This is a genomic window from Lonsdalea iberica, assembly GCF_002111585.1.
GTDB classification, from domain to species: domain Bacteria; phylum Pseudomonadota; class Gammaproteobacteria; order Enterobacterales; family Enterobacteriaceae; genus Lonsdalea; species Lonsdalea iberica.
In genome coordinates, this window is record NZ_LUTP01000012.1 from 57672 (window position 1) to 102378 (window position 44707).

Genomic DNA, 44707 nt, shown 5'->3' on the forward strand with positions numbered 1-44707 from the left:
TAAAAATAGAACACCGCGTTACATAGGCAATTTTTATATTTCACTAAAGCGAGTAAAGTTTTTATTTTGGCTGCCGATAATGCGCCGAGAAAAATATCAACTCAAAGATCACTGAGTGATAATGAAATAGTGTTACGTCGTTATTTAATTTATTTCGTTACGCGAGAAATACCATTCGACGCATAAACTCAGAAATAATCACTTCCATGGAAAATGCGTTCAGAGAAAAAATGCGTTCAGAGAAAAGGGATGACGCGCGGACGCTGACCGCGGTGCGGTGTAAGGGACAGTAGGGGTGAATAATACACGGGCTGAGACAGCGGCTTCGGCGCGGCGGACACCGTGTCTGACGGTGTCCGCCTATCAGACGACCTGAATTAGAGGTATTTGCACAGATAGGCCGTCGGTTCGGCGACCTGCAGATTAAACTCGCTATGCCCCGGCACAGAGAACATCTCCCCCGCGGAGAACAGCTGCCATTCCACCGCACCCGGCAGAAGGACATTCAACGCGCCGCTGATGACCGTCATTTCTTCGGCCTGACCCGTGCCGAAGGTGTATTCACCTTCCGCCATCACCCCTACGCTCGCGCGGCCATCGGTGCTGTTGTCAAAGCCAACCGATTTTACTTTTCCTGAGAAATACTCGTTCACCTGCAGCATACAAACATCCTCTTATCTAACCGTCATCGTGTTATGAAAGATCATCCTGGAGCAAAGCCGCATCGGCTGTCGCCGCGACGCGGGCTCAGGCCACCGCCATCCTGAGCGCCTGCAATACGTCCGCAACGATGGAGTCAGGGGGCCGCGTCGCATCAATAACGTGGTGCGCGACGGACTGATAAAGCGCCTCACGCTCTGCCAGTACCGCCGCCATTTCCGCCGCGATTGGACGCCCCGTCAGCGTTGGCCGTTGTTCGGCCAGAGGGTCGGCGACCAGCCGTTGGGCCAATAGCCCTGCAGGCGCATGCAGGTAAATGACGCTTCCCTGCGCCTGCATATAGCGGCAATTGTCGTCCAGCAGCACAATGCCGCCGCCGGTGGCAATCACGCATTCAGGCTGCGTTACCGCCTGAAGTGCGGCACTTTCACGGCGGCGAAAACCCGGCCAGCCTTCCTGTGCTACGACATCAGCTACCGTCATTTGGCTGGTTTCCTGCATGAAAATGTCGGTATCAACGAACTGATAGCCGAGCGCGCGCGCCAGCGCCCCGCCCACGGTAGTTTTGCCACAGCCTCTGGCGCCAACCATAAAAATCGGTCGTGTCATGTAACGACGAGTCCTTAATTAATCATAGAACCTATCCCACAAGGCGTTATTGCCGCCGCCACTCTGGATACAAACGGTGCCGAGCGCCCGGCGCGCATGTGGATGTACGTGAGGGTTTCGAGCACCGCTTGGCCTGGAATAACAGGTAGTATCGCCCGCATGGAAGAAGCGCTTAGTCGACGGCCACCACATCAGCCGTCTTCTGTCATACCAAGAGCTGAATCATACAAGCAAAGCGGGGGAATAAGAATATCGAACGGCAGCAACACGGCAAGGACACAAACGGCAACGAAGAGCCGAGAGGAAAATGCGGCTTGTCAGCGCGAGTCCCCTTCCTGGCGACGGTTGATCCTCGCGACGGCATCGCGGCTCGCATCTGCACGAGCCTTTCCGGTCAGTTCCACCAGTTGACCGGCGCGCATCTCCAGTAATCGATCCGCCTGACCGAAATAGTGATCGTCGTGACTGATGGCGACCACCGTTTTACCTTCGGCCATCAGATGCGGCAACAGCACCTGATAAAACACGCGTCGAAACTGAGGATCCTGATCTGCGGCCCACTCGTCCAACAGCAGGATCTCTCGCTGCTCTGCCAGCGCCAGCAGCAAAGCGACCCGTTTCCGCTGTCCCTGAGACAGCGACAAGTCCGCGATCTGGGTCCCGTTTAACCGCAGTTTGTCCTGCATACTGAGACGTTCCACCCAGCGCTCGATGAGCGCCGTTGGCGGCGCTTCGCCTTGCGGTCCCATCAAACGGTCAAACAGGTGACAATCGGTAAAGACCGCCGAAAACAGCGCCTGATAGTCCGGCAACGAGACCGGATTGCCATCCAACATAATTTGTCCGCTGACCGGCGTATACAGCCCGGTTAACAGCATCGCCAGCGTGGATTTTCCGCTGCCGTTGCCGCCGATGACAAACAGCTGTTCGCCGCGCTGGATACGCACGTTGATCGGGCCGACCTCGAAGCCGGACTGACCATAGCGGAAGCGGACGTCGCGTAGCTCGATGGACTGCCAGTGCTGGGGAGCGGCAAACGCCGGAAAACCGTCCTGATAAGGGTTTAGCTTGAGCCGACGCAGCTTATCGAACGCCACCTGTGCGCTGAGCAACGTCGGCAACGCGCCGACCGCCTGCAACAAGGGCGTGCGCAGGAACAACAGCGTCAGCGAATAAGTCGCGGCCACCGTGTTGTCCGCCCATCCGAGACCGTTGGCCATGAAGAAGGCCGCGCCGATCGTGCCCAGCATCATAATGTTCGACCAATTAATCGCGCTGAGATGGTAGGAGTCGGCACGCACGATATGGTGCTGATACTCCCTGGCGTGCTGTTGATAATCTTCTTCGTACAGCCGCTGAGCGCGGTCCCGATTCAGCGCCAGCTCCTTGCATCCCGAAATGACCTGCTCATAGTCTTCGTGCAGGCTATCTTCCATTTCCCTCACGCGGTTGAAATGACGGTAAACGCGCGAGACCAGCCAATATCCGCCCCAAATCGTGATCGTCACCCACAGTGTGGTGAACAACATCATGCGCGGCGACAACCACGCCAGATAACAGGCCGCGCCGACGGTCAGCACAACGCCCTGCACCAGTTCAGGCAGGCGAACGAAGGCGATTGTGATACTGCGGATATCGTTAGAGAGACTGGCCAGCAGCTGAGCATGGCCGATGTGGTTCATGCGCTCCAGGCTGGTATCCAGAATGCGTTTGATCAGCTGCCCGCGCATACGGCTGACGAAATGGTGTCCCAACAGCGTCAGCGCCAGTTGGGCGCCCAGAGTGACCGCCATCAGAAGCAGCAGTAATCCCAGAAACTGCGGTAACACCCAAAGATCTGAATGCGAGTTGGCAATCAACCGCTGGTTAATGAACGCGATCAGACCAATGCCCAGCGCCGCGCTGGCCAGACTCAGAAGGATGACGGCGATGAAAGGCCAGCGATATAGCCGGTAAACAAGGTGAATCAGCTCCATGGGATCCCGCATGATGAGAAGTTAGATGCAGCCAGTTTAGTTAGCGGTAAAACGATATCAATCAGTTATTGCAGGCGGCCGCGGATAGCGCCGCCTTTCACGATGTGATTCGCTTAGGTTCTCTGACTTAATCGGGGATCGTCCAGACGGTTTTCGCGATGTCGACGACGTGCTTGAGCTTAGCCCACTGCTGCGCTTCACTCAGGACGGAGTCCCGGTTTCTGGAGGCGAAACCACAGGTTGGGCTCAACGCCAGCCTGCGCAGCGGCATATAAAGGGAGGCCGTATTGACCGCCATGATGACCCGCGAGGGGTCCTCCAACTCTGCCTGCCGGCTGCTCACAATCCCGAGTACGACCTGCTGACTGGTGGCATAACGGAGCAATTCCAGTTCCGCCGGACGGCGGTCGTCATATTCCACCATTACGCCATCGACCTGCGCGTGTGCCATCGCGTAGGCCATGGCGTTCAACCCGTCGTCATAGCGCCAGTTGCCGGAAAACGCGCCCCGGCACAGATGCAGGCTGACATACATATCTTCCGGTTTGTCCACCAGCGCCTGATTCAGCGTGTGGATACACAGTTCCAGCAGGGACGTCGGATCGTATCCCCGGCTTTGCTCGCGCGCGATGACGGCGCAGTCGGAGAGATAAGCCCACATCATGTCATCCAGCTGTAGATAGCGGCAGCCGGCGTCATAAAAGGCCCGTATCGCCTGACGATAGGCGTTCGACAACGCACTGCCGTATGCCTCAAGCGAGGGATAACACGCGTTGTTACGCAGGGAGGGATGCAGGAGCATGGTCGGGCTGGGCAGCGTCTGCTTGGCCAGCAGTTTAGAATCATGCCTAATCGTCTGATGAAGAAAGCGAAAATGCGCCAGGAACGGGTGCGACGCATCGAATGCAATCTCCCCCACAACCTCAATGCCGCTCGCGATCGGCTTTTCTTCGGCAGGCTGAGTAGAGAGTCGCTGGATCCCCGGAAGGTGCTCGAAGAAATCGGTCTGCCAGCAGACGCGCCTGAGTTCGCCGTCGGTGAGAATACGCAATCCGCAGGCTTTCTGCTGGTCTATCGCCCGCACGATTTCTTCGTCTTCGATCTCGGTCAACGCGTCGCGACAAAGCCTTCCCTGCTCCCAATCCTGACGCGCTTGGCGTAGCCGCGGCGGGCATACAAAGCTACCGATATGTTCGGCATGGAAAGGCGGGGACAGCTTGTGAATGGTACGACTCATGAAAACGGATCCTTTTTGATTAACTGCCGTGTTTTGCGCTTCTCTGCGCTCTGTTTTTACGCAACGGCCATCACCAGGGCCGCATTGACTGGTGGCATCGCCCTTTCTGGGCAGCTGTCCCCCGTTTCTTGTGCGGTGGGTAATGACAAAACATTGCTTAACTTATTGAAGTTATTGATATGAGTCACGTTAAGTAATTATTTTTTTTGAAACAAAAAGATCCGCCTTTTCACCGAGTCCATGACTGGGAGATTCGGTATCGAAGAGTGAAAATAGGAACAACGTCGAATACACCGGGGGCGAATAAGGCGGTCAGGCAACTTAATTCAGCTAAGGATACTCGAAGAAGCGCGGTGAAGTCGTCGGACTTCCGGCGGTAGTGTCTGGTATTGGTGAGTGAAACGAAATAACGCAGCGCGTGTTGCTCACGACCTCGGCGACAAATTATTCACCCGACGATGAGATAAAAAAAGCGGACCGAAATAGCGGTCCGCCAACAACAACGTTAATAACACGATTAATAACAACTAGGCGCTTAATATGAAGATTTGCAGGTGGCTAATGACACAGTAAACAAGGCCGATCGTCAAAAGGATAGATGCTGATATTCCGGTCGCCGTTTAAAACGTCGATTCCTGTGATGCAATGCGAAAGTCGATCTACATCAGTTGTTATGCCTGACCGGCCGGATTCGTTTTTATCCAGAACGCGAGCTCCCCTAACGGGATTGCGAACAACCAAGCTATCGTTAGGCGTTCGTCGAAGAGACCTCAGAAGACCCGACGACTCCCCAGGCCATTTCGTCCGACCCTCCCCCCATCATCTGCTGAATCTTTTCGTAAATTTCAGCGGCGGAGAGGCCTTTATATATCCCTTTGCTATAGAAGCTGAACATATCGCTGTCCGCACTACTGCTGTCTTGCCCCATCTTCACCAGCTCTTCGGTGGTGACCGGTTCGCCGGAGAAGGCGTCGTACGCTTCCCAGCTCCCGTCGGGATAACTGATCATCGACACCAACGTGCCGCCGAACATCGGGATCCCATTGATCATTTGTAGAGAGCGTTCAAGCGAGTCGGACTGCTCTTCCTCTTTGTCGTCCTTAGCCTGCTGAGCTTCTCGGGACTGGAGTTGGGCCTCGAGATCTTCCAGCCGCTCATCGGTCGTCTGCGTTAAATCAGACGCGCTCGCCGTCCCCGTGGTGAACGTCTGTGTGGAAGCGTCGCTGAAGCTTGTTCCCGTCTGACTGCTCAGCGGAAAACCGCCCGTGCTACTCGCCGTGGATGACCCGTTATTATTCGCCGCGCTAATTGATGCCACGAGGGGATAATAAGGCTTAATATTTTGACTGTGCGCCTCTATACTCGATATAGCCACAATACGTCTCCTTGTTATATTTCAATTAATGCCATCACACCGTAAAAACGACGAGTTATCGTAATAACTAACACCAAAGTATTGAAATAAAGTTCAAATGCTTCCATCCCGAAAGCGATTATTGATAATGCGAACAGGCTCCTGGTGGCGAATATCAAACAGCAGAGAAATTAGGTTCAACCGTCACCTTGGCGTGAAAGAACATCATGTATAAGGACGGCTGACATCAGAGTAAAAAAAGTCTGTTCTCTAAAATATATCGGCTAATGCATTTTTTCGTTAAGACTAAAAAAGAATAAAAATAGAGGATTCATGGCATATGACATTATTTCCCCGTTACGTCACTTCCCCGTAGAAAGCGGGTGTCATGTTGCTGTTTTACGCTGTTGTTATTGTTTCCGCCCACAACTCACCGCTTAAAGATAATACGCGATGTGCTCCCGCGCCATTTCGGCTCACTATTTTTTCCTTTATGTTCCATTAATACGCCAATGTGCAGGTTGTCGCGCCCCTAACAGCCCCTGCGTCGGCGCAGGCGATTTTTGTAAGACTACAGCGCTGGACGCTAAAGCCGATACAGCGCAATTAGACGCGGCGGTGCCTCACGGAGAGTCTCATTCTCGCCCGTAGGACCACGATCTTGATCGAGACACCCAGATCGAGAGATTGAAACCGAGGCCTGTATGACAGCGCTCGCGGACGGGAAAAGCGGGTTTGTTTACCACCAGAAATGGATGAACGGAACGGCGAGAACAGATCGTGTGGGATAAATGAAAGGGGGGCTTCCCGAAACCTATTACGGCGATTTCAGGAAGCGAAAGCATGGCGATTTAGTTTTTCTTCACAAATTCAGATTTCAGTTTCATCGCGCCGAAACCATCGATTTTGCAATCGATGTTGTGATCGCCTTCCACCAGGCGGATACCTTTCACACGCGTACCTATTTTCAGCGGCGTAGAGCTCCCCTTCACTTTCAGATCCTTGATCACGGTGACGGTGTCGCCATCAGCCAGCAAGTTGCCGTTGGCATCGCGAACGACCAGTCCTTCTTCCTGCTCCGCGGCCTCGCCCGCCATTGACCAAACATGCCCGCACTCAGGACAGTTCAGCATGTCGTTGTCCTGCCAAGTGTATTCAGATTGGCATTTTGGGCAATTGGGTAGCTGTTGCATGATAAAATTCCTAAAAATAAAAAATGTATGTAAAAAACCAATAAAATCAATAGCAGTAAATTCAGCTGAGCATATTTTAACGTTTTAAGGCCTCGCTGAGTAGCCATCTTTACGTAAAGGACTTTATGGCAGCACGAAAACCGGGGCCGCCAACACAGGTTGGTGGCCCCGGGAAAGGGAAAAAAATAATTTAGACAGCGCGTTAGTCACGTCGATGTCTGTTCACTCGGCTAAACGAAATGGCCGCTATCCACCGATATGTCACACAAAAGCTACTTAATCACCGAACCATCCCGCAGGATAAACATCAGATTGCCGTCCCAAAACTCCGCGATAAAGATGTCGTCTTCTTCAAGTTCATTTTCACGAAGCTTGTTTTGCAGCCAATCCTCATCTTTTTCAATTTGTTCCAACTCTCTTCGCCTGATCTCTCCGTCTTTCATAACAATGACCGAAGGCATTTCGTTGTCTTCACAGACCACCGTCAACTGACCGCTGGGTTCGATCTGAGCATAGGTAATTTGCTGGAATGAACGAATCCCCTGAGAATGAAGCTGCGAGGCGACATTAAGAATGTCGATTTTGTTCTTCTGTCGCAGGATGTTTTCCATCAGAAAACGGCCTTTTTTGACGATCGGTAAAGGATCGCCAATGGCGATAGAGCGAAACAGATGAAAATGCTTGCTGATGAAATTCAGCAACGAAATAAGTCCGACGCCGATAAATAATACAATGATGTATTGATAGAGCGGGATGCTGTCGCTGTATATAACCCCGCCGATAATACCCCCGAGCACGAAGTTGCCAATGAAGTCCACCGGCGTCATTTGTGATAACTGGGTTTTACCTGAAACATTCAGGTGTGTGATGACAATAGTAAAACCAATAACGAACTTGATTAATACGAAGCAATAATATTCCATCTCTACTCTATTCACAGCGTCTGCTGCGCCTCAGTTTTATGACCGAAGACAGTATAATAGAGAATGAAAACTTCGCCTGACTTCAGCCCCATCAGGGATTAAGTCATGCTAAATAATGATCAATCATAGCAAGCGGACAAAGCTGTTTTTGACGATGAAAAATTATCCGTCAATGCCTACTGTCGGGAAGAAAAGAAGTTCAGCGTCCAGGGAAAACGCGGCATATAAAGGAAAGCGGGGCCATGCCAACCCGACAAGCGGATCGGCATGGAACATCGCGGGGTAAACGTTAAGCTTTCGCTTTGTAACGCTCAGCTAAGCTGTTCGCCGCGACCATGGCGTTGTAGACATCCTCTTTGGTCACTTCCATCGGCATGTTGCCCATGGTGTCGTCTTTATGGCAGGCAATTTCCGCCACTTTACGCCATTCGGCTTCGACAAACGTTTTCAGTCCCATCTCTTCCAGCGTCAACGGCAGGCCAGCCGTTTGATGATACGAATCACTTCATCAAACTCAGCAACCGGCGCGTTTTCCAGCACCAGCTGCGTCAGCAGGCCAAATACGACTTTTTCACCGTGCTGAGCTCTGTGCAAATCCGGCACGACGGACATACCGTTATTCACCGCATGGGCGGCCGCCAAACCTCCGGATTCCGCGCCGACGCCGCTCAGGTAAATTGTCGCTTCGATCGCCTGTTCCAGCGCGGGCGTCGCTACCTTGTTTTTAATGGCGTCCATGGCGGACTCGACGTTTTCACTCAGCAGCTGGTAACACAGTTTCGCCAGCTCCAATCCCGTTCTTGACGGTTTTTTCAGTACCAGGTTAATGCCGTCGGCCTGATAGCACGCGCGCGCTTCAAAATAGGTCGCCAGTGCATCACCCACGCCTGCGGCAAAGAAACGAACCGGCGCGGAAGCAATGATAGCGGTATCAGCAATCACCGCATCCGGGTTCTGAGGCAGGAACAGGTAACGATCGAACTCGCCGTTCTCTTTGTAGATAACGGACAGCGCGGTGCAAGGCGCATCGGTAGATGCAATGGTCGGGAACAGGATGACCGGGAGTTTCTGGTAGAAAGCCACCGCTTTGGATACATCGAGCGTTTTACCCCCGCCCACACCCACAATGACATTTGCTTGCTGGCTGTTGACGATGTCACCCAGACGATTAATTTCAACGTCAGTACATTCATAATTGAATTTCTCAGCAGTACATTTCATCCCTTTTTCCAGTAAGGGCGGCACGGCTTCGTCTTTAACTTTCTGCAGAATGAATTCATCACAGACAATTAATGCGTTGTCACCAAAATCTTTTACGAAATCATGGAGCTGATTAAGAATACCGTTGCCAATAAAGAACTTTTTAGGAGAGGTTATAGTGCGAGGCGTTTTCATTATCTAAAGCTCCTGAATTATTGAGTCTTGCCGTGCAAGGTTGATTACCCATCCGGCAACCTAGTGTCGATATATAATAACACCGCCATTATGAAACTAAAGTAATCATTTTAACCGAGATAATATTGCCTTAAGTTAAATGGCGCTACAATAGGCAAAAAACAAGCAAACAACGTTACATACAACAATAAATTCAATAAGTAACGCCAACCAGACCGCACTAGTAAGCACCCCTCTTTCGTCAATAAAAGCCATCCGCCTTACGAGATGTTTTTAATTAAAAAACTAATGGCAAAAAAAAACAAAACAGAGAGAAAAAACACGCTATACCTGATAAAATCAGTCGGAATTAAAATATAAAAAAACACTATTCTCATTATTCCGCTGAACCAAAATAGCCAGTCACTTGCCTAAAAATAACGCAAATCAACGCTTTTCCGGCTATTATTCACAAAATGAAAACACCTTATTACTCATTAAAAAATAAGTCTTATACGAATTAGTCGGGCCCTTTTTTTATTCATTCTATTGATGAAAAATGCAGCATTCATTGCTGCCTGCATCTTGCGTTAATAAAAAATGTTTAGGTTATTTCCCGGCTGTTCGGAGAAATTAATGACCAGTCCCCTGTGATTCACCGTTCTTAATAGCCGCCGACGCCATGGATATCCTAAGCGGCGAACGATAGTGTGGCGGCCATATCTCCCCGCGGTGGGGCGTGAGTGACCACTGGGCAGACGTATCGCTTGCGATCAGAGGCTTGCCGACAGGCATCGTGGACATGGGGGAAAGAGAAGATAAAAGAACGGAACAGAGAACAAGCGCCGGCAGGCGGACGCCACGGGGCTTGTGTCCGCAACGCCCTGCGCCAATCACTTGTCGGCCCCCGGTTACCCTTTCGCCGACCGTATATTCCTTATACGGCAAGGCCCGTTTCCTGGGTCACCACCGCAGCGTCGGAAAACTCAGCGGCGGTGAGTGATTGGCGCGCCAGTTTTTTAGAATTTTTCCCAGTTATCCCCGCCCGTTTTTTTACTGCCGGTGCTTGAAGGCAGCGCTTTGACGCTGGAGGAGGAAGACGTTCTTTTGGTTAGTGTGGGCCGTAACAGCGTGTTTTCATTGGTGGGAAGTTTGAAAGAAGAGACCGCGTGAGTCAGATGATTTACCTGCTCTTCCAGCGACGAGGCGGCCGCGGCGGATTCCTGAACCAGCGCCGCATTTTGCTGCGTGACGCCATCCATTTCCGTCACGGCTTGTTCTATCTGACCAATGCCGCGGCTCTGTTCATCGGATGCCGTGGCGATTTCCCCCATTAAATCGTTGATACGCGTAATGGAGGTGATGATGGCAGACATCGCCTCGCCGGTCTTCGTGACCTGCTCCGACCCTATGCGCACGCCGTTCACCGATTCGCTGATCAGCCCGCCTATCTCTTTTGCCGCCTGAGCGCTGCGCTGCGCCAGATTGCGGACCTCACCGGCCACCACGGCGAATCCCCTCCCTTGTTCTCCGGCTCTGGCCGCTTCTACCGCGGCGTTCAATGCCAGTATGTTGGTCTGGAATGCAATGCCATTGATGACGCTGGTAATGTCCTCGATTTTCTTCGAACTGGCGGTGACGCCCAGCATGGTATCTCCCACCTCTTTCGCCACCTTCTCGCCTTCCTGCGCGGCTTTGACCGCGTCCTGCGTCAGGCTCGTCGCCTGATAGACGTTCGCTGTATTCTGCTTAACGGTCGCGCCCAGCTCTTCCATGCTCGCCGCCGTTTGCGCCAACGCGGACGCCTGCTGCTCGGTACGGGAAGACAGATCGATATTACCCGCCGCAATTTCCTGAGATGCATGAGCGACGGTGTAGCTCGAGTCGCGCACCTGCCCGATAATTTGCACCAGTGAAAGACGCATTTGTTCCATCGAACGCATCAGATCGCCAATCTCACCTTTCAAATGCGCATTTACCGTGGTCTCCAGATGACCATTGGCAATCTGGCTACAGTGATCTTTGGCAATACCCAATTGATCCAGAACGAAGCGCTTCAGTAGGATCATCATCCCGGCAATGATGGCGATAAACACCACGGCGAAGATCACAATCAGCGTCATTGAGAAGGTGAAGTTACTCTGTGCATCCTGATTCAGATTTTTGGCATATTGCTCACGGAATTCTAAGAGCTTATCCAGCGCGATTTCGTACTGACTATCTAGCTTTCTCACCACCGCCAGCTGCGCGTAGAATGTGGGCTCGTCATTTTTGGCCGCCGCATCCAGCAGAGGCTGCAATCCATCCTGACGGTAAGCGAGATAGGCCGAGCGATACGCGTCGGCCAGTGGACCTTCCGACGGTTGTTTAGGTGCATTCAGATAAGACTGAAACGCCGCATCCGCTTTCGCCATAACGGCATTCACGCCTTCAAGCATCGACTGGGAATTCTGACCACCCCCTTTTTCCATATCCTCCATATATTCCATGATACGAACGCGCATAGTGCGGCTGTGGTTGATGGGGTCAATGACCGACAGCACGACGCGTATTTCTTTATTCACGCTATCCAAAGAATTGTTGCTGCGTATCAGCATCCACACATTTGAAAGCGTACTGGCGAAAAAGATAAGTAAAAGTGAAGCAAGAACAATGAGAGAGAAGCGTTTGATTGACATATTGAGTCCTGTATATGAGCAAAATAACGATATTGCCGACATCATGACTATCGGCAGAAAAAGCACGTAGTTAAGCTCGCCAAGACGGTAAACATGCGCTGTGGCTGACTTTTCATTAAAAACCCAACCAAGATCAACAAAACCCAATAAAGTTATTGAATAAAAAAGATAAAATTATTAATTACGCATGATTCGGCGGTTTTTTAGATAGGATTTAATACGGAGTTAATTCGGAAAGGCCTTGAAATTATTACCTATATCATCATCCGATGAGAGAGAGGTTGAGTCAAAATTTAATCAAAAAACTCATTTAAACAGCTGCCGCAGGGCAGCGTAAAATACCACAACCCATAATAAAGAAATATTTATCTTTCACGCAGGGTATTATTCAACACATATTCATTGAGCTACACGTTTTCTCAGCACAAACACGATGAGACGACGCGGAAAAGCAGCATATACGATTAGCATAGCGCCCTGCTTCAACGAACAATCAACGCATCGGCAAAGTGTGGCCTGAAGGGCGAATAAAGAAATGACACACTGAGAAACCCAAGCATATCGACACATCTGCGAGCCATGTACAAAGAGAAAATAGCCTTTGCCCACTTTGCTGGTCGACGCACTGATTTTGGTCATCGGCGCCTGCAGCGTGGGGGCATCGTCAATGACTACAGCGTGTTTATTGTTGGATTTGATGGAGGATACCGTGTTGATCGAGGTACAGACGAAGATACTGACTTACTTTGTTTTGACGATATGATTGCCGAGGAAAAATGTATCGAAAAGATACCTTTGATGTGGGTAGGCCGGAGTAAAAACACAGGGCAGTTCTACCGTTAAATACTCCTTATAGACAAGCCCCTATTGAAAATGCAGGGAAACAATATGAACAAGCGAATCATAGCTGGCGTTATCGCGGCCGCAGCCGGTGGTTATTTACTCTGGCAGTACCTAACTCCCGTGGAAATCGTAGCCGTGCATGATGGCGACATCGTACTAGTCAAACATTTTCCACACCTAAAAAAGCGCCAGATTGCCTGGTGGGAAGCCCACAAGGACATGATGAAGGAGAAATATGGTATTCCTCATAAGCTGAGTGATGGGGATTATCGCGTTTATATTCAGGACTTCGGTGATGGCTATCAAATAGACGGAAATAGAGAAGAAGATAATGATTTGTTGTGCTTTGACGACATGAAAACGGAAGCCGCATGTATACACAAAGCGCCCCTAATGACCGTGGGTAGTAGCCAAAATACAGGGCAGTTTTATTGGTAGATAAGACTCAGGGGGAAGCCACGTTGAGTAAGCGTCCGTGGGAAATAGTGTGAATGAACCACGTCGCAAAAAGCCCCAATATCCACAATCTGCGCAGTCATTGCAGACGATGGCCGCGTCAAGCTTCCCTCAATCTGCTTTGTTTTTTTTACTTTTGCACTGTCGCCGCCCTACCCCGTCATTACGGATGAACGCCTGTTGTAGAATTCCAAACATGTCATTTCACGCAAGGTTTGCGGGACGCTTCCCGCTTTTAGCGGTGTCCGTTTGCAGGTCGCTGAGCTAGTATAGCGCTCAATAAAGGTCGCAATATCCGTTGTCGCCGATGCTTTTTTAGCCTGCTATTTCCTTTCGAGTCAACGGGGATCTGGTCTGAAGGCTCATCACTTTGCTGGCCTTGTGCGAGAACGTTTTGTTGAGCTGTTTTCCTGTCGAACGCGCTCCGCTATGATGGCCCGCAGATAAATAGGCAGACGTCGCTTTCCGACTTCGAGACGAACACGTTCAGCAGAACGCTGCGATCCACCAGTGATGCCCTACAAGAACAACAAAAAATCACAATCGAACGTAAATCCAATGGATTATGAAAATAACCGCATGAAAACCACCGACAACCTCGATAGCCACACCCCCATGATGCAGCAGTACCTGAGGCTGAAAGCAGAACATCCGGAAATCCTGTTGTTCTACCGCATGGGCGATTTTTACGAGCTGTTCTACGATGACGCCAAGCGGGCATCGCAGCTGCTGGATATTTCATTAACTAAACGCGGTGCCTCGGCGGGAGAGCCTATCCCGATGGCGGGCGTTCCCCATCATGCGGTGGAAAACTATCTGGCCCGGCTGGTGCAACTGGGCGAGTCCGTCGCCATCTGCGAACAGATTGGCGACCCTGCGTTGAGTAAAGGGCCGGTAGAGCGCAAAGTTGTGCGCATCGTGACGCCGGGCACCATCAGCGACGAGGCGCTGCTTGAGGAGCGTCAGGACAACCTGCTGGCGGCGATCTGGCAGGACGGTCGCGGATTCGGTTATGCCACGCTGGACATCAGCTCAGGGCGTTTTCGACTGGCGGAACCCGCCGATTCAGAAAGCATGGCCGCCGAACTGCAGCGCACCAATCCAGCTGAATTGCTCTATCCCGAAACGTTTGAATTGATGTCCCTGATTGAGCATCGCAACGGTCTACGCCGCCGCCCCCTGTGGGAGTTTGAACTGGATACAGCGCGTCAGCAGCTGAATCTGCAGTTTGGTACGCGCGACCTGACGGGTTTTGGCGTCGAACAGGCCAAGCTCGGACTGCGCGCCGCCGGATGCTTGCTGCAATACGCCAAAGATACGCAGCGCACTTCGCTGCCGCATATTCGGGGCATCACCATGGAGCGTCAGCAGGACGGCATTATTATGGATGCCGCGACGCGACGTAATCTCGAACTGACGCAGAACCTATCCGGCGGCCCTGAGAATACGCTGGCGGCCGTGTTGGACTGCACCGTGACGCCGATGGGCAGCCGGATGCTGAAACGTTGGGTGCACATGCCAAGCCGCAATGTTCAGACGCTAACGCAGCGTCAGCAGGCCATCGGCGCGTTGCAGGATTTGGCCGTGGAATTGCAGCCTTTTCTGCGTCAGGTCGGCGATCTGGAACGTATTCTGGCGCGATTGGCGCTGCGCACGGCGCGTCCGCGCGATCTGGCGAGAATGCGCCATGCTTTCCATCAGCTGCCGGACATTCATGCCCTGCTGTCATCGATCGATGCCGATGCGATTCAGCGTCTTGCCAGCCAGATAGGGCAGTTCGACGAACTGCGGGATTTGCTGGAACGCGCGGTGGTGGAAGCGCCGCCGGTTCTGGTACGGGACGGCGGCGTTATCGCTGCCGGCTACAACGAAGAGCTGGACGAGTGGCGCAGCCTTGCCGCAGGCGCCACCGACTACTTGGACAAGTTGGAAATCCGTGAACGCGAAAAGCTCGGTATTGATACGCTGAAAGTCGGCTTCAACGGCGTGCACGGCTATTTCATCCAGGTTAGCCGCGGTCAAAGCCATTTGGTGCCGATGCACTACGTGCGCCGTCAAACGCTGAAAAACGCCGAGCGCTATATCATCCCCGAGCTGAAAGAGTACGAAGACAAGGTGCTCACCTCTAAAAGCAAGGCGCTGGCGCTGGAGAAAGCGCTGTACGACCAGCTGTTTGACATCCTGCTCCCCCATCTTGCGGAGCTGCAGCAAAGCGCCAGCGCGCTGGCGGAACTGGACGTACTGAGCAACCTGGCGGAGCGCGCGGACACGCTTAACTATGTCTGCCCGACGCTAAGCGATCGTCCCGGCATCAAGATCACCGGCGGCCGTCACCCCGTCGTAGAGCAGGTGCTCAGCGAGCCGTTTATTGCCAACCCGCTGTCGCTGTCCCCACAGCGCCGCCTGCTGATCATCACCGGTCCGAATATGGGCGGGAAAAGCACCTACATGCGTCAGGCGGCATTGATCGTACTGATGGCCCATATCGGCAGCTATGTACCGGCTGAGCAGGCCGTCATCGGCCCGGTCGACCGTATCTTCACCCGCGTCGGCGCCGCGGACGATCTGGCGTCAGGGCGCTCCACCTTCATGGTCGAAATGACGGAGACCGCCAATATTTTGCATAACGCGACGGAACACAGTCTGGTGCTAATGGATGAGATCGGCCGAGGTACGTCAACCTACGACGGCCTATCGCTGGCCTGGTCGTGCGCGGAAACGTTGGCAAACAAGATCAAGGCGATGACACTGTTCGCCACCCACTACTTCGAGCTGACTAATCTGCCGGAGAAAATGGAAGGCGTCGTCAATGTCCATCTGGATGCCCTGGAGCATGGCGATACCATCGCCTTCATGCACAGCGTGCAGGACGGGGCCGCCAGCAAGAGCTACGGACTGGCGGTAGCGGCGCTGGCCGGGGTGCCGAAGGACGTGATCAAACGCGCGCGTCAAAAACTGAAAGAGCTGGAAACGCTGTCTAATAACGCGTCGAGCAGCCACATCGACGGGGCGCAGTTGATGCTGTTGGCTCCCGAGGAGTCGCCTGCCGCGATTGAAGCGCTGGAAACGCTCGACCCGGATATGCTCACGCCCCGTCAGGCGCTTGACTGGCTCTATCAGTTAAAAAAGATGCTGTAAATCGAAGAAAAAACGCAGTACGGCCGTCGCATGGCGGCCGTGACTATTCTCCGCCTATCCCAACGTCGCCCGCTGATTCATTGACGCCCTGTTTTCATCCCCGCCCCGTCCTCCTTCAGAACTCAGGCCAGCGAACCCTTTTTGCGAGTCATACGGGGAAAACAAACCCGCCAGTTCAGGAAATTGCTATGTGGGGAAAGCTCTGACGTAGAAAATAGGGGATGTCTCAGCGCAAGATGAAGCCGACGACGGGGGCTGTCTTGAGCGCTGGAAAACGAAGTTATCTCACCCTCGGTTTACTCCCCTGTTGGCATTTGATGCGGGGCGAGCGATAAGACTGGCGCGTCTCCGCTCCGATATTATGCAGGATTAACGGCAAACAGGCGGTATTGCTGAGAGGAGCGCAACGGGCGGCCGTTATCATCTAGTACCGTCAAATCATCATTTTTCGCCAAAAAATAACGCTTGCTCCCGTGGGAGTTTGTGAGCACCAGTTTATCCGCGGTGCGTTGCCATTGCCCTTTCTCTAGCCGGCGCAGGGGATGCCCTCCGCCATCAGCCACATGCGTCTTCAGAACGAAGCTACCGTCGGCGTCAAGATACAGCGCAATAGTCCGGCTATCGGGTAACGATCCCCGATAATGCTGCGCCATCGGCTGCAGCGACTCAGACTGAACGGCCGGATGAGAATGGCAGCCGATGAGCCCCGACAGACCGAACATCAAGACACTGCTGATGATCAGCTTATGCATCATAATCTCCCTGCTTTTCTGCGCATCTATCGCTACGAGCGAGGTCTGTTTCGCATGCGTTAAACGTGACTGCGACCCTCGACACAGCCACCCGTTTAGCGCAGAAACGAAGGAAAGGATGGCCTGATTGAATAGCGATCATCCCTATTGCTACGCAATTTTCCAGTCATCAAAAACGACTTCCAGATGATTCTGAGCGTCCGATAACCAGATGGTGCCTTCCTGCAAGGTAGCCTGCAGCGACATGTTACGCCCGACCAGAGTGGTCATCTGCATCAGCTGTTTATCATCCAGAAAACGCACCGTCAGGTTGGAAAGCTGCGCCGTTTTATCCGCCATCGTTTGCCACCAGACTCGCGCCGCGCGCTCGTTGTAGGCATATAACACCACCTCGCGCGACAAGCTGCATGCTTTCTTTAGACGCTTTTCATCCGGCAATCCCAGTTCGATCCACAGCTCAATCTGCTGATCGTCACTGTGCCGCCAGATTTCAGGTTCGTTGTCGGCACACAGTCCTTTCGTAAACCGTAATGTCTCGTCGGCGTGGCAAATCCACGCCAGCAGCCGCAGCATCATTCGCTGATCGGTTTCGGAAGGATGCTGCGCTATCGTCAGTGCGGCATCGTGAAAAAAATGGCGGTCCATATCGGCAATATTGACTGCCGCTTTGTACACCGTTGCTTTTAACGCCATGTTTCACCTCTTGGTTGGGGCCGACAGTGTACTGGAGAACCGTCGTGCCTCACACCCCGGCGTTGGTCTTACACCTCGGGCATAATACTGATAACCGGTCAATGCCTATGCTATAGTCGGCTGGCAAGATAGCATTCATTTTCTTCTTAGGCTTACCACCTCCGGTGACGTCATTATGAAGGCTACCAAGCTGGCTCTTAGGGAGGGTATAGTGCAAAAATACGGTGAATTAGTACGTCGTCTCTATGCAGAGATCGCCAGCGGTGACCTGGGTTATCTACCCGATGCACTGGGTTGTGTATTGAAAACCCTGGACGAAATTGCCCTAAACGGCGATTTACCGTCCTCAGTCAGGGAACAGGCGGCCTATGCCGCCGCTAACTTATTGGTGAGCGATTATGTCAATGAGTAATGAATATCAACCCATCAATTGTGATGATTACGACAATCTTGAAGCCACCTGCCAACAGCACCTGACGTTGACGGTGGAACTGCGTAACGGTGAAGTCGTGTCCGGCAAAGCCTCTGACATCATCTCACGCAAGCACGTCGAATATCTGCTGCTTGATGATGCGGGCGATGTCAGAGAAGTTCGGCTTGACCATATCCTCAGCTTCAGCCATCCCGAAATAGGTAAAATCCTGGTTAGCGAACCCTGACCGAACTTTTTCCTGCCAATTTAAACGGACAACCTGGTTGTCCGTTTTCACTTCAAAAACCCTATTACGGCAGAGAAGCAGGATGCCAGGCAATACGCCAGGCCGTGTCTTCCGACTCGGGACGCCCTTCACGCGTGACAAACGTTCCCACCGCCGCAATAAGCTGTTCGCCGTAGAAGATCAACGGTGTCCGCTCCCTCAACCAGGGCGCAATCCCTAGCTCCTGCCACAGTTTTTTTATCTGGCGCCCGTGTTCGCGCCCGACGATATGAAATTTTCCCTGCGCATGAAAGCGAACGGTTACTGCTTCGTCGGGATACGGACGGCGCACCGCAATCCCCTGAGCCCCCAAGACCAGCGATCCCAGCCCTGAGGGAAGCGCCAAAGGCGCTGACGGCGGGTCCCAAGTCAAAACGGCCTCTCGGAGCGACGCACACAGCGGCAAAACATATAAACAATCGCGAAAACGTCTAATCTGCCACTGTCCCAGCATCAACTGCGGTTCCGCGTCCCGCCGACAGAGTGCCACCTCCTGCCACAACCGCTGTAGCTGCTCCTGCGAAGGCATCCGCACACCCTCAGCCGCCAGCCAACGCCGCAACAGTGCGGAGCGCCGCTGCGGGCTGAAAGAGTCGAGATCCGTAATCGACAATCCGCCGTCAGAGCGGCGAAGCGATTGCAGTGACTCGGCCAGCAACTCATCCAGCAGTTGCTCTTGTTCCGCGCAGAGCTTGGCGCTACGTGAGACCGCCGTCGGAAAATGAGGCCAACGCTGCGTCAAAACGGGTAAAACGTGGCGACGCAGGAAATTGCGATCAAAGCGATCGTCGCTATTGCTGTCGTCTTCGATCCATTTCAGGCCGTGATACGCCGCATACTCGGCAAGTTGAGCGCGGCTACAGTTCAGCAACGGTCGTAAAAGAGTCCGCTCGCCGAACGGTGTCGACGATGCCATCGCCGACAGGCCCGCGGGGCCACTGCCCCGTTTGAGTGCCAGCAGGAAAGTTTCACTCTGATCGTTGAGATGCTGCGCCGTCAGCAGCGCTTCTTCCGGGGATAGATGTTGGCGAATGGCCTGATAGCGCGCCTCGCGGGCCGCCGCTTCAATCCCCCCTTGCTGCGCCTCCACTTTCACCCGCAGAGTACTGAACGGGATATCCCAGGCGGCACACTGCCTCGCGCAGTGCAATGACCAGTTGTCGGCGAACTCACTAAGTCCGTGGTGGACATACGCCGCCCGCAGCAAAAACCCGCGCTGTTCGCGTAACGTCACCAGCAGATGGAGCAGCACGGTGGAGTCCAGCCCGCCGCTGTAGGCGAGCAGGTAGCGGTCGCCGGACGTCACCTGACGCTCGACCGCGTTTAATAGAACCTCATCAATACGAGCAGAGGCATTATCGTTCATACAATTCCAACGGCAAATCATCCGGGTCGGCAAAGAAGGTGAAGCGTCGCCCGGTCTCTTCATCGATACGAATAGGCTCGCAGTTTACGCCCCTGCGGGCCAGCTCGCGGACCGATTGGTCGATATCATCCACGGCAAAGGCCAGATGTCTGAGCCCCTGAGCTTCGGGACGACTCACGCGCGAAGGCGCCCCCGGGAAAGAGAACAGCTCAATGACGTATTGGCCATTCAACGCCAAATCGCCCTTCCAGGAGTCTCTGGCGGCACGGTAAATCTCGTGCTGCAGGGTGAATCCCAGCAGGTCGCAGTAGAAGCGCTTACTCCGTTCGTAGTCAGATGCAATGATGGCAATATGATGAATTCCTTGAAGTTTCAGCATAGCGATTCCCGGCAACCACGGTAAGAGGAAAGGATAAGGGCCATCATAACAAAAAAGTCCGCGGTCATTGCTGACCACGGACTTTTTCAGACGGAGAGAACAATCAGCAGTAGCCGTAGTTCATCAACCGCTGGTAACGACGATTCAACAGTTCCTGATCGCTGAACGCATCCAGCTCACGCAGGTCGGCCAGCAGCTGAGATTTCAGCGATGCCGACATAGCGTCGACGTCGCGGTGTGCGGACCCCAGCGGTTCGGGGATCACCGTGTCGATCAAGCCCAGTTCTTTCAGACGCGGTGCGATAATGCCCATCGCTTCCGCGGCTAACGGCGCCTTGTCCGCGCTTTTCCACAGGATAGAGGCACAGCCCTCAGGGGAAATCACGGAGTAGGTGCTGAATTGCAGCATGTTGACCTTATCGCCCACGCCGATCGCCAGCGCGCCGCCGGAGCCACCTTCACCGATGACGGTGCAGATGATGGGAACGCTCAATTCGGACATCTCACGCAGGTTACGGGCAATCGCTTCAGACTGGCCGCGTTCTTCCGCGCCCACACCCGGATAAGCGCCCGGAGTGTCGATGAAAGTGATGATCGGCATTTTGAAACGCTCGGCCATCTCCATCAAACGTAGCGCTTTGCGATAACCTTCCGGCGCCGGCATACCGAAGTTGCGGCGAATTTTTTCTTTGGTTTCACGGCCTTTCTGGTGGCCGATGACCATCATGGGACGGCCATCCAGACGCGCAATGCCCCCAACGATCGCTTTATCGTCAGCGTAGGCGCGGTCGCCTGCCAGCTCATCGAAATCGGTGAAAACGCGTTTGATATAGTCGAGCGTGTAAGGACGCTGAGGATGACGTGCCAGTTGAGCAACCTGCCATGCGCCCAGATCGGCGAAGATTTTACGCGTCAGTTCTACGCTTTTTTCGCGCAGACGCTTAACCTCTTCATCCAGGTTTATATCCAATTTTTCGTCTTGACGGCTGACGGCGGTCAAAGAGTCAATTTTCGCCTCCAACTCTGCAATCGGCTGCTCAAAATCAAGAAAATTCAGACTCATAGTAATCCTATATTAGTCAAATTCCAGTTCTACCTGTTCATTACCCACTATGGTGCGCAGATCGTTCAGGAGCACGTCGGTCGGGGTCACGCGCCATGCCGCGCCGAAGCGTAGCCGAGCTCGCGCATCCTCCCGCTGGTAATAAAGATGCACCGGAATCGTCCCCGATCGATGGGGATCCAACGATTGACGGAGACGGTTTAACAACTGGTCATCAATTTGCCTGTCAGTCAGCGAGATAGCAAGTCCACGCGCATATTTTTCCCGCGCTTCACTGATATCTAAAATCTCGCGCGCGGTCATTTTAAGCCCGCCGCTGAAATCATCAAAACTGACCTGTCCACTGACGATCAAAATTCGGTCTTGTTCCAGCAAATGCTGGTATTTATCCAATGCATCGGTGAACAACATCACCTCCAGACGACCGGAGCGATCGTCCAGGGTACATAAACCGATACGGTTGCCTCGCTTGGTCACCATAACGCGAGCGGAAAGCACGAGGCCCACCGCAGTGGTGATTTTGCCCCGGTCCGTTGGGTGCATATCTTTCAAACGCACGCCTGCGGCATAACGTTCGATTTCCTTCAGATATTGGTTGATGGGATGGCCGGTCAAATACAGACCCAGCGTTTCCCGCTCACCATCCAGTACGACCTGTTCCGGCCAAGGGGGAACCGTGCTGTAGGACTGTTCGACCTGCTCATGCGTTTCCGCCAGCACGCCGAACATGTCCACCTGACCAATAGCCTCTGCTTTTGCATGCTGTTCGGCCGATTTCATCGCATCCTGCAATGAGTTCATCAGCGCCGCGCGATGCGGGCCGAGACGGTCGAACGCACCGGACATAATCAGCTTTTCCAGCACGCGGCGGTTGAGCTTTTTGATGTCCGCGCGCGCGCAGAGGTCGAACAGATCGCGGAAATAGCCGCCCTGATTACGGGCTTCGATGATGGCCTCAATCGGCCCCTCGCCAACCCCTTTGATCGCCCCGATGCCGTAAACAATCTCACCGGCGTCGTTGACGTGGAAATGGTACAGACCGCTATTGATGTCCGGCGGCAGGATTTTGAGCCCCATACGCCAGCATTCATCCACCAGTCCGACGATCTTGTCGGTGTTATCCATATCCGCCGTCATGACCGCGGCCATGAATTCCGCCGGATAATGCGCCTTCAGCCACAGCGTTTGATAAGACACCAGCGCATAAGCGGCCGAGTGCGACTTGTTAAAGCCGTAACCGGCGAATTTCTCCACCAGGTCGAAGATTTTCATCGACAGTTCCCCGTCGATACCCATCTTCTCTGAGCCGGCTTTAAACACCGAGCGCTGCTTGGCCATCTCTTCGGGTTTTTTCTTACCCATGGCGCGGCGCAGCATATCCGCGCCCCCCAGAGTATAGCCGGAGAGCACCTGGGCTATCTGCATCACCTGTTCCTGGTACAGGATGATACCATAGGTCGGTTCGAGCACCGGTTTCAGCGACTCGTGCTGCCACTCAATATCCGGATAGGAGATGGCTTCCCGACCGTGCTTACGGTCGATGAAGTTATCCACCATCCCTGACTGCAGCGGGCCCGGACGGAACAGGGCCACCAGTGCGATCATATCTTCGAAGCAGTCGGGCTTAAGACGTTTGATCAAGTCCTTCATGCCGCGGGATTCCAGCTGGAACACCGCGGTAGTTTCCGACCGCTGCAGCATGTCGAAACTTTTTTTGTCGTGGAGCGGAATGGCGGCGATATCGACCGGCGGCAACCCTTGCTTTTCCTGACGCGGGTTGATCATCTCCAGCGCCCAGTTGATGATGGTCAGCGTACGCAGACCCAGGAAGTCGAACTTGACCAGCCCGGCGTACTCCACATCGTTCTTGTCAAACTGGGTGACCGGGTGTTGCCCTTCCGGGTCGCAATACAGCGGCGCGAAGTCGGTAATTTTGGTCGGTGAAATCACCACGCCCCCGGCGTGTTTGCCGGCGTTACGGGTCACCCCTTCGAGTTTGCGCGCCATGTCGATCAGCGCTTTGACTTCCTCATCCGCCTCATAGATTTCGCCCAGCTGCGGTTCCGCGGCAAACGCTTTTTCCAGCGTCATTCCCGGATCGGGCGGCACCAGCTTGGAAATGCGATCAACGAATCCGTACGGATGACCCAGCACGCGCCCCACGTCTCGGATCACCGCCTTCGCCGCCATGGTACCGAATGTAATGATCTGCGATACCGCATCGCGACCGTACATATCCGCCACGTGATCGATAACCAGGTCGCGTTTTTCCATGCAGAAGTCGACGTCGAAGTCGGGCATGGAAACACGTTCCGGGTTCAGGAATCGTTCGAACAGCAGATCGAACGCCAACGGGTCGAGGTCGGTGATTTTCAGCGCATAGGCGACGAGCGACCCGGCGCCAGAACCTCGTCCCGGCCCGACGGGCACATCGTTATCTTTCGACCACTGGATAAACTCCATCACGATCAGGAAGTAGCCGGGGAAGCCCATCTGGTTAATGACCTGCAGCTCGATATCGAGGCGCTCGTCATAAGCCGGCCGCCGCTGCGTTCGCTCTTCTTCATCAGGAAACAGGAACGCAAGACGTTCTTCCAGCCCTTCCCGAGCGCACATGACCAGATAATCTTCCGTCGACATATCGCCGGTAGGGAATTGCGGCAGGAAGTACTCACCCAGTCGAATGGTCACGTTGCAGCGCTTGGCGATTTCAACGCTGTTAGCCAGCGCTTCGGGAATGTCGGCAAACAGCTCGCACATTTCCTCTTCGTTACGCATGTACTGCTGGGGACTGTAGTTGCGCGGCCGCTTGGGATCGTCCAGGGTGTAGCCGTCGTGGATCGCTACGCGAATTTCGTGGGCGTCGAATTCATCGGCGTTGATGAAACGTACGTCGTTGGTTGCGACGACGGGCAGGCCGTGCTTGGTGGCCAGCGCTACCGCCGCATGCAAATAACTTTCTTCATCCGACCGGCCGGTACGGATCAACTCTAGATAGTAACGCTGCGGAAAGTGTTTCTGATAAAAAGCCAGACACTGTTCCACTAACGCGTCATTGCCACGCAGCAGGAACTTGCCGATGTCACCCTGACGACCGCCGGACAGCAACAGCAGGCCTTCCTGATGTTCCACCAGCCAGTCGCGATCTATCGTCGGGCCAGCAGCGCCATAGCCGCGCTGGTAGGCGCGAGAGATCAGTAGCGTCAGATTCTGATAGCCGGCGTTGTTCATCGCCAGAATAGTGAGGTGCGCCAGTTCGTCGGCCAGCTCCTCGCTCTGCAAATAAAAATCCGCGCCGACGATGGGTTTGACGCCAGCGCCATGAGCGCCGCCGTAAAATTTCACCAGACCGCACAGGTTGGAATGGTCGGTGATCGCCAGCGCTGGCATGCCCATCGACGCCGCTTTTTTCACCAACGGTCCGACCTTAGCCAGCCCATCGATCATGGAATAGTCACTGTGAACACGCAGGTGAACAAAACGTGGTTCGGCCATCTCCAGATCCCAGTATTGATTAAATCGAATGTCGCCGGCGACTCATAGGTCCGCAGGCATCACATAATCTGTGCTGGCGTTACGCCAGCCCCAGCGCCCGTTTCACCGGAGCAAAACTGCGGCGATGATGATGCGTTGCGCCGTGCATCGCCAGTTTTTCCAGATGGTAAGCCGTGGGGTAACCTTTGTGCTTCGCAAAACCGTAATGCGGGAACAGCAAATCCAGCGCTTCCATCTCGCGATCCCGCGTCACTTTCGCCAGGATGGACGCGGCGCTGATCTCCGGCACCCGGCTATCACCTTTGACGACCGCCAGTGACGGCATTGGCAAGGCTGGGCAGCGGTTGCCGTCGATCAACACGTAGTCGGGCGTCAAAGACAGGGCAGCCACGGCACGCTGCATCGCCAGCATGGTGGCGTGCAGGATATTCAGACTATCGATTTCGTCCGGTTCTGCCCGGCCCAGGCTCCACGCCAGCGCTTTTTCTTTAATTTCATGATACAGCGCCTCGCGCCGTTTCGCGCTGAGCTTTTTGGAGTCGGCCAGACCGACGATTGGTCGGGCCGGATCGAGAATGACGGCGGCGGTCACGACAGCGCCCACTAGCGGGCCTCTTCCGACCTCATCCACGCCGGCAATACAAGTTGCCTGCGGATAAACGAAAACATCATTCATGGTTTTGCCAACTCCAGTACCGCCTGAGCCGCCTGCTCATCGGCATCACAACGTATCTGCTGATGCAGATGTAAAAAGGTTTCTTGTAACTCGTGGACCTGAACGCTGTCCTGTAACCACGGCAGCAAAGCCTCTGCCAGCTTGTCCGGGGTGCATTCGGTTTGCAGCAGCTCTTTCACCAGTTCACGCCCGGCCAGCAGATTAGGCAGTGAAACCCACGGCGTTTTGACCAGTTTGCTGGCCAACCAGAAGGTGAACGGCTTCATCCGATAACCCACCACCATTGGACACTTCGCCAGCATGCACTCCAGCGCCGCCGTCCCCGAGGCCAATAGCGCCGCATCGCTGGCGATCATCGCCTCGCGCGCTAACCCATCCAGCAGACGGACATTCAAATCCGGCGCGACCTCATTTTTGATCTCTTCGAACTGCTGCCGTCGCTTGGCGTTGACCAGTGGCACGACAATCTCCAGATCGGGGCAGGATTCGCGCAAGAGTCTGGCGGTCAGAAGGAAATCCTTGCTCAGCATTTCGACTTCTGCGCCGCGGCTACCCGGCAGTATCGCCAGACAGCGAACATCAGGAGCAATCCCCAACGTCGCCCGGGCGGCCAGTTTATCGGGATGCAGCGGCATCGCGTCGGCCATGGTATGGCCAATGAAGCGGCAGGGAACGTTGAAACGGTCGTAAAACGCCTTTTCAAAAGGCAAAAAGGCCAACACTAAATCGGTAGCTCGACCAATTTTGAAAACGCGTTTTTGGCGCCAGGCCCACACGGAAGGGCTGACGTAATGAATGGTGGTGATCCCGCGCTGCTTCAATCGCCCTTCAAGCGTGATATTGAAGTCCGGCGCGTCGATGCCGACGAAGACATCAGGCTGCAACTCGGTGAAACGTTGGGCCAGGTCCCGGCGGATTTTCAGCAGACGCGGCAGGCGCTCCAGCACCTCCACGATGCCCATCACCGCCAGCTCTTCCATTTCGTACCAGGCTTCACACCCCTCGGCTTGCATGCGCGGACCGGCCACGCCGACAAAGCGCGCATCCGGGACTTGGTGTTTGATGGCGCGAATTAAACCGGCGCCAAGAATATCGCCGGAGGTTTCTCCGGCGACAAGGGCAATAGTCAGGGGACGGGTCATAAGCGTCAGCGAATAATGCCGCGCGTAGAGCGGGTGAAGAAGTCCAGATAAGCCTGAACCGCAGGATGGTCGGCGGCTAGCGCTTCGATCTCTGGCTTGACCTCATCCAGCGTCTTACCGCTACGATAGATAAGCTTGTAGGTGTTGCGTATTGCGTGCAACGTCGGTTTATCAAAACCACGGCGCTTCAACCCTTCGATATTGATACCGAACGGCGTGGCGTGATTCCCCTGAGCAATCAAGTACGGCGGCACGTCTTGAGCCACGCCGGAGCAGCCGCCGACCATGACGTGCGCACCGATGACGCAGAATTGATGTACAGCGGTCATACCGCCGATGATAGCGTAATCATCGACGGAAACATGGCCGCCCAGCGTCGCGTTATTCGCCAGGATGCAGTGATTTCCCACGACACAGTCGTGAGCTATGTGCGTATTGATCATCAGCAGGTTATCGCTGCCGACTTTAGTCACCCCCTCGTCCTGCGCTGTTCCCCGGTGGATAGTCACGCTTTCGCGGATGCGGTTGCGATCGCCTATCTCAACGCGGGTCGGCTCGCCTGCGTATTTCAGATCCTGATTAACTTCACCGATCGAAACAAACTGATAGATCTCGTTATCGTTTCCGATACGAGTGACTCCGTTAACCACGACGTGCGATTTCAGCACCGTTCCCGCACCGATCTCTACCTGAGAACCGATCCAGCAGAAGGGGCCGATGTGTACGCCGGCACCGATGACGGCTCCGTCTTCAACAATCGAACTGGGATGAATAAAGGCGGTTTGATCAATCACGTTATCAGGCCTCCCGACGACGAGCGCACATCATCTCTGCTTCACAAGCGATTTCACCATCCACTTTCGCAACGCCTTTGAAACGGGCGACGCCACGGCGTTCTTTGATGAATTCCACTTCCAATACCATCTGATCGCCCGGCTCAACAGGACGTTTGAAGCGCGCATTGTCGATCGCGGCAAAATAGTACAGCTCGCCGGGTTCCAGTTTGCCGACGCTTTTAAACGCCAGGATACCCGTGGCCTGAGCCATAGCTTCTAGGATTAGCACGCCGGGGAAAATCGGTTTACCTGGGAAATGCCCCTGGAAAAAGGGTTCATTAAAGGAAATGTTTTTCACTGCACGTAAAAATTTGCCTTCTTCGAAATGCAGTACGCGGTCTACCAGCAAAAACGGATAGCGGTGCGGCAACAGTTCCAGAATCTCTTCAATGTGCAGAGTATGGGTGTCAGTATTCAAAATACTCTTCCTGTCTTAATAAAAACGTCATCAACAATGCAGACCGCGGCTCCCCAATAGAGGGAGCCTCACACAGTCTGCCAATAACAAAGCAAAACAGCTTTGCCCTTCCCTGCAGCAAAGCTCGGTAGAACTGAAGCCAACAGACTTAACTTTTATCGAGTTTTCGCTCTATGGTCTTCAATCGCTTGCTCATGTCATCAATATTCATGACCAAAGCCGCCGTTTTACGCCATGCTTTATTCGGCTGCAGTGGTATGCCCGAGGAGTATACACCAGGCTCGGTGATAGGACGCATAACCATCCCCATTCCCGTCACCTTAACTTTGTCACAAATTTCCATGTGACCATTTATTACGCTGGCGCCGCCAATCATGCAGTAACGTCCGATTGTCAGACTACCCGCCATGATAACGCCTCCGGCAACTGCGGTATTGTCGCCAATCACCACGTTGTGTGCAATCTGGCATTGGTTATCAATGATGACGCCGTTGCCGATGATTGTGTCATCCAACGCGCCACGGTCGATCGTCGTATTGGCGCCAATCTCTACGCGGTCGCCAATCATGACCGTGCCCAACTGAGGGATCTTCACCCAGTTGCCGCGATCGTTGGCATAACCAAACCCGTCCGAGCCAATGACCGCACCGGACTGAATCAGACACTGTTCGCCCAGCACAACATTGTGATAAATCGTGACATTGGCCCACAAACGGCTGCCCGCGCCGATGCGCGTATTCTTGCCGATGAAACAGTTAGCGCCGATGACGGCACCATCGCCCAGCTCAACGCCGGACTCAACCACCGCATTCGGGCCGATTGAGACGTTTTTACCTACGCGTGCATCCGACGCAATCGTCGCCGCAGGCGAGATATCTTCGGCCGGCGCCGGCGTCGTATCCATCACCTGCGCCATACGCGCATAGGTCAAATAAGGGTTTTTCACCACCAGAGCGGCGGTATGACAGAAAGGCAAATCGGCTTCGGTCACCACAACGGCGGATGCCTGGGTGGTCGCAAGGCGATCGCGGTAACGGCTGTCAGACAAGAAAGTGATCTGACCTGACTGAGCAGAATGCATTGATGCGACAGCGGTGATGACGATATCGCCATCACCGTGCAACTGTGCATCCAACTGTTGTGCTAAAGCATCCAGTCGAATTGAAAACATCGAATTATTTAACCTGTTTCAGCACGTCGGCAGTAATGTCTTTCGCGTTGTCCGCGTAGGCGACAGCGTTAGCATCAATGACGATGTCATAACCCTGTTTGCTGGCAACACTTTTCACAGCATCCTGAATACGGCTCAGGATTTTGTTACGTTCTTCCATCTGGCGACGACGGTTGTCCTGATCAAATGCCTGCGCTTTAGTCGAGAACTGCTCGCGCTGTGCCATGATGCCTTTTTCCATCTTGCTGCGTTCGCTGGCTTTCATCGTAGAGCCATCACGCTGCAATTTTTGCATTTTCTGCTGCAGATCGCGTTCCATATTCTGAAGCTCTGACGCACGGCCGCGGAACTCACTGTCCAGCTGCTTGGCGACGGTTTCGCGTTGCGGCAATTGCTGGAAGATGCTGGATACGTTTACCACTGCAATTTTATCAGCAGCTTGAACGCCCGCTGATGCAGCTAATGCCAGGCCAAGACCTGCGGCACACAACCACTTTTTCACTATAAACTCCTCACGCTAACCTATTTGTGTCTTAACACACTCGTGTATGCACAACAGGCAGCGATGCGACGCTCCGTAAAGGCCGGCGTCCCTCAACTCTGCCTGCCGTGCGGCTTGCCTGCATACGTTCTGCTGGCCTCAGATTACCAAGTTTTGCCTATGTTAAACTGGAACTGCTCCGATTTATCCCCATCGTATTTCTTGATCGGCTGGGCATAAGAGAAGACCAAAGGCCCCAGTGGAGACATCCACTGCAACGCAATACCACTGGATATGCGGAAATTACCCGGTTTGCTGTAATCCGGCACGCCCGCGGCAATCGAGGCCGGGGTATTTTCCCAATGGGTATCCCACACCGTACCACCATCGACGAACAAGGAAGTACGCACGGAGTTAGCATATTTTTCGCTGATGAACGGCGTAGGCACAATCAGTTCGGCGCTCAGCACCATCACCGCGTTACCGCCCACTGCATCATCAAGATTGTCCTTATCGATCGGACAACCGGCATAGGACGACTCCGTACCGCTACATTTGTAGTAGGCGGCCTTCGGACCGATGGTATTCGACTGGAAACCACGAACCGAGCTTGAACCACCGGCGTAGAAGTTGTCGTAGAACGGCATCTCCTTACCGCCGAGACCATCGCCATAACCCAGACGAGAGCGGCCCATCAGCACCCAGTTACGATTTTCGGTCAGCGGCAGATAGCTGGTCGAATCCAGAGTGACTTTATAGTACTCGTTGTCCGAACCCGGAATCGTCACCTTACCGTTCAGCGTCACGCGGCTACCCGACGTCGGGAAATACCCCCGGTCCAGGTTGTTGTATGTCCAACCCTGCGTCAGGAAGAAGTCATCTGCTGAGAAGTCCGCGCTGTCGGAGCTACCGCTCACAACGCCCGGTTCAACACCGGATTTATAGAGATAGCGCCACATCGCGACCTGCGGTTCCATATCGGACAGGTCGTTGTGCACGTAGTCGAGGCCCAGACGCAACGAGTTGTTCTCGTTAATCGGGAAGCCCAGCGTCGTGCCCGCGCCATAGCTGCGGTTGGTGTAGTCGGACAAATCGGCGTCATACGCCTTAAAATCGTTATAGAAGACACGACCGCCCAGGCTGACTCCGTCCACCGTAAAGTACGGGTCGGTCATCGACAGTTCGATATAGGTCTGGTAATCGTTCTTCGTTCCGGTGATCCCAACAGAGTTCCCCGTACCCAGCCAGTTGTCCTGCTGGACCCCAGCCTGGAAACTCACGCCGCTTTCAGTACCGAAACCGATACCAAAGTTCAGACTACCGGTATTACGTTCTTTCACCTTGTAGACCACATCGACCTGATCCGGCGTGCCGGGAACGCGCTGCGTTTCCGTATCCACGCTTTCAAAGTATCCGAGGCGATTCAGACGCTCTTTACCCTGGTCGACCAAATCATTGCCGAGCCAGCCGCCTTCCATCTGGCGCATCTCACGACGCAACACGGAGTCTTTAGAGGTGTCGTTGCCTTCAAAACGAATACGACGAACGGAGAAGCGGTTACCCGCGTCCACGCTGATGTTAAGGCGTACCGTCTTATCAGCATCGTTGATTTCCGGCTGCGTGATTACGCGCGGATAGGCGTAGCCATAACGGCCCAGCAGTTTCTTGATGCTTTCTTCCATCCGGGTCACTTTCGTGCCGTTGTACAGCTCGCCCGGCTGGATTTTGGTCAGCCCTTCGATTTCAGCGGAGTGCCCGGCCAAATTGCCGCGGACATCGACGCCAGAGAGTTTGTACTGTTCGCCTTCCGTCAGGTTGATGGTGATATAAATGCCTTTTTTATCCGGCGTCAGACTCACCTGAGTGGAATCGATATTGAAACGCGCATAGCCGCGATCGAGGTAGAAGCTGCGCAGCGTTTCGAGGTCGCCGGACAGTTTCTGCTTCTGATATTTACGGTCACCCACCACGTTCCACCAGGGCACCTCGTCGCGCAACTGGAAGCGCGAAATCAGCTCATCGCTGCTGAACGCTTTGTTGCCAACGATGTTGATCTGTTGGATTTTGGCGGAGACGCCTTCGGTGAAGACCAGCTTGAGATCGACACGATTACGCGGCAGCGGCGTGACCACGGCTTTCACCGTGGCGCTGTATTTACCGACGCTGTAGTAGAAGTCTTCCAACCCCTTTTCGATGTTGGAAATCATCGTACGGTCAAGCGCTTCCCCCACGCGAACGCCGGATGCTTCCAGGTTCTCTTTCAGCATGTCCTCCTTCACCGACTTGTTGCCGGAGAAGGTGATGCTGGCGATGGTGGGACGTTCTTTCACCTGCACGAGCAGCGTATTGCCATCCCGCAGTACTCGAACATCTTCGAAGTTTCCGGTCGCAAATAAAGCACGGATAATATTCCCGATATCTTCATCGCTGACGTTATCTCCAACACGGACTGGCATGCTGAGCAATGCCGCACCGACGGCAACCCGTTGCAGGCCCTCGAAATGAATGTCTTTCACTACGAATCCGTCTGCACCGTATACGGTGGCGCTACTGAACAGTAGCGACGCTAAGAGCAACTTTTTAATCGCCATCGTTGTTATGCGTTTTTCCTAACTTAATCCACACCTTAAAGGCGGGAGAAATCATTGAAAAGTGCGAGTCCCATTAACATCATCAGCAGCACTGTGCCGATGCGATAACTGAAGTCCTGCACACGCTCGGAAACCGGCCCACCTTTCAGCTTTTCTATCGCCAGAAAGAGCAGGTGACCACCATCTAGTACCGGCAGCGGGAACAGATTGATGATCCCCAGATTGACGCTTATCAGTGCCAAAAACATCAGGTAATAAATCAATCCATAATCAGCTGACATTCCTGCACCCTGAGCGATGGATATCGGCCCGCTCAGGTTATTCAGCTTAACGTCGCCAGCAATCAGTTTCCCTATCATGCCAACTGTCAACTTCATCAACTGCCACGTTTTGTCAGTGGCTTCGTAAACAGCGCTGAACGGTCCGTACTGGCGAACGGTTCTATACTCTTCAGGCAGCGGCGTCACGCGCGGGATAACGCCGGCAAACCCTTCGATTTTGTCTTTTCCTACCGTTTTGCTGTCGGGGATCAGGGTGGTTGTCACCGTTTCCCCTTCCCGTTCCACCGACAACTCGACGCGCTCACCGGGGTGTTCGCGGACGGCAATGACAAACTGTTGCCAACGCGACAACAGTTGACCATCGACTTTAACGATCCTGTCCCCAGCTTGCAAACCCGCTTTTTCAGCGGCTGAATGGGGCTGAATTCCGGCCAACACCGCTTCAACCTGCGGCCCGCGGGGCACAATGCCCAGAGAAACCGCGGGATCCTGCTTATCCGGTTCAAAACTCCAGCTGCGCAGATCCAGTTTTTTCTGTTCGATAAGCGAAGACCCGAGCGGGGCCGTGCCTATCGTCATCGCGGCGTCGCCAATCTTACTGATAAACGCAAGACGAACACTGTCCCAATCAGGCGTTTCGATACCGTCAATTGACTTTAGTTCCATCCCCGGCGAAATTTGCGCCTGCGCGGCAATCGAGTCGGGTAAAACTTCGCCAACCACCGGACGCACGCCAGGAACGCCAAGAATAAAGACCAGCCAATAAGCGAAAACGGCAAAGATGAAGTTGGCAATAGGACCCGCGCTGACAATGGCCGCGCGCTGCCAGACGGTCTTGCGGTCAAATGCCTGACCGGCCAATTCAGGTGGAATCTCCGCCACCCGACCATCGAGCATTTTGACATAGCCGCCCAGCGGGATGAGTGCGATGACGTATTCGGTGCCCTGACGATCGCGACGTCGCCATAGCGCCTTTCCGAAGCCGATAGAAAAACGCTCCACCCGGACGCCGCACCGACGGGCGACCCAGAAGTGGCCGAATTCATGAACCGTTATCAACACACCAAGGGCGACGATAAATGCGGCCAGACTCCAGAGAATATTCATCATAAACAGGCTCTACCGGTATTCCTAAACAGCGTTGAACAGTAACAGCATCAGGCAGGAAAACACAGGCACCGCCGCCGTAAGACTATCAATGCGATCCATCACCCCGCCGTGACCGGGAATAAGATGACTACTGTCTTTAACGCCCGCTTCGCGTTTGAACATGCTTTCGGTCAGATCGCCCAATACGGAAGCCAGCACGGCGACAATTGAGCAGATCAGAAGGATATGACCCGAGCTTGTCAGCGGAACAAAATGATTAAAAACAACGGAAATCAGCGCGGAGCTCGCCAGCCCGCCGATCAGTCCTTCCCAGGTTTTTCCCGGAGAGATTTTCGGCGCCAGCTTATGTCGGCCAAAGAGCTTACCGAAGGCGTAAGCGCCGCTGTCGGCGCCCCACACCAGCAGCATGACATACAGCAACCACCAGGCGCCGGTAAATGAGTTGGCTTCATAGCCCAACTGACGCAGCGTCACCATGCCCCAGAAGAACGGGATGATGGTCAGCATGCCGGCGACCAGCCGCAGTATGCGCGAATGCCGCCAGGCGAGAGCCGATGCCGGGTAGGACAACACCATCACCAGCGCCACGCACCACCAGACGACAGAGGACCACAGCGACGCTGATACCTGCACCACATGCACCGAGCGTTGGTAAGCCGGTATCGTCAACATCATGACGGCCAGCAGCAGCCCAAAGAGCAACGCCAGCCAGATACGTTGACTGTATGAAACGAATCCAGCCAGCTGTCCCCACTCCCAGGCAGCCAGCATGCAAACAGCCAACGTCACCAAAGAGAATCCCAGCAGCGGCAGGAAAAAGAGCGCGGCAATAACAGCAGGAATAAGAATTAAAGCAGTAATCAAGCGATACTTCAGCAAAAGGTCCCCCTAGGATGCAACGACATCGTTAGGCGTGGTTCCTCCGAAGCGACGCTCTCGTTGAGCAAAAGCATTCAGCGCACCTTCAAAGACTTCTTCATCAAAATCGGGCCAGAGGACATCAGTGAAATACAACTCAGCATAGGCTATTTGCCACAATAAAAAGTTGCTGATGCGATGTTCTCCGCCCGTTCTTATTACTAAATCGACCGGCGCCTGCTCGTTAAGGCAGGTGTACTGGCACAGGGTGGCTTCATCAATGGTATCGGGACGCAGCGCACCTTCCTGTACCTGCTCGGCGATTTGTCGGACTCCCTGAATGATATCCCAACGGCCGCCATAATTCGCAGCAATATTCAGGGTAAGGCCGGTATTATTCGCTGTCAGCTCTTCCGAAAGACGGATTCGCTCCTGCAAACGTGAACTAAAACGACGGGTATCCCCGATAATGCGCAGCCGGACATTGTGTTTGTGCAAGCTTTTCACTTCGCCGTCCAGCGCTCGCATGAATAGCTGCATCAACGCAGATACTTCTTGGGGCGGACGACTCCAGTTCTCGCTGCTGAACGCATAGAGCGTTAAGGCATTCAACTGATGACGGGCGGCAAAACTGACTGCCCGGCGAACGGATTTCACTCCCGCCTGATGGCCGAAAACGCGTAGTTTACCCCGCTGCTTCGCCCAACGCCCGTTACCATCCATGATGATGGCGACATGACGAGGACTGCATAACTGCTGGCTTTGGCTGCCTTGTTGATTTTTGGAGGGCATAGCGTGTACTGATTTCCTCAAGCAAGAATATCGATAGGTTCTTTCAGTCATCGGACCTGGCAGCGCAAAAAAAGCCGTGAACGTACACAGCTTATCGTTACCGTTGGCTTATCGCGTAAACAGCCTACACCTAGCGGCGCAGACTATACCATTTCAAAACACCTGCCACAAACGCGCACCCCCGCCCCATCAGCGGTAATGATGCAGTTCCTGTCGTGCCTGTATCCTTGCCCAGCGGTCGATAGCTAGTACATCGTCTACACTGTCGGGCTCCGGTAGTACCAATTGATCCAGTACCTGCCGGTTGACCTGCGCGATGTCCGTAAAACGGATAGCCGACTGAAGAAAAGCCTCGACGGCAACCTCATTGGCGGCATTTAATGCCGTTGTCGCCGCCTGTCCGTGGTTACAGGCTTCTATCGCCAGCGTGAGACAAGGATAACGCTGATAATCCGGAGCCGAAAAGGTCAACGCGCCCAGCTGGCAAAAATCCAGTTTCGGTACCCCAGAGGCGACGCGTGCCGGATAGGCCATCGCGTGCGCAATCGGCGTACGCATATCTGGAGATCCCAACTGCGCCAATACGCTGCCGTCCCGATAACGCACCATGGAATGGATGACCGACTGAGGGTGAATCACCACTTCCATCTGTTCATCCGATGCTTTAAACAGCCAGCGGGCTTCGATGTATTCCAGACCTTTGTTCATCATGGTCGCAGAATCCACGGAAATTTTACGCCCCATCGACCAGTTGGGATGAGCGCAAGCCTGATCGGGCGTCATCGCCCTCAGGTCCGCCAGCGCGGTATCACGGAAAGGCCCACCTGAACCGGTAAGGACAATCTGTTCAACGCCGTAATCCATAAGGCCAGCGTACCCCAGCTGATGCTGAATTTGCTCAGGTAAACTCTGAAAAATAGCATTATGTTCGCTGTCGATAGGCAGTAGTTGGGCTCGGTTAGCCGCAACTTCACGCATAAACAGGTGACCACAAGTGACAAGCGATTCTTTATTCGCCAATAGTACCTGCTTACCTGCGCGAATCGCCGCCAGCGTCGGCAACAGTCCGGCCGCGCCCACAATGGCCGCCATAACCTGGTCGACGCCATCCAATCCGGCCAACTCGCAGGCACCCTGCTCGCCGCACAGCACCTCGGTTTTACAGCGCTGCTCTTTCAACTGCCGACGCAATTCGCTTGCGCTGTCTTCATCCGCCATCGCAGCAAATTCAGGGCGAAATTCCAGACATTGTTCTACCATTCGCGGCACATTCCGCCCGGCGACCAGCGCTTTGACCGAAAAATCGTTTGGATTCGCCCTGACCACAGCCAGCGTACTCACGCCGATCGAACCCGTTGAACCCAAAATTGTCAGCTTCTTCATAGGAATGCTCTAATACGTACAGCGGTTGATTGTCAGATGTGGCAGCAGGCGGGAGTTCGACTCTTCCATTGCTGTCGGCAATGCCGGTTGAGCCGGTATAGATACCGCCAAACCTGAATCAAGGAAGCATAAAAAATAAAGCGCCGCGAGAGGGAGGAATAAACCTTCACCTACTGGCGGCGCTGTCCTGACTGATGGATTTAGAAGTCCATCAGTTCCTTTTCTTTATCAGCCAGCGCGGCGTCGATTTTCTTGATAAAGCTGTCGGTCAGCTTCTGAATATCGTCCTGAGCGCGGCGTTCTTCGTCTTCGCTGATGGTTTTGTCTTTCAACTGCGCCTTCAGCTTGTCGTTCGCGTCACGGCGCACGTTACGAACGGAGACTCGCCCCTGCTCGGCTTCGCCGCGGACCACTTTGATCAGGTCTTTACGGCGCTCTTCAGTCAGCGCAGGCAGCGGTACACGAATGACCGTCCCCGCGGACATCGGGTTCAGACCGAGATCGGACGCCATAATCGCTTTTTCTACGGCCGCGCTCAGAGAGCGGTCAAAGACCGTCACAGCCAGCGTACGGGCATCTTCCGCAACTACGTTGGCGACCTGACGCAGCGGCGTTGCGCTACCGTAATATTCCACATGAATGCCGTCCAGTAGGCTGGGAGAAGCCCGTCCGGTACGGACTTTGCTGATTTGGTTTTTGAAAACCTCTACGCATTTTTCCATGCGAGTATCAGCATCTTTTCTGATTTCATTAATCACGTTGTGAACCCTTGAAAACTGGTTGCCTGTCAGATCACGCCGCAGCATGATCCAGTGAATAATTTATGCCAGCCGTAGCGGGCAGCGATAGCGCTATCTTGTATCGCCGAAGCAGGATATTACCCTACTTTGACGTTAGCCGTTATTACTGATCAACGTGCCTTCTTTTTCACCCATCACCACACGACGCAGCGCGCCGGGCTTGTTCATATTGAACACGCGGATCGGCAGGTTGTGGTCTCGCGCCAGCGTAAATGCAGCAAGATCCATCACCTTCAGTTCACGTTCAAGCACATCCTGGTAGTCCAGCGTTTCGTACAACGTCGCATTCGGATCTTTTACCGGATCGGCAGAGTAAACGCCATCGACTTTAGTCGCCTTTAAAACCACGTCGGCTTCGATCTCGATGCCGCGCAAACACGCTGCGGAGTCAGTGGTGAAGAAAGGGTTGCCGGTGCCGGCCGAGAAAATCACGACGCGGTTATTGCGCAGCAGGCTGATAGCCTCCGCCCAACTGTAGTTATCGCATACGCCGTTCAGCGGGATCGCCGACATCAGTCGAGCATTGACGTATGCGCGGTGCAAGGCATCACGCATCGCCAGACCGTTCATTACCGTCGCCAGCATCCCCATGTGGTCGCCCACAACACGGTTCATTCCCGCCTTGGCGAGCCCAGCGCCGCGAAACAAGTTGCCGCCGCCGATAACCACACCGACCTGAATGCCCAGCTCAACCAGTTCTTTCACTTCCTGAGCCATGCGATCCAGAATGCTAGCATCAATACCGAAACCGTCCGCGCCTTGCAGGGCTTCGCCGCTCAGCTTGAGCAGGATACGTTGATATACGGGTTTTGCGTTGGTTGCCATGGTGTTTTGTCCTAACAGGCTGTCGTCGTATTGGGGATGGTTACACTGCTTACACCCGGTTTCGCAGAATAGCGAGTTACCCGATGTCATGAACTCTTTGGCTGGATAAAAAGGAACCGCCAACCGGCGGCTCCTCTTTTTTCTTAAGACTGCTTGCTCATTGCTGCAACTTCAGCAGCAAAGTCAACTTCAGCTTTCTCAATACCTTCACCGACTTCATAACGAATGAAGCTGGTGACGTCTGCGTTGTGCTCTTTCAGCAGCTGGCCGACGGTTTTGCTCGGGTCCATCACGAAGTGCTGGCCGGACAGAGAGATTTCGCCGGTGAATTTACGCATACGGCCTTCGACCATTTTTTCTGCGATTTCACGCGGTTTGCCGGACTGCATGGCGATATCCAGCTGGATCTGGTGCTCGCGGGCAACAACGTCAGCCGGAACATCTTCAGCTTTCACGTATTCAGGCTTGCTGGCGGCGATGTGCATGGCGATGTGCTTGATCAGCTCTTCGTCTGCGCCCGTCGCGGCAACCATAACGCCGATACGCGCGCCGTGCAGGTAAGAACCCAGCGCTTCGCCGGACAGTACGGAGATACGACGGATGTTGATGTTTTCACCGATTTTAGCCACCAGCGCAGTACGCTGATCTTCAAATTTGGCTTTCAGCGCTTCAACGTCGGTAATGCGATCGTTCAGAGCGGCGTTAGCGACTTCTTCACCGAACGCTTTAAAACCGGCATCTTTGGCAACAAAGTCAGTTTCACAGTTCAGTTCAGCGATGACGCCGTATTTGCCGTCTTCAGCAATCTTGGTCAGGATGATACCTTCAGCAGCAACACGACCCGCTTTCTTGGCAGCTTTGGCCTGGCCAGACTTACGCATGTTGTCGATGGCCAGCTCAATGTCGCCATTCGCTTCAACCAGCGCTTTTTTACATTCCATCATGCCTGCGCCAGTACGTTCGCGCAGTTCTTTTACCAGGGCAGCGGTAATTTCAGCCATTATCTTTTCCTCGTTATCTCATGGGGGAGATAAGTAAAAGGGGGCCTTTACAGGCCCCCTAACCAACATATATCAATACCTGGTTAATAAGGGCTCGACAGAGCCAGCCTTATTATTCAGCTTCGACGAAGCTCTCTTCAGCCTGCTCAACCAGGTCCTGAGAACGGCCTTCGCGCACTGCTGCGGCAACGGCATTCAGGTACAGGCTAACGGCGCGGATGGCGTCATCGTTACCAGGGATAATGTAGTCAACGCCATCGGGATCGGAGTTGGTATCAACGATTGAGAATACCGGGATACCCAGGTTGTTAGCTTCTTTGATCGCAATGTGTTCGTGATCGGCGTCGATCACAAACAGCGCGTCAGGCAGACCGCCCATGTCTTTGATACCGCCCAGGCTGTTTTCCAGCTTGTCCAGTTCACGAGTACGAACCAGGCTTCTTTCTTGGTCAGCTTATCGAAAGTGCCGTCCTGAGACTGCGTTTCCAGATCTTTCAAACGTTTGATGGACTGACGAACGGTTTTCCAGTTAGTCAGCATGCCGCCCAGCCAGCGATGGTTCACGAAGAACTGATCGCAGTTGGTGGCAGCTTCTTTTATCGCTTCGCTTGCTGCGCGTTTGGTACCAACGAACAGGATTTTGCCTTTGCGAGAAGAGATTTTGCTCAGCTCAGCCAGTGCGTCGTTGAACATCGGTACGGTTTTTTCAAGGTTGATGATGTGAACTTTGTTACGAGCACCGAAGATGAAGGGCTTCATTTTCGGGTTCCAGTAACGGGTCTGGTGACCAAAGTGTACGCCAGCCTTGAGCATGTCGCGCATGGAAACAGTTGCCATGATTACCTCTATAAATTAAGTATGGGGTTATGCCTCCACGTGTCCCATTACGCCGACCCCGCAGCATGCTGCAGAGCACCCCGGCAAATGTGCCGACACGTGTGTGTTATTTACACATAGTGAGTATTTAGTCACCCGACGGCGAGATCAAAGTTTGGAATTCAAAGTCCGATCGCAACCCAGCCGGATCACCGGCGCGCTTTATACCATAAACAGCCCCCTGACACCAACTTTACTTACGCTTTCACGCCCGCGCGCCAATGATGATTTGGCAGGCCTTTGCAGGGCTGATACCATAAGTCACTCTTTGCTGACCCTATTTTCGTTAGGAACATTCACACCTGCGGACACACTCAATGGCTATTTCTATTAAAACTCCGGAAGATATTGAAAAAATGCGCGTAGCTGGGCGACTGGCGGCTGAAGTGCTTGAAATCATCGAGCCTCACGTCGTACCGGGAGTCACTACGGGTGAACTGGATCGCATTTGTCACGATCACATCACCAACAAGCAGCATGCGATTTCAGCCTGTCTGGGTTACCACGGCTTCCCCAAGTCGGTGTGCATCTCCATCAATGAAGTCATCTGCCACGGCATTCCTTCCGATGAAAAACATCTTAAAGACGGCGACATCGTCAATATTGACGTAACTGTTATCAAGGATGGTTTCCACGGCGATACCTCAAAAATGTTCATCGTCGGCAAACCCACGATTCTGGGCGAGCGTCTGTGTCGCGTCACGCAAGACAGCCTGTACCTGGGAATCAAAATGGTAAAACCCGGTATTCGTCTGCGTTCGATCGGCAAAGCCATTCAGCAGTTTGTTGAGGCACAGGATTTCTCCGTGGTGCGCGAATATTGCGGACACGGTATCGGCACTGGCTTCCACGAGGAACCGCAGGTTCTGCATTATGATGCAGACGATGGCGGCGTCGTACTGAAGCCCGGCATGGCGTTCACCATTGAACCCATGGTTAATGCCGGCGATTTCCGCATTCGCACCATGAAAGACGGTTGGACGGTGAAAACCAAAGATCGCAGCTTGTCGGCGCAATACGAGCATACTATTGTGGTGACCGAGGACGGATGCGAAATAATGACGTTGCGTAAGGATGACACCATCCCAAAAATCATCACGCATCAGGAATAAACCGCTGCCGGCAATCGCCGGCTTTTTTATGGGCGCCGTACATGAACGAAATCGATCAGGACCTGCCGCATATCTCCCCCGGGGCGCCGACGCTGGCCCACCCTGCCCCCCAATCTCCGCTGACATTCAGCGACGACATGCTGGAACGGCAAACGCTGAAACAGCACCTTGAACAGTTCCAGATATGGCTGACGAGCGAGTTCAAGTCAGGCGTCAGCGCGGAAACCTTGATCGACGCCCGTACGCAATTCATCGACCGCTTGCTGCAACGGCTGTGGCATTTCTACCAATTGGACAGCACTGAGCAGACGGCCTTGGTCGCCGTCGGCGGCTACGGACGCGGAGAATTGCATCCGCTTTCCGATATCGACCTGCTCGTTCTGAGCCGTGACGGATTTGACGAAGCGCAGTCGCAGGCCGTCAGCCAGTTGATCACCCTGCTTTGGGATCTACGTCTGGAGGTGGGCCACAGCGTACGAACGCTGGATGAATGTCTGGAGGAAGGTCGGGCTGATATTTCCGTAGCGACCAACCTTATCGAATCCCGCATGATCTGCGGCGACGTCGCCCTGTTTCTTTCATTGCAGAAACACATCTTCAGCGACGACTTCTGGCCATCAGCTTCGTTCTTCGCCGCCAAAGTCGCCGAACAGCGCGTACGTCATCAGCGCTATCACGGCACCAGCTACAATCTCGAGCCGGATATCAAAAGCAGCCCCGGCGGCCTGCGCGATATTCACACGCTGCTTTGGGTCGCGCGTCGCCACTTCGGCGCAACGTCCCTGAATGAAATGGTCGGCTTCGGGTTCCTGACGGAGGCCGAACGCAACGAACTGAACGAATGCCAAAGCTTCCTGTGGCGCATCCGTTTCGCCCTGCACTCTCTGCTGAGCCGCTACGACAACCGATTGCTGTTTGACCGCCAGCTTAACGTGGCGCAACTGTTGCAATATCAGGGTGAGGGGAATGCGCCCGTCGAACGCATGATGAAAGACTTCTTTCGCGTCACGCGACGGGTTTACGAGCTTAATCAGATGCTGCTTCAACTGTTTGATGAAGCCATTCTCGCCCTTGATCCACATGAAAAACCGCGCATGCTGGACGACGAATTTCAGCTACGCGGCACGCTTATTGATCTGCAGGATGAAACCCTGTTCGACCGCAAGCCCGAAGCCATCATGCGCATGTTCTATGCCATGGTGCGCCACACGGAAATCAGCGGTATTTACTCCACGACCCTGCGTCGTCTGCGCTACGCCCGCCGTCACCTCGCCAGCCCATTATGCACCATCCCGGAAGCCCGTAGCCTGTTCATGAACATTCTGCGCCATCCGCGCGCGGTCAGTCAGGCGCTGTTGCCTATGCACCGGCATAGCGTGCTGTGGGCCTACATGCCGCAGTGGAGCAATATCGTCGGCCAGATGCAGTTCGATTTGTTCCACGCTTATACCGTGGACGAACACACGATTCGCGTTTTGCTCAAGCTGGAAAGCTTTGCCGATGAATCCACGCTGGAAGAACATCCGTTATGCGTCAAACTTTACCCCCGTTTGCCGCAGCCCGAGCTGCTGTTGCTGGCCGCGCTGTTCCACGATATCGCCAAGGGCCGCGGCGGCGATCACTCGGAGCTGGGCGCGAAAGATGCGCTGGAGTTCGCCGCCTTGCATGGCCTGAACCTGCGCGAAGCGCAGCTGGTTTCCTGGCTGGTGCGCTGTCATCTGATGATGTCGGTCACCGCCCAGCGCCGCGATATCCAGGATCCGGCGGTCATTCAGCAGTTCGCCGAGGAGGTACAGAGCGAAACTCGGTTGCGCTACCTGATTAATTTGACCGTCGCCGATATCTGCGCCACTAACGAAACGCTGTGGAATAGCTGGAAACAAAGCCTGTTGCACGAGTTGTATTTCGCTACCGAAAAACAGCTGCGACGCGGCATGCAACACTCACCCGACCTTCGGAAACGGGTACGACATCATCGTCAGCAGGCGCTGGCGCTGCTACGTATGGACAACATCGACGAAACTGCGCTGAATCGTATTTGGAGCCGCTGCCGCGCCGACTATTTCCTACGTCACACGCCCAATCAGCTGGCCTGGCATGCCCTCCACCTGGTGAATCACGATCCCGGCAAACCGCTGGTGCTCATCGGCGACGACACCACGCGCGGCGGCACGGAAATCTTTATCTGGAGTCCCGATCGCCCTTATCTGTTCGCCACCGTAGCGGGCGAGCTAGATCGCCGCAATCTAAACGTTCACGATGCGCAGATTTTCACCAGCCGTGACGGCATGGCGATGGATACCTTCATCGTGCTGGAGCCGGAGGGCACCCCGGTCGCGCAGGATCGTCACAACATGATTCGTCTGGCGATTGAACAAGCGCTGACGCAGAAGGATTACCACACTCCCCGCATCCGTCGCACATCGTCCAAACTCCGCCATTTCAGCGTCCAGACCGAAGTCAGCTTTCTGCCGACGACGCATACCGATCGCCGCAGCTATATGGAGTTGGTCGCCCTTGACCAACCCGGCCTGTTGGCTCAGGTCGGCGAGGTCTTCGCGGAACTGCATATATCACTGCACGGCGCTCGTATTTCCACCATCGGCGAACGCGTTGAGGATTTATTTATTCTGGCGGACAACGATCGGCGGGCGTTAGGCCCTGAATTGCAGCTTAAATTGCAACAACGGTTGACAGAGGCCCTTAACCCAAACGATAAAGTAGGCTTGTGTTAATTAATTATTACCTTGGTAATCACGAGATAGAGAGTCAGGATGCAACAATTACAAAACGTCATCGAAACAGCCTTCGAACGCCGCGCAGAAATTACGCCGGCTAATGCAGATACCGTCACGCGTGAAGCGGTCAACCAGGCTATCAGCCTGCTGGACAGCGGCGTGCTGCGCGTCGCTGAGAAAATCGACGGTCAGTGGGTCACTCATCAGTGGTTGAAGAAAGCCGTACTGCTTTCCTTCCGTATCAATGAAAACCGCATCATCGATGGCAACGAAACACGTTACTACGACAAAGTGCCGATGAAATTCGCCGACTACGATGAAGCGCGCTTCCAGCGCGAAGGTTTCCGCGTCGCACCGCCGGCCAGCGTTCGTCAGGGCGCTTTTATCGCGCGTAATACCGTCCTGATGCCTTCCTACGTCAACATCGGCGCCTATGTCGATGAAGGCACGATGGTTGATACCTGGGTTACCGTGGGCTCTTGCGCGCAGATCGGTAAAAACGTCCATCTGTCCGGCGGCGTCGGCATCGGCGGCGTTCTGGAGCCGTTGCAGGCCAACCCGACCATCATTGAAGACAACTGCTTTATCGGCGCACGTTCCGAAGTGGTTGAAGGCGTGATCGTTGAAGAAGGTTCCGTCATTTCGATGGGCGTATTCATCAGCCAGAGCACCCGCATTTATGACCGTGAAACCGGCGAAGTCCACTTCGGTCGCGTCCCGGCAGGCTCA

38 protein-coding genes and 1 pseudogene are annotated in these 44707 nt (G+C 54.1%); 8 read left to right on the forward strand and 31 right to left on the reverse strand.

The annotated features are described in order from the left end of the window. Nucleotides 1-377 precede the first annotated feature (377 nt). The 10 genes from ppnP to AU511_RS06725 all read right to left on the reverse strand — a co-directional run bounded on the left by ppnP (nucleotide 378) and on the right by AU511_RS06725 (nucleotide 12004). Nucleotides 378-662: a pyrimidine/purine nucleoside phosphorylase gene (gene ppnP, locus AU511_RS06685; protein ID WP_094109189.1), complete on the reverse strand. Its 285-nt coding sequence runs from the start codon at nucleotides 660-662 to the stop codon at nucleotides 378-380. 85 nt (nucleotides 663-747) lie between these two features. Then, the gene (aroL, locus tag AU511_RS06690; protein WP_094109190.1) at nucleotides 748-1269 is read right to left on the reverse strand and encodes a shikimate kinase AroL; all 522 of its coding nucleotides are present in this window, start codon (nucleotides 1267-1269) and stop codon (nucleotides 748-750) included. 317 nt (nucleotides 1270-1586) lie between these two features. Next, nucleotides 1587-3245, reverse strand: a complete 1659-nt coding sequence (locus AU511_RS06695; RefSeq protein WP_094109191.1) for a multidrug ABC transporter permease/ATP-binding protein — start codon at nucleotides 3243-3245, stop codon at nucleotides 1587-1589. A 127-nt stretch (nucleotides 3246-3372) separates the two neighbouring features. Then, a complete protein-coding gene (locus AU511_RS06700) occupies nucleotides 3373-4482 on the reverse strand; it encodes a 5-methyltetrahydropteroyltriglutamate--homocysteine S-methyltransferase (RefSeq protein ID WP_094109192.1) in 1110 nt (369 codons plus the stop codon). Between the two features lie 748 nt (nucleotides 4483-5230). Then, nucleotides 5231-5857 (reverse strand): hypothetical protein, encoded by a 627-nt coding sequence (locus AU511_RS06705; protein ID WP_094109193.1) that lies wholly within the window; start codon nucleotides 5855-5857, stop codon nucleotides 5231-5233. A gap of 830 nt (nucleotides 5858-6687) precedes the next feature. Beyond that, nucleotides 6688-7029 (reverse strand): zinc ribbon domain-containing protein YjdM, encoded by a 342-nt coding sequence (locus AU511_RS06710; protein ID WP_026738787.1) that lies wholly within the window; start codon nucleotides 7027-7029, stop codon nucleotides 6688-6690. A 272-nt stretch (nucleotides 7030-7301) separates the two neighbouring features. Next, nucleotides 7302-7952: a DUF421 domain-containing protein gene (locus AU511_RS06715; RefSeq protein ID WP_094100862.1), complete on the reverse strand. Its 651-nt coding sequence runs from the start codon at nucleotides 7950-7952 to the stop codon at nucleotides 7302-7304. Between the two features lie 289 nt (nucleotides 7953-8241). Next, nucleotides 8242-8409: a hypothetical protein gene (locus tag AU511_RS17680; protein WP_240503779.1), complete on the reverse strand. Its 168-nt coding sequence runs from the start codon at nucleotides 8407-8409 to the stop codon at nucleotides 8242-8244. Between the two features lie 11 nt (nucleotides 8410-8420). After that, nucleotides 8421-9347: a glycerol dehydrogenase gene (locus AU511_RS06720; protein ID WP_240503780.1), complete on the reverse strand. Its 927-nt coding sequence runs from the start codon at nucleotides 9345-9347 to the stop codon at nucleotides 8421-8423. A gap of 998 nt (nucleotides 9348-10345) precedes the next feature. Next, entirely contained in the window at nucleotides 10346-12004 is a 1659-nt protein-coding gene (locus AU511_RS06725) for a methyl-accepting chemotaxis protein (protein ID WP_094109194.1), read from the reverse strand. Nucleotides 12005-12583: 579 nt separating this feature from the next. Here AU511_RS06725 and AU511_RS06730 point away from each other — a divergent pair. The 3 genes from AU511_RS06730 (at nucleotide 12584) to mutS (ending at nucleotide 16441) form a co-directional block, all read left to right on the forward strand. Beyond that, on the forward strand, nucleotides 12584-12847 hold the full coding sequence (locus AU511_RS06730) for a DUF943 family protein (RefSeq protein ID WP_094109195.1): 264 nt from the start codon (nucleotides 12584-12586) through the stop codon (nucleotides 12845-12847). Nucleotides 12848-12892: 45 nt separating this feature from the next. After that, nucleotides 12893-13285 (forward strand): DUF943 family protein, encoded by a 393-nt coding sequence (locus AU511_RS06735; protein ID WP_094109196.1) that lies wholly within the window; start codon nucleotides 12893-12895, stop codon nucleotides 13283-13285. Between the two features lie 597 nt (nucleotides 13286-13882). After that, entirely contained in the window at nucleotides 13883-16441 is a 2559-nt protein-coding gene (gene mutS, locus AU511_RS06740; RefSeq protein WP_100059650.1) for a DNA mismatch repair protein MutS, read from the forward strand. A gap of 359 nt (nucleotides 16442-16800) precedes the next feature. Here mutS and AU511_RS06745 read toward each other — a convergent pair whose 3' ends face one another. After that, nucleotides 16801-17193 carry a copper resistance protein NlpE N-terminal domain-containing protein gene (locus AU511_RS06745; RefSeq protein WP_167372005.1) on the reverse strand — a complete coding sequence of 131 codons (393 nt, stop codon included), beginning with the start codon at nucleotides 17191-17193 and terminating at the stop codon, nucleotides 16801-16803. Nucleotides 17194-17343: 150 nt separating this feature from the next. Further along, a complete protein-coding gene (locus AU511_RS06750) occupies nucleotides 17344-17886 on the reverse strand; it encodes a YaeQ family protein (RefSeq protein WP_094109197.1) in 543 nt (180 codons plus the stop codon). Nucleotides 17887-18097: 211 nt separating this feature from the next. Here AU511_RS06750 and AU511_RS06755 point away from each other — a divergent pair, with 211 nt between their 5' ends. Then, nucleotides 18098-18298, forward strand: coding sequence for a YaeP family protein (locus tag AU511_RS06755; RefSeq protein ID WP_094100902.1), 201 nt, complete (start codon nucleotides 18098-18100; stop codon nucleotides 18296-18298). Beyond that, entirely contained in the window at nucleotides 18285-18545 is a 261-nt protein-coding gene (gene rof, locus AU511_RS06760) for a Rho-binding antiterminator (RefSeq protein WP_094100869.1), read from the forward strand. The genes AU511_RS06755 and rof overlap by 14 nt, the downstream gene beginning before the upstream one ends. Before the next feature lie 64 nt (nucleotides 18546-18609). On the opposite strand, the gene tilS is transcribed toward rof, so the two are convergent. The 19 genes and pseudogenes from tilS to rpsB form a co-directional block, all read right to left on the reverse strand. After that, nucleotides 18610-19950 (reverse strand): tRNA lysidine(34) synthetase TilS, encoded by a 1341-nt coding sequence (gene tilS / locus AU511_RS06765; RefSeq protein WP_240503781.1) that lies wholly within the window; start codon nucleotides 19948-19950, stop codon nucleotides 18610-18612. Next, nucleotides 19940-20329, reverse strand: a complete 390-nt coding sequence (locus tag AU511_RS06770) for a VOC family protein (protein ID WP_094100871.1) — start codon at nucleotides 20327-20329, stop codon at nucleotides 19940-19942. The genes tilS and AU511_RS06770 overlap by 11 nt, the downstream gene beginning before the upstream one ends. 103 nt (nucleotides 20330-20432) lie before the next feature. Continuing rightward, nucleotides 20433-21392, reverse strand: coding sequence for an acetyl-CoA carboxylase carboxyl transferase subunit alpha (gene accA / locus AU511_RS06775; protein WP_094109199.1), 960 nt, complete (start codon nucleotides 21390-21392; stop codon nucleotides 20433-20435). Between the two features lie 12 nt (nucleotides 21393-21404). After that, nucleotides 21405-24887: a DNA polymerase III subunit alpha gene (dnaE, locus tag AU511_RS06780; RefSeq protein WP_094100872.1), complete on the reverse strand. Its 3483-nt coding sequence runs from the start codon at nucleotides 24885-24887 to the stop codon at nucleotides 21405-21407. Nucleotides 24888-24966: 79 nt separating this feature from the next. Next, on the reverse strand, nucleotides 24967-25563 hold the full coding sequence (gene rnhB / locus AU511_RS06785) for a ribonuclease HII (RefSeq protein ID WP_094100873.1): 597 nt from the start codon (nucleotides 25561-25563) through the stop codon (nucleotides 24967-24969). After that, a complete protein-coding gene (gene lpxB, locus AU511_RS06790) occupies nucleotides 25560-26705 on the reverse strand; it encodes a lipid-A-disaccharide synthase (RefSeq protein ID WP_094109200.1) in 1146 nt (381 codons plus the stop codon). Before lpxB ends, rnhB begins: the two co-directional genes overlap by 4 nt. 5 nt (nucleotides 26706-26710) lie before the next feature. Next, nucleotides 26711-27499: an acyl-ACP--UDP-N-acetylglucosamine O-acyltransferase gene (lpxA, locus tag AU511_RS06795; protein WP_094109201.1), complete on the reverse strand. Its 789-nt coding sequence runs from the start codon at nucleotides 27497-27499 to the stop codon at nucleotides 26711-26713. A 4-nt stretch (nucleotides 27500-27503) separates the two neighbouring features. Then, nucleotides 27504-27959, reverse strand: a complete 456-nt coding sequence (gene fabZ, locus AU511_RS06800) for a 3-hydroxyacyl-ACP dehydratase FabZ (protein ID WP_074727805.1) — start codon at nucleotides 27957-27959, stop codon at nucleotides 27504-27506. A gap of 148 nt (nucleotides 27960-28107) precedes the next feature. Beyond that, entirely contained in the window at nucleotides 28108-29130 is a 1023-nt protein-coding gene (gene lpxD / locus AU511_RS06805) for a UDP-3-O-(3-hydroxymyristoyl)glucosamine N-acyltransferase (protein WP_094109202.1), read from the reverse strand. 4 nt (nucleotides 29131-29134) lie between these two features. Then, nucleotides 29135-29632, reverse strand: a complete 498-nt coding sequence (gene skp, locus AU511_RS06810) for a molecular chaperone Skp (RefSeq protein ID WP_094100878.1) — start codon at nucleotides 29630-29632, stop codon at nucleotides 29135-29137. 143 nt (nucleotides 29633-29775) lie between these two features. Further along, a complete protein-coding gene (gene bamA, locus AU511_RS06815; protein WP_094109203.1) occupies nucleotides 29776-32202 on the reverse strand; it encodes an outer membrane protein assembly factor BamA in 2427 nt (808 codons plus the stop codon). A 35-nt stretch (nucleotides 32203-32237) separates the two neighbouring features. Next, complete coding sequence (gene rseP, locus AU511_RS06820) at nucleotides 32238-33593, reverse strand: sigma E protease regulator RseP (protein ID WP_094109204.1); 1356 nt, start codon at nucleotides 33591-33593, stop codon at nucleotides 32238-32240. Between the two features lie 21 nt (nucleotides 33594-33614). Beyond that, complete coding sequence (gene cdsA / locus AU511_RS06825) at nucleotides 33615-34472, reverse strand: phosphatidate cytidylyltransferase (RefSeq protein WP_094100881.1); 858 nt, start codon at nucleotides 34470-34472, stop codon at nucleotides 33615-33617. Nucleotides 34473-34481: 9 nt separating this feature from the next. Further along, a complete protein-coding gene (ispU, locus tag AU511_RS06830) occupies nucleotides 34482-35243 on the reverse strand; it encodes a (2E,6E)-farnesyl-diphosphate-specific ditrans,polycis-undecaprenyl-diphosphate synthase (protein WP_094100882.1) in 762 nt (253 codons plus the stop codon). A gap of 189 nt (nucleotides 35244-35432) precedes the next feature. Beyond that, complete coding sequence (ispC, locus tag AU511_RS06835) at nucleotides 35433-36626, reverse strand: 1-deoxy-D-xylulose-5-phosphate reductoisomerase (protein WP_094109205.1); 1194 nt, start codon at nucleotides 36624-36626, stop codon at nucleotides 35433-35435. A gap of 200 nt (nucleotides 36627-36826) precedes the next feature. Beyond that, nucleotides 36827-37384: a ribosome recycling factor gene (gene frr / locus AU511_RS06840; protein ID WP_026738762.1), complete on the reverse strand. Its 558-nt coding sequence runs from the start codon at nucleotides 37382-37384 to the stop codon at nucleotides 36827-36829. Between the two features lie 135 nt (nucleotides 37385-37519). Beyond that, nucleotides 37520-38251 carry a UMP kinase gene (gene pyrH, locus AU511_RS06845; RefSeq protein ID WP_026738761.1) on the reverse strand — a complete coding sequence of 244 codons (732 nt, stop codon included), beginning with the start codon at nucleotides 38249-38251 and terminating at the stop codon, nucleotides 37520-37522. A gap of 143 nt (nucleotides 38252-38394) precedes the next feature. Next, the gene (gene tsf, locus AU511_RS06850) at nucleotides 38395-39252 is read right to left on the reverse strand and encodes a translation elongation factor Ts (RefSeq protein ID WP_094100884.1); all 858 of its coding nucleotides are present in this window, start codon (nucleotides 39250-39252) and stop codon (nucleotides 38395-38397) included. A 112-nt stretch (nucleotides 39253-39364) separates the two neighbouring features. Next, nucleotides 39365-40089 (reverse strand): annotated as a pseudogene (rpsB, locus tag AU511_RS06855) (30S ribosomal protein S2). Nucleotides 40090-40445: 356 nt separating this feature from the next. On the opposite strand from rpsB, the gene map reads away from it, so the two are divergent. The 3 genes from map to dapD form a co-directional block, all read left to right on the forward strand. After that, complete coding sequence (map, locus tag AU511_RS06860; RefSeq protein ID WP_026738758.1) at nucleotides 40446-41240, forward strand: type I methionyl aminopeptidase; 795 nt, start codon at nucleotides 40446-40448, stop codon at nucleotides 41238-41240. 41 nt (nucleotides 41241-41281) lie between these two features. Then, nucleotides 41282-43975: a bifunctional uridylyltransferase/uridylyl-removing protein GlnD gene (glnD, locus tag AU511_RS06865; RefSeq protein WP_094109206.1), complete on the forward strand. Its 2694-nt coding sequence runs from the start codon at nucleotides 41282-41284 to the stop codon at nucleotides 43973-43975. 39 nt (nucleotides 43976-44014) lie between these two features. Further along, the coding region (gene dapD / locus AU511_RS06870) for a 2,3,4,5-tetrahydropyridine-2,6-dicarboxylate N-succinyltransferase (protein ID WP_094109207.1) at nucleotides 44015-44707 on the forward strand (693 nt) is incomplete at its 3' end.

Bases quoted from the DNA above. Each gene is read 5' to 3' on its own strand.
- ppnP (WP_094109189.1), bottom strand. From the start codon at position 662: ATGCTGCAGGTGAACGAGTATTTCTCAGGAAAAGTAAAATCGGTTGGC.
- aroL (WP_094109190.1), bottom strand. From the start codon at position 1,269: ATGACACGACCGATTTTTATGGTTGGCGCCAGAGGCTGTGGCAAAACT.
- AU511_RS06695 (WP_094109191.1), bottom strand. From the start codon at position 3,245: ATGGAGCTGATTCACCTTGTTTACCGGCTATATCGCTGGCCTTTCATC.
- AU511_RS06700 (WP_094109192.1), bottom strand. From the start codon at position 4,482: ATGAGTCGTACCATTCACAAGCTGTCCCCGCCTTTCCATGCCGAACAT.
- AU511_RS06710 (WP_026738787.1), bottom strand. From the start codon at position 7,029: ATGCAACAGCTACCCAATTGCCCAAAATGCCAATCTGAATACACTTGG.
- AU511_RS06715 (WP_094100862.1), bottom strand. From the start codon at position 7,952: ATGGAATATTATTGCTTCGTATTAATCAAGTTCGTTATTGGTTTTACT.
- AU511_RS17680 (WP_240503779.1), bottom strand. From the start codon at position 8,409: ATGGGACTGAAAACGTTTGTCGAAGCCGAATGGCGTAAAGTGGCGGAA.
- AU511_RS06720 (WP_240503780.1), bottom strand. From the start codon at position 9,347: ATGAAAACGCCTCGCACTATAACCTCTCCTAAAAAGTTCTTTATTGGC.
- AU511_RS06725 (WP_094109194.1), bottom strand. From the start codon at position 12,004: ATGTCAATCAAACGCTTCTCTCTCATTGTTCTTGCTTCACTTTTACTT.
- AU511_RS06730 (WP_094109195.1), top strand. From the start codon at position 12,584: ATGTACAAAGAGAAAATAGCCTTTGCCCACTTTGCTGGTCGACGCACT.
- AU511_RS06735 (WP_094109196.1), top strand. From the start codon at position 12,893: ATGAACAAGCGAATCATAGCTGGCGTTATCGCGGCCGCAGCCGGTGGT.
- mutS (WP_100059650.1), top strand. From the start codon at position 13,883: ATGAAAACCACCGACAACCTCGATAGCCACACCCCCATGATGCAGCAG.
- AU511_RS06745 (WP_167372005.1), bottom strand. From the start codon at position 17,193: ATGCATAAGCTGATCATCAGCAGTGTCTTGATGTTCGGTCTGTCGGGG.
- AU511_RS06750 (WP_094109197.1), bottom strand. From the start codon at position 17,886: ATGGCGTTAAAAGCAACGGTGTACAAAGCGGCAGTCAATATTGCCGAT.
- rof (WP_094100869.1), top strand. From the start codon at position 18,285: ATGTCAATGAGTAATGAATATCAACCCATCAATTGTGATGATTACGAC.
- tilS (WP_240503781.1), bottom strand. From the start codon at position 19,950: ATGAACGATAATGCCTCTGCTCGTATTGATGAGGTTCTATTAAACGCG.
- AU511_RS06770 (WP_094100871.1), bottom strand. From the start codon at position 20,329: ATGCTGAAACTTCAAGGAATTCATCATATTGCCATCATTGCATCTGAC.
- accA (WP_094109199.1), bottom strand. From the start codon at position 21,392: ATGAGTCTGAATTTTCTTGATTTTGAGCAGCCGATTGCAGAGTTGGAG.
- dnaE (WP_094100872.1), bottom strand. From the start codon at position 24,887: ATGGCCGAACCACGTTTTGTTCACCTGCGTGTTCACAGTGACTATTCC.
- rnhB (WP_094100873.1), bottom strand. From the start codon at position 25,563: ATGAATGATGTTTTCGTTTATCCGCAGGCAACTTGTATTGCCGGCGTG.
- lpxB (WP_094109200.1), bottom strand. From the start codon at position 26,705: ATGACCCGTCCCCTGACTATTGCCCTTGTCGCCGGAGAAACCTCCGGC.
- lpxD (WP_094109202.1), bottom strand. From the start codon at position 29,130: ATGTTTTCAATTCGACTGGATGCTTTAGCACAACAGTTGGATGCACAG.
- bamA (WP_094109203.1), bottom strand. From the start codon at position 32,202: ATGGCGATTAAAAAGTTGCTCTTAGCGTCGCTACTGTTCAGTAGCGCC.
- rseP (WP_094109204.1), bottom strand. From the start codon at position 33,593: ATGATGAATATTCTCTGGAGTCTGGCCGCATTTATCGTCGCCCTTGGT.
- ispU (WP_094100882.1), bottom strand. From the start codon at position 35,243: ATGCCCTCCAAAAATCAACAAGGCAGCCAAAGCCAGCAGTTATGCAGT.
- ispC (WP_094109205.1), bottom strand. From the start codon at position 36,626: ATGAAGAAGCTGACAATTTTGGGTTCAACGGGTTCGATCGGCGTGAGT.
- pyrH (WP_026738761.1), bottom strand. From the start codon at position 38,251: ATGGCAACCAACGCAAAACCCGTATATCAACGTATCCTGCTCAAGCTG.
- tsf (WP_094100884.1), bottom strand. From the start codon at position 39,252: ATGGCTGAAATTACCGCTGCCCTGGTAAAAGAACTGCGCGAACGTACT.
- map (WP_026738758.1), top strand. From the start codon at position 40,446: ATGGCTATTTCTATTAAAACTCCGGAAGATATTGAAAAAATGCGCGTA.
- glnD (WP_094109206.1), top strand. From the start codon at position 41,282: ATGAACGAAATCGATCAGGACCTGCCGCATATCTCCCCCGGGGCGCCG.